This window comes from Nocardioides sp. (assembly GCF_036274455.1).
In the GTDB taxonomy this organism is placed as follows: domain Bacteria; phylum Actinomycetota; class Actinomycetes; order Propionibacteriales; family Nocardioidaceae; genus Nocardioides.
The window spans coordinates 1-56,997 of sequence record NZ_DASUFR010000237.1 but is presented as its reverse complement, the minus strand read 5'-3'; the positions used below and the strand labels follow the sequence as shown (position 1 = coordinate 56,997).

Here is a 56,997-nt window from a genome sequence, read left to right as displayed (position 1 = left end):
CTGCCTCCGGCGTTCTCGATGTCCGGGGCCAGGGAGGGGTAGCTGGTCAGCCGGCGGCCCTCGACCAGCCCCGCCGAGACCAGCAGCCACGGCCCGTGGCAGATCACCGCGAGCGGCTTGCCGGCCCCGGCCACCTGCCGGACCAGGGCCTGGGCGGTGGGGTCGACACGGAGCTTGTCGGCGTTGACGGTGCCGCCGGGCACGACGAGCGCGTCGATCTGGTCCACGTCGACGTCACCGAAGGTGCCGTGGACCTCGATCTTGCGGGTCGGCTCGGTGTCGCCCTCCGCCGCCTGGATCGGACTGCCGTCCGGCGAGAAGACCTGGACAGCGGCGCCCATCTCGCGCAGCGCGTCTCGCGGCGTGGTGAGCTCGGCGTCCTCGACGAAGTCGACCGCGATGATCGCCACGGTCTTGTCGGTCAGGTCGGCAGTCAGGTCAGCCATGGCGATGCGGTACCCGTGACCGGGACGCGCGCACGCTCACCCCGACAGGTGAGCCCCCCGAGTCAGCAGGCCAGGACCGCTTCGGCTCACGCCATCTCCTCCCCCGCCGGCGACGGCGCCTCGACCAGCCCGGCGCGGACGGCCAGGCTGCCGCCCGACACCGCCACGGCCAGTGTGACCAGCGCCCCGAGGACCAGGGCGGACGCCTCACCGGGCCGGAGCAGCCCCAACTGTTCCCCGATGGTTGCGGCCGCCACGGGCACGCCGAGCTGGGCGGTGGCCAGCATGGCCAGCGGGACGGGTTCGCCGAGGAGCCGGGCGACCAGGTGGGCCGCCGTGGCGCCGGCACCGAGGCACAGGCCGAGACCGATCATCCCCGGGTGGCTCGCTAGCTCCCGGACCTGGAGCGACGCGCCGAGCCAGACGAAGAAGAGCGGTCCGAAGAAGCCCTCGGTCACCGCGAAGAGCTGCCGAGCCACCCGCCTGGGCTCGCCCACCGCCGAGACCGCGAGGCCGAGCGCGAATCCGGCCAGCATGATCGAGACGTGCAGCGCCACCGCCAGCGCCGCGAGCGCGAACAGCACGGTGAGGCTCACCCGCAGCTCGACGGCGAACGACCTCTCCTCCGACACGTCGTGCACCCGCTCCCGCCAGCCGGAGCGCTCCACCCAGGCGAACGCGACGTACGCCGCAACGCCGCAGCCGATCACGGCCAGCGCCCCGAGCGCGGCCCGGACGGCATGGCCGGGGTCGATCGCCAGGGGCAGCAGCACGATGCACGCCGCGTCCGCGATCGCCACCTGCGGCAGCAGCCGCAGCACCTCCTCACCGCCCAGTCCGACCGAGTCCTTGACCGGCAGGATCACCGCTGCCGACGACGACGCCATGAGCACGGCGTACAGCGGCGCGTGGGGCGTGCCGACCAGCGCGGCCACGGCGTACCCGAGCGCGACCGCGGCGACGCCGACCGCGACGGCCCGCGTCACCCCGACTCCCAGGGCCGGGTGCAGCCGCCGGTCGCGGACCGGTACGTGGGTCCCGGCCACGAACATCACCAGCGCGAAGCCGACGTCGGCGAGGAAGCCGAACGTCTCGTCGCCGGGGTCGAGGAAGCCGAGGCCGGTCCGGCCCAGCACCACGCCGGCCATGAGCTCACCGAGCACGACCGGCAGGTGCCACTGCCTCGGCAGCGCGAGCAACGGCCCGACCAGCCCGACGAGGCAGATGACGGCGAGGACCGTGAAGCTCACGGCCGAACAGTAGGCCCGGGCGGGGCCCCCTAGGAGCCGATCTGGGCGGCCGCCTTGCGGACCACCTCGAGCATGCTCCGCGCCCACGCGGGGGTCGCCCCGGCCAGCCCGCACGCAGGAGTCAGCACGAGGTGCTCGCCGACCTGCTCGGGGTCGAGCCCGAGCATCTCGAGCCAGCGCAGCACGCCCTCGGTGACCTGGCCGTCGGTGGGACGGTTCTCCCGGTCCGTGGGAGGGACGACGCCGAGCGCCACGGTCTGCCCCGCCTCGAGCGCCGAGGCGGTCTCGTCGAGGTCGTGGGCGGAGAGCTGCGCGTGGTCGACGGACAGGCCGGCGGCACCCGCGCCGCGGAGCACGTCGAGCGGGGTCTCCCGCGCGCACGAGTGCACCCAGGGCTCCGCGCCCGCCTCCGTCACCGCGTCGAGCACCCAGCCCAGCGCCTGCGACGCCTCGGGCAGCTCGACCGAGCGGTGCCGGCTGAAGCCCGACGCGGTCGGCACGCTGCCCGCGAGCACGGCGGGCAGCGCCGGCTCGTCGACCTGGACCACCAGCCGGCCGACGCCCGGCAGCCGGCGGCGTACGTCGGCGACATGCGAGGTCAGCCCCTCGGCGAGCGCCTGGGCCAGCTCCCGGCGGGCGCCGAAGTCGGCCAGCACCTTGTCGCCCCGCGGCCGCTCGACGGTGGCGGCGAGCGTCCACGGGCCGGCGACCTGGACCTTGAACGCCCCGGCGTGGTCCTGTGCCTGCTCCTCCAGCCCGTCGAGGTCCTGGGCGAGGAGGCTGCGGGCCCTGCGCTGGTCGACGCCGGGCGTACCCCCACTGCCGGTGAGCCGCCAGCCGGCCGGCTGCAGGTCGGCGGCGAGCTCGGCCACGACCGCGAGCGCGCGGCCGGTGAGGGTGGCGGTCGCGCCACGGCCCGGGACCTCGGGGAGGTAGGGCAGGTCGGGCAGCTCCCCCAGGACGAGCTTCACGGCCTCGTCGAAGGCCTGCTGGTCCTCCCCTGGGTGCGAGCCGACGCCGGAGGCCAGCGTCATGCCAGCCGTCCCGCACCGAGCAGGGTCGCCCGCCGCTCCTCGGGCATCGGCTGCTCGACCACACCCACTCCCGGTGTCGCGTGCAGCAGGCCGACCTCGGTGACGAACCCGACGTGGCTGACCGGCTCGCCGGGCCGCCCGAAGAACCACAGGTCGCCGGGGCGTGGGTCATCGACCGGCACCGCGGCCGCGGCCTGGTCGGCGGCGTCGCGCGGCACCCGCACGCCGAAGGCGCGGAAGGACACGTGCACCAGCCCGGAGCAGTCGATGCCGTCGCGGCCGAGCCCGCCCCAGACGTACGGCGTCCCGACGAAGCCGCGTGCGACGGCCAGCGGGTCGGCCTCGGCGAGCGCGTCGGTGCGGACCCAGCCCGGGTAGCCCGCCGGGTCGAGGTGGGTCGGCTGGTCCGGTGCCAGGACGAGGGTCCACTCCCCCTGCGTCTCGACGACGAAGACCTCCTCGCCCGCCGCGAGCGAGGTCACCCGCTCGGAGGCGTCGTCGGGCTCGCGGTGGACGGCGACCTCTCGTGCTGCCCTCACTGCGACATCCTGACGAGGTGGCCGTCGGCGTAGGACACCCGGTCGGCGTACGCCGCTCCCTCGGCCAGCCACCAGGCACCGTCGAGGTCCGGGTCCACGTCGCACCCGGCCCGGGCGGCGAGGGTGGCCGCGTGGCTCACGCCCACCGCCGACTCGAGCATGCAGCCCACGGAGACACCGAGGCCGTGGGTCCGGGCCGCCCGGGCCAGCTCGAGCGCGGGCGTGAGGCCGCCGGCCTTGGCGATCTTGATGTTGACCAGGTCCGCCGCATCGTGGCGGACCAGCTCCACGAGGTTGTCGAGGTCGAAGATCGACTCGTCCGCCATGACCGGCGTCTCGACGTGCCGGCGCACGTGGGCCAGGCCGGGCAGGTCGCGTCGGCCCACCGGCTGCTCGACGAGCTCGACGCCGACCCCGGCGTCCTCGAGCGCGCGGATGACCCGCACCGCCTCGAAGCAGTCCCAGCCCGTGTTGGCGTCCACGCGCAGCGCCACGTCCGGGCCGGCTCCGTCGCGCGCGGCCCGCACCCGCGCCACGTCGGTCGCGGCGTCGGTGCCGACCTTGAGCTTGAGCGTCCCGAAGCCCTCCGCCACCCGCGCCCGGGCCGCCTCGGCGATCTCGTCCGGCTCGCCGGCGGAGACCGTGACCAGCGTGGGGACCCGCAGCGGCACCGGGCCGGCCAGGTCGTGCAGGGCGCAGTCGAGGGCGGCCTTGGCGGCGCTGTTGCCGGCCACCGCGCGGTCCACCATCGGCCAGGTCTCGAACGGGTCGGCGGGCCGGCCCAGCACGGCGTCGCGCAGCGGCCCCTCCAGGCAGGCCGCCGAACCGGCCACGGAGGCGCCGAGCACCTGCCAGTTCTGTGGCGCCTCGCCGAGCCCGACGCGCCCGTCGCTGTCGGTCACCCGCACCACGACGCTGTCGGCGCTGGTGGCGCGGCGCAGCGCGGTCGCGAACGGCGAGTGCAGAGGGAGGCTGAGCCGCTCGACCTCGACCCGCTCGATCGTCGGCGACACGCTCACCGGCGCTGCTCCCAGGCCTCGTGCGCGACCTCCGCGATCCGTTGGTATCCCATCTCGGTTGGTATACCGCTGAGCCTGGCCAGCACCACGAGCACGAACGGCATACCGTCCGGCGGCCGCACGATCGCCATGTCGTGGGTGTGGTCGTCGATCCACCCGGTCTTGTTGGCGATCGCGCTGCCCTCGGGCAGCCCGCGCGGGATGCCGTCGCGATAGGTCTGCCCCCGCATCACGTCCTCGACCTCCTGGTGTTCCGACCCCACGCGGCACAGCACCGCGCCCCACCGCCGGGCCGAGGCCGCGTTGACGATCCCCGCGTCGGTGGCGGGCTGGTCGCTGATCATCCGGCGTACCTCCGGCATCACCGCTGTGCACGCGGCCACACCGGTCTGCTCCATGACGAGGTTGGTGGCGAGGTTGCCGGAGAGCACGATCGACCGGCGCCGCAGCTCGCGCAGGGTCTGGCTGTGGCCGAGCTCGGCCCACGTCTCGGGGTCCTGGTCGTAACCCTCGTCGAGCTCGAAGCGCTGCCCGGGCACGACCGAGTCGAAGTCCGCGTGCACCAGGACCTCGGTGTCGAGGTCGAGCGAGGCCGCCGCCATCGCGACCGGCACCTTCATCAGGCTGGCCGCGAGGACGGGCTCGTCGGCGTCCTGCTCCCACCAGGTGGTGCCGTCCAGCCCGCCCAGCCAGACGCCGACGACATCACGCACGGACCGTGCTCGCGATCGTCGCCGAGCCGACCACCCGGCTGCCGTCGTAGACGACCACGGCCTGGCCCGGCGCGATGCCGTACGCCGGGTCGAGCAGCTCGACGTCGACCGCGTCGTCCGCAACGCTGACGACCGCGCGGTGCTCGTCGCCGTGCGCCCGGAGCTGGACCGTGCCCTCGAGCCGGGACGGCGCCTCCCCGCACCACCGGGGCCGGATCCCGCTCAGCCGGTGCACGGCCAGCCGCTCCCGCGGGCCCACGGTGACCGTCCCCGAGGCCGGCTCGATGTCGAGCACGAACCGCGGCTTGCCGTCCGGCGCCGGATGGCCGAGCCGGAGCCCCTTGCGCTGGCCGATCGTGAACCCGTAGGTGCCCGTGTGCGTCCCCACGAGGACGCCGGACTCGTCCACGATCGCGCCGCCGTGGTTGGGCGCCCGGTCGCCGAGCTTCTCGCGCAGCCAGCCGGGGGTGTCGCCGTGCGCGACGAAGCAGATGTCGTGGCTGTCCGGCTTGTCCGCGACCAGCAGACCGCGCCGGGCCGCCTCGGCCCGTACCTCGGTCTTGGTCGAGCCGCCGAGCGGGAACAGCGCGTGCCGGAGCTGCTCCTGGTCGAGCACGCCGAGCACGTAGGACTGGTCCTTGCCGTCGTCGACCGCCCTGTGCATCTCGACGAGCCCGTCGGGTCCCGTGCGCAGCCGCGCGTAGTGACCGGTGGCCACCGCGTCGAAGCCCAGACCCAGGGCGCGGTCGAGGACCGCGGCGAACTTGATCTTCTCGTTGCAGCGCAGGCACGGGTTGGGGGTCCGGCCGGCGGCGTACTCGTCCATGAAGTCCTCGACCACGTCCTCGTGGAAGCGGTCGGAGAGGTCCCAGACGTAGAACGGGATGCCGATGACGTCGGCGGCGCGGCGCGCGTCGTTGGCGTCCTCGATCGTGCAGCAGCCGCGCGCACCCGAGCGGTACGACGCCGGGTTGCGCGAGAGGGCGAGGTGGATCCCGGTGACGTCGTGCCCGGCCTCGGCGGCGCGGGCGGCGGCGACTGCGGAGTCCACGCCGCCGGACATCGCGGCGAGGACCTTCAACCGGGTCACCGAGCCCGGACCGCCCGCGCGCGCTCGACCGCGGGGCCGATCGCCTCGACCACCGCATCCACGTCGGCGGGCGTGCTGGTGTGACCGAGGGAGAACCGCAGCGAGTGGCGCGCCTGCACCTCGTCGCAGCCCATGGCCAGCAGGACGTGGGACGGCTGCGGGACGCCGGCCGAGCAGGCCGAGCCGGTGGAGCACTCGATGCCGCGGGCGTCGAGCAGCATCAGCAGCGAGTCGCCCTCGCAGCCCGGGAACCCGAGGTGCGCGTTGCCGGGCAGCCGGTGGACCCCGAGCGGGTCGAGCGCCCCGCCGTGCAGGTGTGCGTCGGGCACCTCCTCGATGACGCGGCGGACCAGGTCGTCGCGGAGGCCGCCGATCCGCTCGGCTCGCTCGGACCGCAGCTTGACGGCCAGCTCGACCGCGGCGGCGAAGCCGGCGATGGCCGGGGTGTCGATCGTGCCGCTGCGGATGTCGCGCTCCTGACCGCCGCCGTGGATCAGCGGGGTCACACCGACCTCGCGCCGGACCACGAGCGCGCCCACGCCGTAGGGGCCGCCGAGCTTGTGGCCGGTCAGGGTGAGCGCGTCGACCCCGCTCGCCGCGAAGTCGACGTGGACGGTGCCGACCGCCTGCACGGCGTCGGTGTGCACGGGGATCGCGTGCTCGGCGGCGATCGCAACGACCTCGTCGACCGGCTGCACCGTGCCGACCTCGTTGTTGGCCCACATCACCGAGATCAGCGACACCGACGCCGGGTCGCGCTCGACCGACTCGCGCAGCGCGTCCAGCCGCAGCCGGCCCCTGTCGTCGACAGGGAGCAGCTCCACGTCGACGCCCTCCGACCCGCGCAGCCACTCCATCGCGTCCAGCACCGCGTGGTGCTCGATCGCGGTGCACAGCACCCGGGTGCGGCGCGGGTCCTCGGCGAGCCGGGCCCAGTGGATGCCCTTGACCGCGAGGTTGTCGGACTCGGTGCCGCCCGAGGTGAACACCACCTCTCCGGGCCGGCAGCCCATGGCCTGCGCGATCGTCTCCCGGGACTCCTCCACCACCCGGCGCGCGTGCCGGCCCGAGGCGTGCAGCGAGCTGGGGTTGCCGACCTCCAGCAGGTGCGCCGTCATCGCCTCGACCGCCGCGGGAACCATCGGCGTCGTGGCGGCGTGGTCCAGGTAGACCGTGCGCTCAGCGGTGTCCATGTCCTGCCCAGCCTACGGCCCCACCTGCGGGTTCCAGACACCGCGGCGTACCTCAGATCGGCCGGGCGCTACCTCAGATACCCGCGGTCACCTTCCGGCCACCGCCGGGGGACGACGGTCGGTCACCGCTCCAGGCGGGTCAGCCACGCGTGCCCGGGGTGCACCTGCGCCAGGGCGTCCAGCAGCCAGCCGCGGGCGTCGTCGTCGAGCAGCGGCCATGTCACGTCGAGGTCACGCCGGTCCTTCTCACGGTCGGGCAGAGCCTTGTAGAGCAGCGCGATCTCCGGCCGGACGTAGCGGATCCCGTCCGGTGCGACCCACGTGGCGTCCTCGACCGCCACGACGTGCTCGGCCCACCGCTTGTTGGTCCAGAGCCCCGCACGGTCCGGGGTGATCGGCAGGTCCACCACCCACGGCGACCCCGCGTCGCGGCGGATCCAGACCTGGCTCTCCACGTCGAGCGGCTCGGGGAACCGGTCATTGAGCGGGCGCAGCGTGCCTGCGAAGTTGGACCAGGGTGTCCAGTCCGTGCCGAGGTGCTCCCGGAACGCGGGCAGGTCGCACGCCAGGAGCGACAGGTCGACGTCCTCGTGCTCGCGCGGCGCGCCGGTGAACGCCTCGATCGACCAGCCGCCGACGATCCACCAGGGACGCTCGAAGCCACGCATGAGCTCGGCGAGCCCGGCCGGGTCCAGCGGTTCCCAGGGGCCGTACCAGCGGTAGAACTCCGCGTCATCCACGGCGAGCCACGGTAGCGAGGAGCGCGTAGTGGTCGGTGCCGGCGACGTCCACGGTCTGCGTGCCCAGGGCAGCCATCCGGTCGCCGACCAGGACGTGGTCGATCTTCACCAGCGGCGGGAGGAGTGGGAAGACGCCGACGTGGTTGGCCGGCCAGGTCGGCTGCCAGCCCTCGTTCGCCGCCTCGCTCGCGTCGCGGAAGCCCGCGTCGTCGAGCGCGCGCATCGGCACGTGGTCGGCGGTCGCGTTCATGTCGCCCAGGATCAGGTCGGCGTGGTCGGTCTCGGCCTGCTTCAGGATCGCGGCGTGGTCGGCGCGCCAGCCGGCCGGGTCGACCGGCGCCACGGGATGCACGCCGAGGACCGTGAGCCCGGCGTAGGTCGCCTCCCAGCCCTGGAACGTCGTGCGCAGGCGGACGTGGTCGGTGAGCGGCTGGTCGGCCAGGATCATCGTGCCGGCGACCATGTAGTCGGGCTCGCCGACGCGGTCGGGCAGCAGCTGGGCGAGCCCGAGGCGGTCCATCTCCTCGAGCAGCTGGGGCGTGATCTCCTCCAGCACCAGGACGTTGACGTGGTGGTCGCGGACGGCGTTCACGACGTCCCGCGCGCTGGCGCGGCCCTCGTAGAGGTTGGCGTTCATCACCGTGATGCGCTGGGCACCCGCGGCGGGCGCCGGGTTGTCGCCCATGACCTGCGGCGCGAACCACCACACGTGCAGGCAGAGCAGCACCAGCGCCAGCACCGCTCCGACCGCCTGCGGCGACCGGCCCCTCGCCACGATGGCGCCCACCCCGAGCAACACGACCAGGAAGACGTAGAGCGGGATCGCCAGCGGTGTGAACGCCTCGATCCGGATCATCGTGCCGTTGTCGCTGTCGAACGCGCGCGCGATGGTGAGGGTGAGGGCGGGGACGGCCGGGACGGCGACGACGAGCCAGAACAGGACCCGCTTCACAGCAGGACCAGGTCGTCGCGGTGGACCACCTCCCGCTCGTAGGCCGCGCCGAGCTCGCGCTTGAGCTCCTTGGACGACCTGCCGAGCAGGTTCGGGAGCTCCTCGGCGTCGAAGTTCACGAGCCCGCGCGCCACCGGTACGCCGTCCGGCCCGGCGATGTCGACCGGGTCGCCGGCATGGAAGGCACCCACGACTCCCGTGATGCCGGCCGCCAGCAGCGAGGCCCGCCGCTGCGTCACCGCGACGACCGCACCTGCGTCGAGCAGGAGCGTCCCGACCGGCTCGGTCGCGTGGGCCAGCCAGAGCAGCCGGGTGGGGCGGCGGCGCCCGGTCACGTGGAACAGCGTCCCGACCGGCTCGCCGGCCAACGCCTCCGCGGCCCGCCCTGCGGAGGCCAGCACGACGGGGATGCCGGCGCCCGTGGCGATCCGGGCGGCGTCCAGCTTGGTCCGCATCCCTCCGATGCCGACCCCGGCGGCGCCGGCCTTCCCGACCCGCACCGAGGAGAGCTCCGCCCAGTCGCGCACGTCCGGGACCAGCGCCGCGCCCGGCGCCTTCGGTGGGCCGTCGTAGAGCCCGTCGACGTCGGAGAGCAGGACCAGCAGCTCGGCGTGGACCAGGTGCGCCACCAGCGCGGCCAGCCGGTCGTTGTCGCCGAACCGGATCTCGGTGGTGGCCACGGTGTCGTTCTCGTTGACGATCGGCAGCACGCCGAGCTCGAGCAGCCTGGCGAAGGTCTGGTAGGCGTTGCGGTAGTGCGAGCGCCGGGTCACGTCGTCGACGGTGAGCAGCACCTGCCCGGCCACGACGCCGTGGCGCGCCAGCTCCTCGGTGTAGCGGTGCACCAGCAGCCCCTGGCCCACCGACGCCGCGGCCTGCTGGGCCGGCAGCGCCCGGGGCCGCTTGCGCAGCCCGAGGGGCGCCAGGCCGGCCGCGATCGCCCCGGACGACACCAGCACCACCTCTGCGCCGCGAGCGCGCGTGGCGGCCAGCACCTCCACCAGCCGGCGTACCCGGCCCGGGTCGATGCCGCCCTCGGCGGTGGTCAGGCTGGACGACCCGACCTTGACCACGACCCGGCGGGCGTCGGCGACCTCACGTCTCATCATCGGCCCGGTCGGGGTCGTCCTCCGACCCGATCTCGTACGACGTGGGTCCCCGGTCGATCCGCCGGGCGACGTCCGCGCGCTCCTCGCCCTCGGCGCGGTCGGCCATGGCCTCCTGGATGGCCCGGCGCCGGCCCACTGCGGGCCGCTGCTCCTCGAAGCGGGCGTCCTCACCGCGGCGCGCAAGGTTCTCCGCGCCCGCGTCGATGCCCGGCTTGAAGTCGAAGACCACCGCGTTGTCCGGGTCGCCGATGACCACGGTGTCGCCCTCGACGGCCCCGAGCTCGAGCAGCCGGGCCTCGACGCCCAACCGGTTGAGCCGGTCGGCAAGGAACCCGACCGCCTCGTCGTTGCTGAAGTCGGTCTGGCGGACCCACCGCTCCGGCTTGGTGCCGCGCACCTCCCAGCCCAGTTCGGTCGAGGCCACGGTGAAGCCGTCGCCGCCGTCCGCGGACGCGGGCCGCAGCACGATGCGGGTCGCCTCGGCGACCTCCTTCGTGGCCCGGGCGGCGGCGACGATCTCGGCCATGGCGAAGGTGAGCTCACGCAGCCCCTCCCCGGAGGCGGCGCTGACCGGGAAGACCCGCAGCCCGCGCCCGCGCAGGTCGTCGATGACGATGTCGGCCAGGTCGCGGCCGTCGGGGACGTCGACCTTGTTGAGCGCCACCAGCCGGGGCCGGTCCTCGAGGCCGCCGTAGCGGCTCAGCTCGTTCTCGATGACGTCGAGGTCGTCGACCGGGTTGCGGCCGGGCTCGATCGTGGCGGTGTCGATCACGTGGACGAGGGCCGCGCAGCGCTCGACATGCCGCAGGAACTCGTGGCCGAGCCCGCGGCCCTCGCTGGCGCCCTCGATCAGCCCCGGCACGTCGGCGACGGTGAATGTCGTGTCGCCCGCTGTGACCACGCCGAGGTTGGGCACCAGGGTGGTGAACGGGTAGTCGGCGACCTTGGGCCGGGCGCGGGAGATCGCGGCGATCAGGCTGGACTTGCCGGCGCTCGGGAAGCCGACCAGCCCGACGTCGGCGACCACCTTGAGCTCGAGCCGGATCTCCAGCTCGTCGCCGGGCTCGCCGAGCAGGGCGAACCCGGGCGCCTTGCGCTTGGCGCTCGCCAGGGCCGCGTTGCCGAGCCCGCCCCTGCCGCCCTGCGCAACCACCAGCTCGGTGCCCGGGCCGACCAGGTCGGCCAGCACCTCGCCCCGGGCGCCGGTGACCACGGTGCCGTCCGGGACCGGCAGCACCAGGTCGGCCCCGTGGGCGCCGTTGCGGTGGCCACCCGCGCCGTGGCCGCCGTGCCCAGCCCGGCGGCGCGGGCTGTGGTGATAGTCGAGGAGGGTGGTCACGTCGGGGTCGACGCGCAGGATCACCGACCCGCCCGGGCCGCCGTTGCCGCCGTCGGGGCCGCCCAGCGGCTTGAACTTCTCGCGGTGCACCGAGGCCACACCGTTCCCGCCGCGGCCGGCGCTGACGTGCAGCGACACCCGGTCGACGAAGGTCGGGACGGCCATGGCTCGGGTTCTCCTTCGGGCTGGATCCTTGGATTGAGGAGGGCGCTCTACGCCCGTCTCGAAATCACGAAAGGCGCCCGGACAGGGCGCCTCTCGTCATGTCGTGGGGGACCTCAGGCGTCGTCACCCGGGACGATGTTGACGACCCGGCGGCCACGACGGGTGCCGAACTGCACCGCACCGGCCGCGAGCGCGAACAGTGTGTCGTCGCCACCGCGGCCGACGTTGGCGCCGGGGTGGAAGTGGGTGCCGCGCTGGCGGACGATGATCTCGCCCGCGCTGACGACCTGGCCGCCGTACCGCTTCACGCCCAGCCGCTGCGCGTTGGAGTCGCGGCCGTTCTTGGTGGACGCCGCGCCCTTCTTGTGTGCCATCTCTGCTTCTCCCCTGCTGGGCGGCCGTCAGGCCTTGATGTCGGTGATCTTGACCTGGGTGTACTTCTGGCGGTGGCCCTGGCGCTTCTTGTAACCCGTCTTGTTCTTGAACTTCTGGATCACGATCTTGGGGCCCTTGGTGCCGCCGAGCACCTCGGCGGTCACCGACGCCTTGTCGAGCGACTTGTGGTCGGAGGTGACCGCGTCACCGTCGACCACGAGGACCACGGGCAGGGTGACCGTCTCGCCGACGGCGGTCGAGACCTGGTCGATCTCGATGACGTCGCCGACGGCCACCTTCTGCTGCTTCGCGCCAGCGCGCACGATCGCGTACACCGCGGTCTCCTTGGTTGGTCTGTGTGAATGAGGCCCTGGGGCGCCCAGAAGGTGCCGCACAGAGATGGGGCGCGCCTGAGCGCGCACCGACGTTCAATAGTACGGATCGGGCGGGTGGGCCGCAAAACGGCAGCCCACCGGGTGGAGCCACCGGTCAGCGCTTCCGGGAGCCCTTCCGCTTGATCGGGACGTGCTCGACGTGCGCCGGTGCCCCGGGGTCGGCCTCCTCGGCCGTGCCCGGCTCGACGACACCGTCGGCCGCCGGCGCACCCACCGAGCCCTCGCGCTCGGTCCCGATCGACGCCGGGGCGTCGGCCATGGCCGGCACCGCGACGGCGTCGGACCTCGGCGGCCCGGCGGGACGGCTGGCGCTGCGGCGGCGGGTCCGGGTGACCACGGTGGGCTTCTCCGGCACCGCGGCCGGCTCCGGCCCCGGCTCGGGCTCCGGCTCGGGCTCGGGCGCCGCTGCCGGCTCGTCAACCGCTTCGTCCTCGACCTCGTCGCTCACCGACTCGACCACCTCGGAGGTCAGGCTCTCGAGGTCGTCCTCGACCTCGGTGCCAGCGTCCTCGAGACCCTCCACGTCCTCGACAGCGGCGGCCTCCTCGGCCTCCCGCTCGTGCTGCCGCGCCATCGCGGCGACCTCGATCGGCGACGGCGCCTTGGTGCCGTTCCCGTTGCCGTTCCCGTTCCCGTTGCCGCCCGACTCGGCACCCGAGCCGCGGCCGCGGCCACCCCGGCCCCGGCGGCTCCGGCCGCCACGGCCGGCCTCGTCGTCGGAGCGCTTCGGCTCGACCGGGTGCTCGTGGATGACCAGGCCACGGCCCTGGCAGTGCTCGCAGGTCTCGCTGAAGGCCTCCAGCAGACCGGTGCCGATCCGCTTCCGGGTCATCTGCACCAGGCCGAGCGAGGTGACCTCGGCGACCTGATGGCGGGTGCGGTCGCGGCCCAGGCACTCGACGAGGCGGCGGAGCACCAGGTCGCGGTTGGACTCCAGCACCATGTCGATGAAGTCGACGACGATGATGCCGCCGATGTCGCGCAGGCGGAGCTGCCGGACGATCTCCTCGGCCGCCTCGAGGTTGTTCTTGGTGACCGTCTCCTCGAGGTTGCCGCCGGAGCCGGTGAACTTCCCGGTGTTGACGTCGACCACGGTCATCGCCTCGGTGCGGTCGATGATCAGCGAGCCGCCGGAGGGCAGCCACACCTTGCGGTCGAGCCCCTTCGCGATCTGCTCGTCGAGGCGGTACGTCGCGAACAGGTCGGCGCCGCCGTGCTCCTCGGGGTCGTAGCGCTCGAGCCGCTCCTCGAGGTCCGGCGCCACGTGCGCGACGTAGGCCTGGACGGTCTCCCATGCGTCGTCACCCTGGATGACGAGCTTGCTGAAGTCCTCGGTGAACAGGTCCCGGACCACCTTGAGGGTCAGGTCCGGCTCGCCGTAGAGCAGCTGTGGGGCGCTGCCCTTGGCCTTCTTCTCGATGTCCTCCCACCGCGCCTTGAGCCGCTCGACGTCGCTGGTCAGCTCGGCCTCCGAGGCGCCCTCGGCCGCGGTGCGCACGATCACGCCGGCGGTGTCGGGGACGAGCTCCTTGAGCAGCGTCTTGAGCCGGTTGCGCTCGGTGTCGGGCAGCTTGCGGGAGATGCCGGAGGTGGTGCCGTCGGGCACGTAGACGAGGAACCGCCCGGCCAGGCTGACCTGGCTCGTCAGGCGGGCGCCCTTGTGGCCGATCGGGTCCTTCGTCACCTGCACCAGCACCGACTGGCCGGAGGAGAGGACCGACTCGATCTTGCGGGGCTGGCCGTCCTTGTGGCCCAGCGCGGACCAGTTGACCTCACCGGCGTAGAGGACGGCGTTGCGGCCGCGGCCGATGTCGATGAACGCCGCCTCCATCGACGGCAGCACGTTCTGGACCCGGCCGAGGTAGACGTTCCCGATCAGGGAGGTCTGGGACTCGCGGGCGACGTAGTGCTCGACCAGGACCTTGTCCTCGAGGACGCCGATCTGGGTGAGCTCGTCGCGCTGCCTGACCACCATGACCCGCTCGACCGACTCGCGGCGGGCGAGGAACTCGGCCTCGCTCACGATCGGCGCTCGGCGGCGCCCTGCCTCGCGACCCTCGCGGCGGCGCTGCTTCTTGGCCTCGAGCCGGGTCGAGCCCGAGACCGCGGTGATCTGGTCCTCGGCGGTGCGGGCGCGCCGGACCCGGGTGACGGTGTTCTGCGGGTCGTCGGAGCTGCCGCCGCCGTCCTCGCCGGCGCGGCGGCGCCGCCGCCGGCGCCGTGAGGAGCCGTCCCCGGCATCGTCGTCGGCATCGGACGACTCCCCCTCGTCGGTGTCCTCGCCGGCCTCGGAGTCGGCGCCCTCGCCGGAGGACTTGCGGCGGCGGCGGCCACCGCGGCGGCGGCGCCGACGGGCCCCGCCCGTGCCCTCCTCGCCCGACTCGGCGTCAGACCCTGCGTCCGCGGGCTCCTCCGGCTTGGTGGTCGGCTCGGTGGTCGCCTCGGCCGTCGGCTCGTCCTTGTCGCCCGCGTCGCCGGCCTTCTTCGCCGACTTCTTTGCCCCAGCCTTCGTCCCAGCCTTCGTCGCAACCTTCGTCGCAACCTTCGTCGCGGGCTTCTTCGCGGACTTCTTCGCCGCCTTCTTGGCCGGCTGCTCCGCCTCCTCGCCCGCAGGTTGCGGTGCGTCAGCCGCCGCGGCCTTCTTGGAGGTCTTCCTGGCGGCCTTCTTCGCCGGCTTCTCGACGGGGTCGGGGACCTGGAAGAGCACGGCCGGAGCGCCCACCGCGGCGGTCTCCGCTGCCGGTGGCTGCTCGACGACCGTCTCGTCAGCCTTGACGGCGGACTTCTTCGTCGCCGCCTTCTTGGCGGTCGCCTTCTTGGCCGTCGCCTTCTTGGCCGTCGCCTTCTTCGCCGCCGCCTTCTTCGCGGCGGCCTTCTTGGCCGGCGCCTCGACGGTCGACAGGGTCGACTCGGCGGAGGCTTCCGGACCCTGGGTGGTCTCGTCCTCGGGCATGTACTGCTCCTCGACCCGGGTGCGCTGCAGCCGGGTGGTCATCGCCGGCGTCCCGGGTGGCCCCGGGCCGCAGCGTCAAGCCTTCATTCGCGACGACACCCCGTGGTGTCACATCCGAGCCCTGCCCGACCCCTGCCGCGGTCGCCAGCCCGGCTCTGGTCGCTGTCACCGACCGGCCCAGCCGCGTCGCGGTCTGGCGTCGACAAGCCTCGCGCAAGAGGAAGTCGTCAGGTCGACGGTTCGTCGACCTGTGGCGAGTATCGCACAGCGCTCCGAGCGCAACCCATTTATCGGGTCCGCAGCGGGTCGCCGATCTCGCCGGTGACCTCGTCGAGCGGCCCCTGGGCCTCCCGGGTCAGGAGCGGTACGCCGACCAGCTCGAGCCCGCCCACCGAGGCCAGCCCGGTCAGCACGTCGTCCGGCCGGACGGCGGGCTCCTGGTGCCGCAGCACGAGCTCGAGCTCGGATCCCGGCCCGGTGCCGTCCCCGCCCGGCATCACCAAAAGCGACAGCACGGCGGCGCGGGCGTCGAAGTCGCGCAACCCCTTCTTGGTCATCCGCTGCACGGCCACCTCGTCGGCACGGAGGAACGCCCGGACCGCCGGCGTGACCTCCTCCATCGGCGTCGGGAGCGCGATGTTCCACTGGCTGGCCTGCAGCAGGTCGGCCAACGAGCCGCCGGCCGACTCGACGACCTCGACCACGTCCAGGCCGTCCGGCATCGCCTCGTCGAGGGCCGCGAGGGCCGCGGCCGGGTCGACCACCTCGGCCAGGGCCAGCTCGAGGTACTCCGCCTCGCTGGCCGAGCCGGTGGGCGCGGCGCCCGCGTAGGAGATCCGCGGGTGCGGGTTGAACCCGGAGGAGTAGGCCATCGGCAGCCGGGCCCGGAACACCGCCCGCTCGAACGCGCGGCTGAAGTCACGATGGCTGGTGAACCGCAGCCGTCCGCGCTTGGCGTAGCGGACCCGGAGCCGCTGCACCGGCGGCGGCGCCTGCTTGGGCTGCTCTCTTGTCATGGCTCCCTAGATGTGGACCCACTCGACGACCTTCATGGCCGTCGAAGGGTAGACCGTGCCGATCCGAACGCCGTCCAGCCAGCCGGTCAGCCGCTCGGCCTCGACCGCCAGGGCCCTCGTCGCCGCCGCGGGCAGCCTCTCCAGCAGCCGGACCTCGACCACCCCGTGGTCGTCCTGCACCCAGCAGCCGACCACCCGCCCGTCCCACCACGCGGTGGTGCCCGCGTTGCCGTTGCGGTCGAAGAGCTGTGGGCCGTGGCCCCCGAGGTAGAAGCCGCGCTCCTTCCAGCCCATCACCGTCGGGTCGAGGACCGGCAGCAGCGCGGCCGAGGGCCCTTCCGAGGCGACCTCGTCCAGGTCTTCGGGCAGGACCCAGCCGGTACCGCCGCCGTCGAGGCTCACCTCGACCGCCTCGAGCGCGGACAGCGCGGCGCGGACCGCGCCCTTGGTCGCGCCGAGCCACCAGACGAGGTCAGCCTCGGTGCCGGGGCCGAAGGCGCGCAGCCAGCGGCCGACCAGCTCGGCGTACCCCTCGTCGGCCTTGGCCGGCGGCGGCACCTCGCCGAGCCAGTCCGACATCAGCGCCCAGCGCGGCTTGGAGAGCCGCCAGTGCCCGGCGTTCTCGCCGCGGACGACCGTGCCCTCGACCGCGAGCTGGGTGAGGACCCGCGGTCCCATCGAGACGTTGGCGGCGTACTTCTTGCCCGGCGACAGGTCGAGCCGCGCCTCCAGGGCGGGCACCTCCTTGCGGATCTCCTGGGCGGTCAGTGCCCGCCCGCCGCTGAGGACCTCGACCACGCGGGTGCGGGCCTCGTCGAGCCATGCGGCACCGTCCGTCGCGTGGCCGGCCGCCTCGACCTCCTTGACCAGCCGGGCCTCCAGCTGCTCGGCGACCCGGGCCGACGCGCTGCCCCACGCCGCCGGGAGCAGGTCGCGAGGGAACACGAACAGGGTGCGCCGCATCGCGAGCTGCTTGACCAGGCTGCGCTCGACGTACAACGCCCGGTCGACGTCGGCCACTGTCACCGCGTCGACACGGGCCCAGACCGAGAGGTAGACGGTGGCCGGCTCGGTGGAGTGCAGCACGGTCACCGCGCGCGTGGCCGCTTCGGGGTCGGCCGTCCGGTGGCCGGGCGAGAGCGCATGCCGCTGCATGAGCCGGGCCCGTCGCTCCGCATCCGAGATGTGCCGCACCCGAGAAGTGTCCCCCCTCGTAGGGTCGGCAGGGTGACGCGCCGCTCGACTGTCCTGGTCCTGCTGGCGCTCCTGCTCCTCTCGCTCAACCTCCGGCCGGCCGCGGTCAGCGTCGGCCCCGTGCTCGACGAGCTCCGCGACGGCTTGGACATGGGGCCGGCCTCGGCAGGGCTGCTGACGTCGCTGCCGGTGCTGGCCTTCGCGGTCTTCGGGGCGCTGGCACCCGCGGCCGCACATCGGCTCGGCCCGCACCGGGTGACGCTGCTCGCCCTCCTGGGCGTGGTGGTCGGGCTGGCGGCCCGGGCCGTCGTCCACCAGGAGTCGGCGTTCCTGCTCCTGTCCCTGGTCGCCACGGCGGGAATGGCGATGGCCAACGTGCTGATCCCCTCGCTCGTCCGGCTCCACTTCCCGCACCGGATCGGGCTGATGACCGCGCTCTACACGACGATGCTCGCGGTGGGGCTGACCTCGGCGTTCCTGCTCACCGTGCCGGTGGCCGACGCGTTCGGCAGCTGGCGCTACGGCATCGGGGCCTGGGCCGTGCTGGGGGCGGTGGCGGTGGTGCCGTGGTTCGGTCTGGTCCGCCACGACGAGGCGATGGACACGCCGGTGCGCGACGTCGGCTACGGCGACATCGCGCGGACCCGGCTGGGCTGGGCCATGACGCTGTTCTTCGGGCTGCAGTCGCTGATGGCCTACGCCGTCTTCGGCTGGTTCGCCACGCTGTGGCGGGACGCGGACTTCGGGGCCGGGACGGCCAGCGCCCTCGTCGGGATCGTGGCGGCGATGTCGATCCCGCTCTCCTTCGTCCTCCCGCAGGCGGTCGCCCGGCCCGGCGACCAGCGGCTCGTGCTGGTCGTGGTGATGTCCTGCTACCCCGTGGCCTACGTCGGCCTGCTCGTGGCGCCGCACAGCCTGGCCGTGCTGTGGGCCGCGGTCCTGGGCACCGCGCTGACGACGTTCCCGATCGTGCTGACCTACATCGGGCTGCGCACCCGCACTGCGGGCGTCACGGCGGCGCTGTCGGGGTGGACCCAGTCGACCGGCTACCTGCTGGCCGCGGTCGGGCCGTTCGGCATCGGTGTGCTGCACGAGGCGACGGACGGCTGGACCGTGCCGCTGCTGGTGCTGCTCGCGCTGAGCGTTCCGTTGTTCGCGGTCGGGCTCTACGTCGGGCGCCCTGCGCACCTCGAGGACCAGCTGCGCGTCCGTGAGGCCACACCGTCGGCATTCCCGGGGTGATCTGCCCGCGGGTGCCGCGGCAACGGTCCCGATGTGGAACGCTGCACTCGCGCACCAGGACGGCGGCACCCGGAGGGACCCGATGAGCACTCCGTACGACTCTGGTCACGACCCTGGGCACGACCCTGGGCCGGACCCGGACGCCGGCAACACGCCCCAGGACCCGAACGACCCGCAGAACCCCTATGCCCCGCCGCCGGCGGCCACGCCGATCCCCTCACCCCCGTCGCCGTACGGCGACCCGACCGCTCCGCCACCTCCGCCACCACCGCCGTACGGACAGCCGGTCCCCCAGCCGGTCACCCAGCCGGTGCCGGCCCAGCCCTACCTGCCCGGGCCACCCGCTCGGGCCGAGGCCGGCAAGGGCATGGCCATCACCGCGCTGGTCCTGTCGATCCTCGGCTGCAGCTGCATCTCGCTGCTCGCGGCGATCCCGCTCGCCATCACCGTGCTCGTGCGCGGTCGGGACGGCCGCAACCACGGCAAGGGCATGGCGATCGCGGCCCTGGTCATCAGCGTGATCTACATCGTCGGCTGGGCCATCGGCGGCGCGGCCGTCTACTACTTCGCGAAGGACCTCAAGAGCGTCAACGACCTCGAGGTCGGCGACTGCATCAACGCCGACAGCCTCACCGACACCAACGCCGACGAGGTGAGCGCGATCCGCACCGTCGACTGCTCCGACAAGCACGACGGCGAGGTCGCCTCGACCGTCACGCTGACGTCCGAGACGGCCAACGGCGACGCGTCGGCGCTGCAGGCGCTCTGCCTGTCGCAGATCGGTGATGGCTACACGGCCGTCGTCGCCGACACCCAGACCTACACGGTCGTCGCCCTCGCCCCGGTCAACCCCTCGCCCGGCGACACCGACGCGTGCATCGTGTCCCGGGCCGACGGGTCGAAGCTGACCGGCCGGCTCGGGAGCTAGCCCCACGTGCGACGCGGCGTCCTGGTGGCAGTCGCGGTGGCGCTGGCCGCCGTGGCCGTGGCTGTCGTGGTGGTGATACGCCACCACTCCGCCATCTCGAGCGTGGCCGACCTCGAGCGCGGCGACTGCGTTGACGGCGCACCGTTCCTCCAGGGTGAGCAGCCGGCCCTCGACGACCTGAGCCGCGCGGACTGCGACGGCCTGCACGACGCCGAGGTCCTGGCCGTGCTGGACCTGGACACCAGGCAGGCCGCGGCGTACCGCCCGGTGATCCCCGACGAGGTCTGCCTCGACGCCCTGCCCACCCAGGCCGGTGCCGCCGTCTCCGACGACCGGCTGCTCGTCGCCGGCGTCGCCGACACGACCGAGCCCTCCGCCGGCGACCCGCTGGCCTGCTTCGGCTTCGCCGCCGACGGCACCAGGCTCGAGGGCCGGGTCAAGCCTCGCTGACCACCGACAGCGGCAGCAGCTGACGCCCCGTCGGCCCGATCTGGATCTCGGTGTTCATCTCGGGGCAGACGCCGCAGTCGTAGCACGGCGTCCAGCGGCAGTCCTCGACCTCGACGTCCGCCTCGCCCGAGGCGACGGCGAGGGCGTCCTCCCAGTCCGACCAGAGCCAGTCCTTCTCGAGGCCGGAGTCGAGGTGGTCCCACGGGAGGACCTCGTCGTAGTCGCGCTCGCGGGTGGTGTACCAGTCCAGGTCGATGGCGTACGGCGCGAGCGCGGCCTCGCACGCGGCGACCCACCGCTCGTAGGAGAAGTGCTCCGACCACCCGTCGAAGCGGCCGCCGTCGCGCCACACCTTCTCGATGACCGCACCGACGCGGCGGTCGCCGCGGGACAGCAGCCCCTCGATGATGCCCGGTTGGCCGTCGTGGTAGCGGAAGCCGATGGCGCGGCCGAACCGCTTGTCCGCGCGTACCACCTCGCGCAGCTTGCGCAGCCGCTCGTCGGTGGTCTCGTGGTCGAGCTGGGCGGCCCACTGGAACGGCGTGTGCGGCTTGGGCACGAAGCCGCCGATCGAGACCGTGCAGCGGATGTCGTTGCGGCCGCTGACCTCGCGGCCCTTGCGGATCACCTCGCGCGCGAGGTCGGCGATCGCCAGGACGTCGTCGTCGGTCTCGGTGGGGAGGCCGCACATGAAGTAGAGCTTCACCTGCCGCCAGCCGTTGCCGTAGGCCGTCGCGACGGTCCGGATCAGGTCCTCCTCGGTGACCATCTTGTTGATCACCTTGCGCATCCGCTCCGAGCCGCCCTCGGGCGCGAAGGTCAGCCCCGACCGCCGGCCGTTGCGGGAGAACTCGTTGGCCAGCGTGATGTTGAAGGCGTCGACCCGGGTCGACGGGAGCGAGAGCGAGACGTTCGAGCCCTCGTAGCGGTCGGCCAGCCCCTTGGCCACCTCGGCGATCTCGGTGTGGTCGGCGCTCGACAGCGAGAGCAGGCCGACCTCCTCGAAGCCGGACTTCCGAATGCCGTTCTCGACCATCTCGCCGATGGTCTGGATCGACCGCTCGCGCACCGGCCGGGTGATCATCCCGGCCTGGCAGAACCGGCAGCCGCGGGTGCAGCCGCGGAAGATCTCGACCGAGTAGCGCTCGTGCACGGTCTCGGCCAGCGGGACCAGCGGCTTGGCGGGGTAGGGCCAGGCGTCGAGGTCCATCAGCGTGTGCTTGCGGACCCGGAACGGGATGCCGGGGCGGTTGGGTACGACGGCCTCGATCGTCGCGTCCACGGCGTACGCCACGTCGTAGAAGCGCGGCACGTAGACACCGCCGCTGACGGCCAGCCGGCGCAGGACCTCGTCGCGGCCGCCCGGGCGGCCCTCGCCCTTCCACTCGCGCACCACCTCGGAGATCGCGAGCACGACCTCCTCGCCGTCACCGAGCACCGCGGCGTCGAGGAAGTCCGCGATCGGCTCGGGGTTGAACGCCGCGTGGCCGCCGGCGAGCACGATCGGGTCGTGATCGCCGCGGTCGGCCGCGTGCAGCGGGATGCCGGCGAGGTCGAGCGCGGTGAGCAGGTTGGTGTAGCCGAGCTCGGTGGAGAAGCTGATCCCGAAGAGGTCGAACTCCCCCACCGGCCGGTGCCCGTCGACGGTGAACTGCGGGATGCCGTGCTCGCGCAGCACCCGCTCCATGTCCGGCCACACCGAGTAGGTGCGCTCAGCCACGATCCAGTCCCGCTCGTTGAGCACCTCGTAGAGGATCTGGACGCCCTGGTTGGGCAGCCCGACCTCGTAGGCGTCCGGGTACATCAGCGCCCACCGGACCGTCTCGCCGCTCCCATCGACGCCGGCGCCGGCGTCCCACTCCTTGACCGTGGAGTTGAGCTCGCCGCCGACGTACTGGATCGGCTTCGACACCGTCGGGAGCAGCGGCTCGAGACGGGGGAAGAGCGACTCGGGGGCGCTGGCAGGGGCGGACATGCAGGGGCTCCGGGATCGGGGGCGGGTCGACCCTCAAGGGTACGGCGAGTGCGCCCTTGGCGCCGAATGGCGACAGCGCTGCGGCTTCGGAGGATGCTGCCACCATGCGGGGACTCCGAGCGGCTCAGGTGTTCGACGGCACGGCCTTCACCGGACCGGGGACCGTCATGGTGGACGGCGACAGGATCACGGGCGTGGAGCGCGGTCACCCCGACCTCCCGGACGGGACCGAGGTCACGTCGTACGACGGCACGCTGCTGCCCGGGCTCATCGACTGCCACGTGCACCTCGTGGCGAGCTCGGCCGTCGGGAGCCTCGAGCTGGCGGGAGGGATGACCGACGAGGAGCTCGACACCGTGATCCGGGCCGGTCTCGCCGCCGAGCTGTCCGGCGGGGTGACCACGGTCCGCGACCTCGGCGACCGGCGCTACCGGACCCTGCCCGCCCGTGAGCTGCCGGGACTCCCCCGGGTCGTCGCGGCCGGCCCGCCGATCACCGAGCCGGGCGGCCACTGCCACTACCTCGGCGGCACCGCGTCCGGCGTCGACGGCGTGCGCCGCGCGGTCGCCGAGCACGTCGAGCGCGGCGTCGACGTCATCAAGGTGATGGCCAGCGGCGGGCTGCTGACACCGGGGACCGACGCGTTCGGTGTGCAGTTCAGCCTCGAGGAGCTGGGCGCCGCGGTCGAGGCTGCGCACACCGCCGGCCTGGAGGTCCTGGCGCACGCACACTCGCTGGCCGGCGTCCGCCATGCACTGGCCGCCGGGGTCGACGGCATCGAGCACGCGACCGGCCTCACCGAGCAGGGCTTGTCCTTCCCCGACGAGGTCCTCGCCGAGCTGGCCGAGAACGGCGTCCAGGTCTGTCCGACCGTGGGCGCCGACGAAGGCAAGTACCCACCGGTCGAGCTGATGCCGCCAGGTCTTCGGGCGGCGTTCGAGCGGATCGAGCTGGACTTCCCGACCCTGACGGCCGCACGGATCGAACAGCTGTCGCGGGCCCGGGCGCAGGGCGTCCGGGTGGTCAGCGGCACCGACGCCGGGATCAGCCCGGCCAAGGCGCACGGCGGCCTGGCCTTCGCGGTCCTCGACCTGGTGGCCGCCGGCTACCCGGTCGCCGAGGCGCTGGCCACCGCCACGTCGGGTGCCGCCACGTCGTGCGGCCTCGGCTCGGTGACCGGTGCGCTGCGGCCCGGGCTGGCCGCCGACCTGCTGGTCGTCGACGGCGACGTCGCGACCGACCCCGGGGCGCTGCGGCGACCGGTCGCGGTGCTGGTGAGGGGCGCTCAGGGCTCCTGAGCGGCCGGTGCGGTGGTCGCCGCACCGCCCGCCGCCGTCCGCGCCGCGACCGCTGCCGAGGTCGCGCGCAGCTCCACCTTCGGCATGAAGAGGAGCAGGACGAAGGCGACGAGTCCGACGGCCGCCCCCATCAGGAAGACGAGGTCCATCGACTCGGCGAACCCGGCCTTGAACGGGTGGGCCAGCGCGGGCGACAGCGTGTCGATGAAGGAGGAGTCACCCTGCACCAGGTCGGCCGCGCCGCTGTTACCGAGAATCGCGGCGTCGGCCGGGGTGGGGTTGGCCAGGACCTGCTGGAACGCCTCGGTCCCTGCCGCCTTCTCGAGCTCGCGGGCGATGTTGGCGCCGACCGTGCTGAACAGCACCGAGAGGAAGACCGCCACCCCCACCGTGCCGCCGATCTGGCGGAAGAACGTCGCGGAGCTGGTGGCCACGCCGATCTCGGCCGGTGGCACGGCGCTCTGCATGATCAGCAGCAGCGGCTGCATGCAGTTACCGAGCCCCACGCCGAGCACGAGCATGTAGAGGTCGATGACCACCAGCGGTGAGTCGGCCGAGGTGGTCGAGAGCAGCAGCAGCCCGACCACGAGGAGCGCCGACCCGATCCTCGGGAAGACGCGGGTCTTCCCCGTCCTCGAGATCAGCTGGCCGGAGACCATCGCGCCGGACATCATCCCGACCACCATCGGGAGCATCAGCAGGCCGGCCTCGGTCGGTGTCGCGCCGTGCACGATCTGCATGTAGAGCGGCAGGATCAGGATCCCGCCGAACATCGCGATGCCGATCGCGATGCTGGCCAGGATGGTGATCGAGGCGGCGCGGATCCGGAACAGCCGCAGCGGGATGAGGGCGTCGTCGCCCATGGCGCGCTCGGCGAGATAGAACGCGACCAGGCCGAGCCCACCCACGACGTACGCCGTCACCGAGCGGGCCGAGCCCCAGCCCCAGTAGCGGCCCTGCTCGGCCACGGTGAGCAGCGGCACCAGGGCGACCACCAGGGAGCCGGCGCCCCACCAGTCGATGCGGGCCGCGCGCCGGTGGTGGCTCAGGTGCAGGGTCCGGTAGACGACGACGAGGGCCAGCAGGCCGACCGGGACGTTGACCAGGAAGACCCAGCGCCAGCCGGTGACGCCGAGGATCTCGTCCTGGCCCGCGAAGAAGCCGCCGATGACCGGCCCCAGCACGCTCGAGGTGGCGAAGGTGGCCATGAAGTAGCCGGTGTACTTGGCACGGTCCCGCGGCGACACGATGTCACCGATGATCGCCAGCACCAGCGTGAACAGGCCGCCCGCCCCGATCCCCTGGAAGGCCCGGAACGCGGCGAGCTCGTACATCGTCGAGGCGAAGGCGCACAGCACCGAGCCGACGATGAAGACCGAGATGGCGAACATGAACAGCTTCTTGCGGCCGTAGAGGTCGCCGAGCTTGCCGTAGATCGGCGTCGCGATCGTCGAGGTGATCAGGTAGGCCGTGGTGACCCAGGCCTGGACCGCGAGCCCGTCGAGGTCGTCGGCGATGGTGCGGATCGACGTGCTGACGATGGTCTGGTCGAGCGCACCCAGGAACATCCCGAGCAGCAGCCCGGTGAGGATGGTGAGGACCTGCCGGTGGGTGTACTCGCCGGTCTCTGCCAGCGACGGCGCTGGCGACGCCGCCTCGTTGGTTGCCATCGGCAACGAGTCTAGTTCCCCCGCCCGCTTCCGTAGATTCAGGTCCGTGAGCGCTGCCACCCGCGGACGGTTCTCGTGGACCGTGGCCGCTCCGCTGGCCGGTCTCGTCGTCCTGGCCGCGTCGTGGGGCAGGCATCCGGGGGATGCCGTCGCCGCCGTGCTCGCGGTGTTCCTCGTCGCCGCGATCCTGGCCGCCGTGCACCATGCCGAGGTGGTCGCACACCGCGTCGGGGAACCGCTTGGCTCGCTGGTGCTGGCCGTCGCCGTGACCGTCATCGAGGTCGGCCTAATCCTCACCCTGATGCTCTCGGGCTCGGGGAAGGACACCTCCACACTGGCCCGCGACACGGTCTTCTCGGCGGTGATGATCACCACGGCCGGGATCGTGGGGCTCTCGCTGCTGGTCGCGGCGTGGCGGCACGGGCTCGCACGCTTCAACCCGGAGGGCTCCGGCTCCTCGCTCGCGACCGTGATCGCCCTCGCGTCGGTCACCCTGGTGCTGCCGCGGTTCACCACCTCGGCGCCGGGGCCGGAGTTCTCGCCGTCACAGCTGGCGTTCGCCGCGGTGGCCTCGGTGGCCCTGTACGCACTCTTCGTCTTCACCCAGACGGTCAAGCACCGCGACTTCTTCCTGCCGGTCGGGCCGGAGACCGACCTGGACGCGGACGACCACGCGGACCCGCCGACGACGCGGGACGCCCTGGTCTCGCTGGGACTGCTGGTCACCTCGCTCGTGGTCGTCGTCGGCCTGTCCAAGGTCGAGTCCCCGCCCATCGAACGCGGGGTCTCGGCGCTCGGGTTCCCACCGTCCTCGGTCGGCGTGGCCATCGCGCTGATCGTCCTGCTCCCGGAGTCGATCGCGGCCGTGCGCGCGGCCGCGAGCGGTCGCACCCAGATCTCCCTGAACCTGGCCTACGGCTCCGCCATGGCCTCCATCGGCCTCACCATCCCGACCCTGGCCCTCGTCAAGATCTGGATCTCCGACCCGCTGGTCCTGGGGCTGGAGCCGATGCAGATCGTCATGCTGGCCGTGGTGTCGATCGTCTCGGTGCTCACCGTCGTACCCGGGCGGGCCAAGACGCTGAACGGCGGCGTCCACCTGGTGCTGATGGCGGCTTTCCTGTTCTTGTCCGTCAAGCCTTAGTCGACCACCCCGGGTCGCGACCGGTTGCGACGATCAGGCGGGACTGGGCATCGTCGCCCGGGTCGGCGACCCGTGCCCCGATGACGCCCGCGGACCGGTACAGGTCCTCCCGGTCGGCGAACCAACCGGACAGCGCGTCGACCAGCTCGGGGTCGAGGGCCGCGTCCTGGCCGCTGGCCATGGCCAGGTCCCACGCGTGGACCAGGTGGTCGGCGGCGAGCTGGTGCACGTACTCGCCCAGCTGCTCCTCGCCGTACGACAGGTGGACGGTCCCACCCGAAGGCATCCGTTCGTGCACCGCTGCCGCGGCCTCCTGCGCGGCGGCCCGCGCCCGGGCCACCGGGTCGTCGCCGAGGAGGTCACCGTCGAACCGGTCGCCGACCTCCTCGATGGTCGCGCCGTGCACGAGGGGGACGGTCCACAGCTCCTCCCCCACGACGTGGTTGACCAGGTCGCGGACGGTCCAGTCCGTGCACGGGGTCGGCCGTCCCCAGTGGGAGGCGTCGAGCCCCTCCACCATCCGGGTCCATTCGCCGACGGTGCGCTCGTGCAGTGCGCCTAGCTCCATGTCACCACTCCTTGTTCGAGGGCGGTCCGGGCCCGCCCCACCCACCAGTCGAGATCGGCCGCCTCGCGCTCGCGCGTGGCCGGGTCCGGGTGCTCGGCGGCGTCGAGCGCCTTGTTCCAGCCGAGCCAGAGGAGGCCGGCCAGCAGGGCCGCGTGCATCGACGCCGCGTCGTACGCCGGTCCGGCGGCCCGCTCGTAGGCCGCCAGCATCTCCTCACGGGACAGCCCGACCACCGAGGAGCAGCCCGCGATGAAGCGCGTGACGTCGAGGACGCCGGGACCGTTGACGGCCAGGGCCCAGTCCAGGAGCACCAGGTCGTCGCCCTCGAAGGCCATGTTGACGGTGGCGCAGTCGGCGTGGAGCAGCGTCACCGGACCGCGCAGCAGGGTCTCGGCGAGCGGGCGGACGTCGGCGAGCAGTGTGAACGCCGGCCGTACCACGTCGGGATCGACCAGCTCCTCGAACCGCTCCCACCCGCGCAGAACCAGCGTGGCCAGCTCGTTGCCCTCGTCGGCGAGCGGTTGGACGTGTCGTGGCGCGAACAGGTCGAGGTTGCGGTCGAGCGATCCGAGGCCGGGCTGCGGCTCGCCCAGGAAGGCACGGTGAAGGCGGGCCAGCCGGTCGATGACCAGCTCGGTCCGGTCCGCCGACAGGTGGTCGTCCCAGCTCAGCACCGCGTCCCCGAGGTCGCGCATGGCGAGCACCGTGACGTCGTGGCCCTCGAGCCAGCCGTCGACGAGCGCGTGCCCGACCCCGTCGGGCAGCCGGTCGAGGGCGCCGCTCTGCCAGAGGACGTACTCACCGCTCACCGACCTGCCCAACAGGCGCAGGGTGATGTCCGTCCTCGCCGACGCCCGCTTGACGACCAGCCGCCGTCCGTCGGCCAGCCGGACCCGCTCCAACCCAGCACCGGACAGGCCGGCGTGCTCGACGAGCACCTCACGCTCGACGACGTCGCGGAGCAGCCCTGCGCCCCCCACGCCGCCCAGCGTGGCACTGCTCGAGCCGATCGGCCGGATGGTCTGGACCGCCCGACGCTGACGGCGGGAGACTGACGCATGGCAGAGGTGAACCAGGGCCGCCGCGGAGCGAGGATCGAGGGCGACTTCGTCGTCTTCCTGATCGGCGCGCGGCTGGACAAGCTGCATCCGATCCGCTCGCTGCGCGACCTCGGCGGGATGCGCAGCATGCCGTACATGCTCAAGTACCTCACGCAGCACCCCGAGAAGGGGCTGCTGGGGTATGAGACCCACGGCCTCATGAACGTGCAGTACTGGCGCTCGTTCGAGCACCTCGAGCGGTTCGCCCGCGACGAGTCGGACCCGCATCTGGAGGTCTGGCGTCGCTACTGGAAGCGGGTGGGCCGGGACCCGCGTTCCGGGATCTGGCACGAGACCTTCCTGGTCCGCGACGGTGAGTACGAGGCGATCTACGGCAACATGCCGGCGCACGGCCTCGCCAAGGCGACCGAGGTGGTGCCGCTCGGCGCGGACTCCTCCGCGCGACGCCGGCTCCGGCGGGTCACCAGCTGACCCGCAGGACGGCACCCGGCCACCCACCGCCGGTCGAGCCCGTCGAGACCTCCGCCGCCCGCGCACCCCCCGAACCACCGCTGGTCGAGCCTGTCGAGACCTCCGCCGCCCGGGCGCCTGCTGGCCGACCGCCGGTCGAGCCTGTCGAGACCTCCGCAGGGGAGGCACCCGGGCGGGTCCCAGCACCGGCTGCGGGCATCTCGACAGGCTCGATGAGCGGCGCGCAAGTCGAGTGGCGCGAGCTCTACCGCCGCCCATGGTCATCGAGATCTACCGTCAGGCGCCACGCATCGAGCTTGCTGCGACCCTGAGCACGCAGGGGCTCTAGCCTTGCGGCGTGCCTCGTCTGGTGTTGATCAACGGAGCACCTGGGTCTGGAAAGTCGACGATCGCCGAGGCGCTGGGCCGGCTCCTGCCGAACACCCGCACCATCGACATCGACCTGATCAAGCACGCACTGCCCAGCTGGGACTCCGACCCCAACGAGGCGGGTCTGGAGGCGAGACGCCTCGCGGCCGCCGAGGCCCGCGCGCACCTGACTGCTGCCAGTGACGTGGTGATCGGCCAGTACCTCGCCCGAAGCGACTTCATCAACGAGCTCCAGCACGTCGCCGAGGGCACTGGCGCCAAGTTCACGGAAGTGATCCTCGACGTGGATGCCGGAACCCTCCGGTCTCGCTTGACCTACCGCTCGAGCTCTCCGGGCCGGACCGAGCATGCGATCAACAACCGACTTGTCGATCCAACCGACGCCCCGCAGCTTGTCTCGTCGATGCGGACCATCGAGAAAGCTCGGCCGGGCGCGCTTCGGGTGGACGCGAGCGGCACCATCGAGTCAACGCTGGCCGAGGTCGTCGCCGCCCTGGGCTCGCCGGGCGATCACTAGGGTCACCTCATGACCCGCCCGTGCAAGATCGGCGTCCAGCTGCCCGAGGTCGAGCGGTTCGTCGCGATGCCGGACTACCTCGACCTCGCCCGCCGTGCCGAGGCGGTCGGCTTCGACTCGATCTGGGTCGGCGACCACCTGCTCTACGACCTGCCGGGCGGCACCACCAGGGGTCCACACGAGGCGTGGACGACGCTCGCCGCGATCGCCGCGGTCACCGAACGGGTCGAGATCGGTCCGCTCGTGGCCAGCACCGCCTTCCACGCACCCGCGATGCTGGCCAAGCTGGCCTCCACGGTCGACGCGGTCAGCCAAGGGAGGCTGATCCTCGGCATCGGCGCGGGCTGGAACCGCAGGGAGTTCGACGCCTACGGCTTCCCCTACGACAAGCGGGTCTCCCGGTTCGAGGAGGCCCTCACGATCGTCAGCAAGCTGCTCCGGGAAGGACGCGCCGCGTTCCACGGCGAGTTCTACGACGTCGACGACTGCGTGCTCGACCCACCTCCGGTGCGAGAGGGCGGGCCGCCGATCATGCTCGGCTCCAACAGCCCACGCATGCTGCGCATCGGGCTGCCGGTCGTGGACGCGTGGAACGTCTGGTGGAGCATCTACGGCAACTCCGTCGAGGGGTACGCCGCGATCAAGCGCGAGGTCGACGCCGCGATGCCGGAGGGGAAGACCGTCGAGGCCACCGCGTGCGTGCTCGTCACGCTGCCCGCGGGCGGGGGCCGGACCATGGGCGAGGACTACGACGCCGAGACCGCACCGGTGACGCTGGCCGCCCTCGCCGACCACGTCCGCGGGATGGCCGAGCTCGGCGCCACCCATCTCCAGCTCGTGCTGGACCCGATCACGGCCGAGTCGATCGAGGCCGTCGGCGGGGTGCTGGCCGACCTCGACGGCTGAGGTTCCGGTTCGGGGCCGCGGCAGGTGCCCTGCGAGAGGCAGGGTCGCTGCCGCGGTCCCCCGGAAAGCTCACGATCCCCCGATGTGAACCCCCGGCCCACCCCGCCGACAGCGGAGTGGACACAAGAGAAGTTACCCCACGCAAGCACACGCAAACGAGGCGGTCAGCGTCCGACCAGGACCCGGCGCTCCGCCAGGGGCGCCACGTAGGACCGCGCCTGCGAGCGGACGTGGATGTTCTGGAGCAGTCCGACCGCGAGCATGCCGGCGAACAGCGAAGAGCCGCCGTAGGACACGAACGGCAGCGGTACGCCGGTCACCGGCATGATCCCGAGGCACATGCCGATGTTCTGGAAGGCCTGGAAGCCGAACCAGCACGCGATGCCCGCGGCGGCCACCCGGCCGAAGACGTCCTCGGCCCGGCGGGCGATCACCAGCGCCCGCCAGATCACCACCGACAGCAGCAGGATGAGCAGGCCGGCGCCCACCAGCCCGAGCTCCTCCCCCGCCACGGTGAAGACGAAGTCGGTCTGCTGCTCCGGCACGAAGCCGGCCCGGGTCTGGGAGCCGTGGAAGAGCCCCTGCCCCAGCAGGCCGCCGTTGCCGATGGCGATCCGCGCCTGCTCGACGTTGTAGCCCGCGCCGCGCGGGTCGAGGTCCGGGTTGACGAAGGCGAGGAACCGGTCGACCTGGTAGGCCTTCAGCACGCCGCCCGCCAGGCCGGCCACCGCGAGCGCCGTGGCCGAGGCGAGCACCAGGACCAGCCACCGGCGCCGGGCCCCCGAGACCGCGAGCACGCCGAACACGGTGGCCGAGAGCACCAGCATGGTGCCCAGGTCGGGCTGGAGCAGGATGAGGACGGCAGGCACCCCGGCGACCAGCAGCATCAGCAGGACGTCGACCGAGCCGACCCGCCGCCGCCAGCGCCCCTCGGAGCGCTCGGCCAGGACCAGCGCCATGCCGACCACCACCGCGAGCTTGGCGAGCTCCGAGGGCTGGACCGACATCCCGGCGAGCCGAAGCCACGACCGGGAGCCGTTGATGGTCGACCCCATGGTCAGCACCAGCACCAGCCCGGCCAGCGACGTCAGGTAGACGAACGGCGCCACGATCCGCACCCACCGGTGGTCGCAGACGGTGACCGCCGCGAGGAGCACCAGGCCGATCCCGATGTTGACCAGCTGCTTGCGCAGGTAGGCCGTGGAGTCGCCGCCGGTCAGGTCAACCCGGTGGGCGGTGGCCGACCACACCAGCAGCGCGGACAGGGCGACGAGCGCCAAGACCGAGAGGAGCAGCACCCAGTCGAGGCGACGCACGGAGACCACGTCACTCCCCCTTCGATCGAGCATCGTGGCCCGGCGGCAGGATCGCGCCGTCGTCCATGAACGTCGGCAGCCCGTCGGGCGGGGTCACCCCGGCGATGTCGGAGTCGCCGGGCGAGACGGACTCGCCGTGGACGCCGTACAGCGACTCCCAGATCGCCCGCACCGCGGGCCCGGAGGTGCCCGAGCCGGTCCCGCCCTGGCTGATCATCATGACCACGACGTAGTTGTCGTCGTAGGTCGCGACCCACGACGTCGACTGCTTGCCCAGCACCTCCGCCGACCCGGTCTTGCCGCGGACGTGCACCCGATCGAGGGGGAAGCCGGTGAACTTCCAGGCGAGGGTGCCGACCTTCGGCGTGCCGAGCAGCGCCTGGTCGACGTAGTCCATGCTCTGCTTCGACGCCGGCACGTGACCGGCCACCTTGGGCGCGATCCGGCGCAGCACGGTGCCGTCCGGCGAGACGATCGCCTTGGCCACCCGCGGCTCGTAGAGCGTGCCGCCGTTGGAGAGCGCCGCGTAGGCGCGCGCCAGCTGCAGCGGCGTGACCAGGGTGTCGCCCTGGCCGATGGCGAAGTTCACCGCGTCGCCGGCGCGGTAGTGGTTGCCCTCCAGGCAGAACTCGTGGGCGAAGAGCCGCATGTACGCCGTCTTCGCCGTCCCGGTGCGGTCGAGCTTGCAGTAGTAGCCCTTCATCTCGCGCCAGTAGGCGAGCTTCCACGCCCGGTCCGCGATCCGGCCGCTCGCCTCGCCGGGCAGGTCGACACCGGTCGGCGAGCCGAAGCCGAAGGCCTTGGCCTCCGAGACCAGCGGGTCCTTGGCGTGCACGTCGGTCTCGTCGCTGCCGTACTCCTGCCAGAACTTGTAGCCGACCCGGTAGAAGAAGGTGTCGCAGGAGAGCTGCAGCGCCTGGTCGAAGTGGATGAAGCCGTAGGACGCGGACTCGTAGTTGTGGAACAGCCGGCTGCCGACCTGGAACCCCGAGGAGCAGTCGAGCTCGTCGGTGGTCTTGAAGCCGTTGTTGAGCGCGCCGACCGACATCACCGGCTTCCACGTCGAGCCGGGCGCGAACTGGCCCTGGAAGGCGCGGCTCAGCAACGGGGTCCCCGCCGCGGCCGAGTAGAGCCGCGAGAGCTCCTTCTTGGAGATCCCGCCCACCCAGACCGACGGGTCGTACGTCGGCTCGCTGGCCATCGCGACCACCCGGCCGGTGTGGGCGTCGAGCACCACCGCGGCGCCCTGGTCGGCGACGTAGTTCTTGTGGGTGACCGGGTCGAAGGTCTTGCGCGCGGTCCGGATCGCGTCGGCCAGCTGCTGCTCGACCACCGACTGCACCTTCGCGTCGATCGAGGTCACCAGCGTGTCGCCCGGCTGCGCGGACACCGTCGCCTCGTCGCCGATCACCCGGCCCATCGAGTCGACCGCGACCTGCTGGTAGCCCGGCATCCCGCGCAGCCAGGCGTCGTACTCCTTCTCGACGCCGGCCCGCCCGACCACCGACGCGCCGTTGACCGAGCGGTCGCCGTCCTTCTGGGCCCGCTCGTACTCCGCGCCGGTGATCGGGCTGAGGTAGCCGAGCAGGTGCGCGGCGTTGATGCCGAACGGTCGGGGGTAGTCGCGCAGGCTCTGCTGCTCGGCGGTCACGCCGGGGAAGTCCTCGGGCTGCTCCAGCACCCGGAGCGCCATCGGCTGGGGCACGTCGACCGCGACCGGCACGGGCTGGTAGGGCGAGCCGTTCCAGCAGTCCCCCTGCACCGCCTTGTCGTCGCCGCAGTCGGTGAGCAGCCGGTGGATGCGTGGCACCGCGACGTCGGTCACCCGCGAGACCCGGTGCAGCAGCGCCCGCTGCTCGTCGTCGGAGAGCTTGGCCACCGTGCCGCGGTCGATCGAGACCACCCATGAGGTGCGGTTGGTGACCAGCGGCCGGCCCATGTCGTCGACGATGAGCCCGCGCTGCGGCTGCACGACGACCTCGCGGACCGACTGCGAGGCCGCCTGCTCGGCGTAGTGGTCGCCGCTGACCACCTGGAGGTAGTAGAGCCGGACCATCAGGGTCGCGAACAGCGAGAACACCAGCGCCTGGATGACCACGAGCCGCAGCCGGCTCCGGCGCTCGCCGGCCTGGGAGGTCACGCGAGGACCCGGTCGGGCTCGACCTTCGCGAACAGCCCCAGGGCGAGGGGTACGACGACCAGGGCGAGCGCGACGTCCCAGGCGACCGCCACGACCTCGACCCGGAGCAGCTCACCGACGCCCACGGCGGGGTCGCGCAGCGCCAGCCCGGTGAGCGCGAACACCGAGGTGCCGACGAACGACGCGGCCGCGGCCACCGGCAGCCACTGGCCGACCCGCGGGCGGGCGGCCGAGGCGAGCCGCCCGGCGACGTAGCCCACCACCATCAGCGCGAGCGCCCACCGGCCCGCGTAGTGGTCGGCCGGCGGCGCCAGGTCCAGCAGCAGTCCGGCCCCGAACCCCAGCACCAGCCCGGTCTCCGCGCCGTGCGCCAGTCCCACGGCCACCACGACCAGCAGGACGAGGTCGGGCACGACACCGTTGATCGCGAGGTGTGGGAACAGCGAGGTCTGGAGCACCAGTGCCACCGAGACCGCGATCAGCGTGGCGAGCACCCGCGGCAACGGGACGGAGGAGAACCTCGGGCCCGGGCTCATCGCAGGCTCCCGTCCAACTCGATGACGCTGCGGTCGCTGGTGGTCCCGGACGGCACCACCACGCCGACCAGGTCGAGGGCGGAGAAGTCCACGAACGGCTCGATCACCGCACGCTGGGTCGTCTCCCGCAGGCTGGAGTAGACCGACTCGACCCGGCCGACCGGGACGCCGGAGACGTACGGCGCGCCGTCCTGGCTGCCCCAGGTCACCACGGTCTCGCCCGCGGAGGGCACGTAGGTCTGGTCGACGAGCTCGAGGTCGAGCCGGGCCTGCTGGCCGAGGTCTCCGCGGCCGTGCAGGAAGCCCACCTTCATGCTCCGGCCGACCCGGGCGCCCACTGTCGAGTCGGCGTCGACGACCAGCAGCACGGTGGCCGTGGTCGAGGTGACCCGCAGGATGCGGCCGACCAGCCCGGAGCCGTTGACCACGGTCATGTCCGGCTTCAGCCCCGCGCGCGACCCGGCATCGATGGTGACCGTGCGCGAGAACGACTGGGCGGGGCCGATCCCGACCACCCGGGCCGGCACCAGCGCGTAGCCGATCGACTCGGCGGTCGCCGTGAGGGCGTCGTACTCCTGCAGCCGGTTGCGGTCGTAGTCATTGCTGGCCAGCTGCGAGCGGAGCTGGTCGTTCTCGCTCTCCAGGTCGTCGATCCGGTCGGCCAGGTCGTGGTGGCTGCGCAGCCAGTGCGGTACGGCGACCACGGGGCGCACCACGGCCTCGACACCGGACTCGGCTGGGCCGTAGACCTCGCCCACCACCCGGCGCAGCGGGTCGATCGCGGCGCCGTCGTCGACGTGGTCGAGGGTCATCAGCGTCACGCAGGCGAGCACCAGCGCGACCACGAGCGACCGGCGGGGCCGGCCGGGCTCGCGGGGCTCGAGGCTCCCCCGGCGGTTGAGCCGGTCCTCGACCGCCGGCCGCCGGGCGCCCGGTCGCGTGAGCAGGTCGGTCATGACCGCTAGGCCGTCCTGGCCAGACGGCGCCGCTCGGTGACGAGCACCTGGTGGAGGGCCTCGAACTCCTCGACGCAGCGTCCCGCGCCGTGCGCGACGGACCGGAGCGGGTCCTCCGCGACGTGCACCGGCATCCCGGTCTCGTGACCGAGCCGCTCGTCGAGCCCGTGCAGCAGCGCTCCCCCGCCGGTGAGCACGATGCCCCGGTCCATGATGTCGCCGGCCAGCTCCGGGGGTGTCTGGTCGAGCGTCACCCGGACGGCGTCGACGATCGCGTGGAGCGGCTCCTCGAGCGCGACCCGCAGGTCGGCACTGGTCAGCGTCACGGTGCGAGGCAGCCCCGACACCAGGTCGCGGCCGCGGATGTCGGCCTCGCGGAGCTTGCCGGAGGCGAACGCCGAGCCGAGCGTCGTCTTGACCAGCTCGGCGGTGGACTCGCCGACGAGGAGCGCGTACTCCTTCTTCAGCCAGCTCCCCACTGCCCGGTCGAGCTCGTCGCCGGCCGTCCGGATGCTGAGGCTCGTCACGATGCCGCCGAGGCTGATCACCGCGACCTCGGTGGTGCCGCCTCCGATGTCGACGACCATGTTGCCGGTGGCCTGGTGGACCGGGAGCCCGGCGCCGATCGCGGCGGCCATGGGCTCCTCGATGATGTAGACCCGCCGGGCGCCGGCCTGGTAGGCGGCCTCCTTGACCGCGCGCTGCTCGACTGTGGTGATCCCGCTCGGGACGCACACGACGATCCGCGGCTTGGCCAGGTAGCGGCGGCGGTGCACGAGCGCGATGAAGTGGCGCAGCATCTGCTCGGTCGCCTCGAAGTCGGCGATCACGCCGTCCTGGAGCGGCCGGATCGCGGTGATGTCCTCGGGCGTCCGCCCGACCATGCTCTTGGCGTCGTGCCCGACGGCGACCAGCTCGCCGGTCTTCTCGTTGACCGCGACCACGCTCGGCTCGTCGACCAGGACGCCCTTGCCGCGCACGTAGACGAGCGTGTTGGCGGTGCCCAGGTCCACGGCCATGTCCCGGCCGACGAGGTTGTTCGCCATCGGTTGTGTCCTTGCGCGCGGGGAAGAGAGACCGGCAGGACGGCCGGCCTCGGCGCTTCGAGGCTAAGCAAGAACGGCGTCAGGGCCCGGCAGGCACGCCGGGGCTGGTGTGACTGATGTGACGGATGGGTGTGTCGGCCGCCTCGGGCCGAAGCCCACGAGTGTCAGATCAGGGCGTCAGATCAGGGTGTCAGATCAGGGAACCAGATCGCGATCTCCCGGTGGGCGGACTCGGGGGAGTCCGAGCCGTGCACGAGGTTCTCGCGGTTGGACAGCGACAGGTCTCCCCGGATGGTCCCCGGGGCCGCCTTGCGGCCGTCGGTCGCGCCGTTGAGCGCCCGCACCACCTCGACCGCCTCGTCGCCATCGAGGACGAGCGAGACCAGTGGCCCGCTGGTCACGAACTCACGCAGCGGCGGGTAGAAGTCCTTCTCCACGTGCTCGGCGTAGTGCTGGTCGGCCAGGGCGGCGTCGATGGTCCGCTGCTCCATCGCGACGATGGAGAGCCCCTTGGCCTCGAAGCGCGACAGGATCTCGCCCACCAGCCTGCGGCGGACGGCGTCGGGCTTGATCAGGACCAGCGTGCGTGACATGGCCCCAGACCCTACTGACCGCTGGATCCGCCCAACGCCGCGGCCCGGCGGCGTACGCCGTCGGGCACCGGCTCGCTGGTCTCGGCGTCCGTCTCCACCGCTCCCGCGACCAGCCGCAGCGGCAGCACGCCGGCCCAGGTGCCGGCGGCGACGTCCTCGGGCTCGTCGTTGACCCCGCCGGTGCGCATCTTCAGCGACGCCTCGTGGAGCGGCACCGCCAGCATCTGGGTCGCCGCGAGCTCCTTGGGCGTGTTGGGCCGCAGCGTGGCGGCCCGGCCGGGCACCACGTGGTCGACGGTGAGGCTCATGGCCCGGGCCCGTTCCTCGGCGTCCTCCACCCTGCGCGCCCGGCCGATCACCACCGCGCAGCGGTAGTTCATCGAGTGGTTGAAGGCCGAGCGGGCCAGCACGAGCCCGTCGAGGGCGGTGACCGTGATGCAGACGTCGGTGCCCGGGGCGCGCCGCATCCAGCCGGCGCCGACCGACCCGTGCACGTAGATGGTCCCGCCCTCGTCCGGACCGTCGGGGTCGACGGCGAACGCGACGGGCACCACGACCGGGTGCTGGTCCGCGATCACGCCGATGTGGGCGATGATCGCCTCGTCGAGCAGGGCCATCAGCTCGGACCGATCGCGCCGGCCACGCTCCTTCTCCCGGGTCAAGCGGGTGCGGTCGGTCGGCGAGAGGTCAGCCATCGGTCTCCCTGTGTGCGTCGAACTCGGCGTACGCCGCCGCGCGCTCACGCTCGATCCTGCGACCGAGCAGGTAGGCGGTGGCCCACAGCGCGGCGAAGACGGCGCCGAGGAAGAACATGATGCCGACGACGAACCCGAGGGCCACTGCCGCCACCTGGATCGCCCAACCGAGCACGTAGGCCCACTCCCGGCGCAGCAGCCCGGCGGTGAGCAGGCACAGCACGGCCAGCCCGAGCCCGACGGCGAGCGCGACCGGGGGGTCGACGTCGGCGATCGTGATCAGGACCGGCGTGGTGAGCCCGAGGGTGACCGCCTCCAGCGAGAGCACGCCGGCGCACATGCCGCGCCTCGGGGAGCGCTCGCGCTCGCTGCGGGGCTCGCTGCGGGGCTCGTTCACGAGTGCCGCCTCAGCATGGTCCGCGCCTCGCCGACGGTGACCACCGATCCCGTGACCAGGACGCCACCGGTGCTGATCGAGGCACCCGAGCCGGTCTCGGCCAGGCCGACCGCGACGTCGATCGCGTCCGCGAGCCGGCGCTCGACGCTCACCCGGTCCTCGCCGAAGACCTCGACCGCGACGGCGGCCAGCTGGTCGGCGGGCAGCGCCCGCTCGGTGGAGTTCTGGGTGCACACGACGTGGGCCAGGTGCGGCTCGAACGCGGCCAGCAGCCCTTCGGCGTCCTTGTCGGCCATCACGCCGAACACCCCGATCAGCGGGTCGAGGCTGAAGGAGTCGTCGAGTGCCGCCGCGGCCGCCTCCGCCCCGTGCGGGTTGTGCGCGGCGTCGAGCAGGATCGTCGGCCCGGTGCGCACGATCTCGAGCCGGCCCGGTGAGCTCACCCTCGCGAACGCCTCGCGCACCACCTCGTCGTCGAGAGGCTCCTTGCCCGCGAGGAAGGCCTCGACCGCGGCCAGGGCGATGGCGGCGTTCTCGGCCTGGTGCGCTCCGTAGAGCGGCAGGAACAGGTCGTCGTAGCGCGCCCGCAGCCCCTGCAACGAGACCACCTGGCCGCCCACCGCCGCCACGCGCGAGACGACCCCGAAGTCCAGCCCCTCGCGGACCACCGTGGCGCCGACCTCGGAGCTGCGGGCCAGCAGCACCTCGGCGACGTCGGGCTGCTGCTGGGCCAGCACCGCGGTCGAGCCGGGCTTGATGATCCCCGCCTTCTCGACCGCGATCTCCGCAGGCGCGCTGCCGAGGTAGCGGGTGTGGTCGACCGCCACGGGCAGGACCACCGCGACCACGCCGTCGGCGACGTTGGTGGCGTCCCACGCGCCGCCCATCCCCACCTCGACCACGGCCACGTCCACCGGCGCCTCGGCGAACTTGGCGTAGGCCATCGCGACGATGGTCTCGAAGAACGACAGGGGGTGGTCGGACTGGGCGTCGACGAGGTGGGTGTAGGGCGCCACGTCGTTGAACGCCGCCACGAACTCCTCGTCGGTGAGCGGCTCCCCGTCGACCGAGATCCGCTCGCTCATCCGCTCGACGTGCGGGCTGGTGAACCGTCCGGTCCGCAGCTCGTGCGCGCGGAGCAGGGTGTCGATCATCCGCGAGGTCGACGTCTTACCGTTGGTGCCGGTCAAATGGATCACGGGGTAGGACCGCTGCGGGTCGCCGAGCAGGTCGAGGAAGGCGGTGATCCGCTCCAGCGACGGCTCCAGCCGGGTCTCCGGCCACCGCGACAGCAGCGCGTCCTCGGCCTCCGCGAAGGTCTCGGCCGGGCGCGCGGGTGGGTCGGTCTCCGTGGGGTCGGTCATGAGGTGGCCAGCCTATTCGTGACAAGCACTAGAACACGTTCTAGGTTGGCGGCCATGCAGACCAGAGCCGCCGTCGTCGAGGCCAAGGGGCAGCCGTTCACCATCGCGGAGGTGGAGCTCGACGAGCCGCGCGAGGACGAGGTGCTGGTGCGGGTCGTGGCCACCGGGCTGTGCCACACCGACCTCACGATGGGCAGCTTCCTGCCCGAGGAGATGTTCCCCCACGTCTTCGGCCACGAAGGCGCCGGCGTCGTGGAGCGGGTCGGCGCCGCGGTCCGCGGGCTGGCGGAGGGCGACCACGTCGTCATGAGCTTCCGCTCCTGCCGGGAGTGCGCGAGGTGCCGGGCCGGGATGGTCGGCTACTGCGACCAGAGCCTGCTGCTCAACTACATGGGCATGCGGATGGACGGGAGCACGTCGCTGAACCGTGGCGGGAGCCCGGTGTTCGGCAGCTTCTTCGGGCAGTCCAGCCTCGCCGAGCATGCGCTGGCCTACGCCGACAACTGTGTGAAGGTCGATCCCGCCCTCGACCTGGAGCTGGTGGCGCCCTACGGCTGCGGCTTCCAGACCGGCGCCGGGACGGTGCTCAACGTCCTGCGACCCGGTCCCGAGGACAGCCTGGTCGTCCACGGCGTCGGCGCGGTCGGGCTGGCCGCCGTCGCCGCGGCCGCCGCGGAACGGGTCGGGTCGATCATCGCCGTCGACCCGCTCGAGAGTCGCCGCGCGGTCGCCGAGAAGCTCGGCGCCACCACCACCCTCGACCCGGTGACGACCGACGACGTCGTGGACCGGCTCAAGGAGCTCACCGGCGGCGGTGCGACGTACGCCGTCGACACCACCGCCATCCCTGCCGTGGTCAAGCAGGCCCAGCAGGCGCTGGCCGCCCGCGGCACGCTGGTGGCGCTGGGTCTGGGCGCGGAGGAGTACGCCGTCGACGCCATCGACCTGCTGCAGGGAGGCAAGACCGTGCGGTCCTCGATCGAGGGCGACTCGGATCCGCAGGAGATGGTGCCGCGGCTGCTCGCGATGCGCTCCGCGGGCACCTTCCCGATGGACGACCTGGTCACGACCTACCCGGCCGCGGAGATCGACCGGGCGGTCGCCGACGTGACCGGCGGGAGCGTGGTCAAGCCCGTGCTCGTGTGGTGATCACGAGGTTCGCCATGTCGACGACCGGCTCGTAGCCGATCGCGGCATAGATCTTGTTCGAGGTCGGGTTGGCCTGGTCGGTGAACAGGCAGACCCGCAGCCCCGAGTCGCGGAGCACCCGCGAGACGTGCGCGGTGAGCATGCTGGCGTACCCGTGCCCACGGTGGGCGCCCGGCGTGTAGACCGGGCCGACCCGGGTCACCCCGAAGCTCGGCGCGTTGAAGCCGACCAGGCTGACCGGCGTGCTGAGGCCGTCCTCCCAGAGCCAGATCCGGCCCTGGGCGATCCGGCCCGCGACGTCGTCCTCGTCGAACTGCTCGCTGCTCCCCTCGGGCTCCAGCCGGCCGGCCTGCCGGGCCGCGTCCGCGTGGAAGGCGCGGAACCACGACAGCGCCAGGGGCGTGTCGGCGGGCACGGCGACCCGCGCGAGGCCGTCGGGTGCGACCCTCGGCTCGACGAGCTTGTTCAGCACGTGCAGCCGGGTGTGCTCGTGCACGTGGACCCGGCGCCCGGTCCGCCGCGCCAGCTCGGCGGCGAGCGTGCGGGCCGCGGGCAGGGCACCGTTGACGGCGCTGACGTCCTCGCCGCGGTCCACCAGGGCGGCCGCCACCTGGCTGGCCGCGGCGTCCGGGATCGGCAGCACGTAGAGCGGGTAGGGCTTGAACGGCGCGGTCCGCATCACCACGCCCACCGGCTCACCGGAGCCCTCGTCGACGACGGTGAGCCACCACTGCGGGTGGTCGGGCGCCGGTTCGCCCCGCTCGAGCGCGTCGACCGCACTGGAGGTCACCGTGGCCACCACCGTGCCAAGGACCGGATCGGCCTCGAGCAGGCCGCCGGCCCGGCGCATGAGCTCGCGCGGGTCCTCGGTGAACTCCAGCGCCCAACTCACCCGAGGGACGTTAGTGGCACCCGCCAGACCGTCTCGTGCGTGGTCCCGCCGGCCGTGAGGACGGCCCGCACCCCGGCGTGCGGCGGCGGCCCGAACCGGTAGGCGTACGACGCGTCGGCGAAGCGGCCCAGCAGCGCCTCGACGCCGGCCGTGTGGTGGCCGTGGGCGGGCACCGACAGCTCCGCGGAGGCGGACTCCCCCGGCGCGCCGTCCTCCCGCAGCAGGGCCACCTCCAGGGTCGCCTCGACCGGCTCCGGGCCGTCGTTGGCCACGTGCACGTCGAGTCCGTTGAGCCCCTCGTCCACGATCCACACCGCGACCGGCTGGAGCGTGGGCGCCAGCGCCCGCGCGGCCGGCTTCGGCCTGCCCCGGTGGTCGAGGAGCCCCCATCCGGCGCCCGGGACGACGTCGCGCAGCCACAGGACGATGCCGCCGCCGCAGCCCGAGCCGGGCCGCCGCCACTCCCCGAACACCTCGGCCATCACCTCGCCGGTCACCCGCTGGGCGTCGGCCTGGGTCGCGTCCGGACCGTAGCGCTGCCAGAGGTAGTGCGCGCGCACGTCGGCGAAGTCCCAGTCGGCGCCGCTGTCCTTCGGAACGCCGCCACCGACCACCGGGTCGGTCAGGTTGCTGAACGCCAGGCACTCCGAGGCGAAGCCCACCCGGCTGTGCCGCACGTCCTGGAGGTCTCGCAGGTAGGCACCGACCCCGAAGTACTGCCCGACCCCCCGGTCGACCCGGGTGACCGGGTCCCCGCCGGACGGGGAGGAGTCGACCCAGACCGCGTCCAGCCCGGACTGCTCGACCAGCGGTCTCAGGAAGCCCGCCAGCTCACCGGCGTACCCGGTCGCGGGGCTGACGCCGAACATCGCCGCCTGCTGCTCGTGCTCGGCCGAGCCGCACACGACGACCGTCGACGGGTGGCCGAGCAGCCGGCGGCTCTGGTCGCGCACCTCGTCGGCCGCCGTGGCCGCGAACGCCTCGTCGGCCAGGGGGTAGTCGAGGGTCGCGAACATCAGGTCCTGCCAGACCAGCAGCCCGAGCGCGTCACAGCGGGAGTGGAACTCCTCCGACTCGTACGCCGCGATCCCGGGCACCCGGACCAGGTTCAGGCCCAGCGCGACGGCCTCGTCGAGCGCGGCCAGGTCCCCGGGGGTCCAGACCGCGCCCCGGCAGAAGACCCGCACTCCGTTGACCCACAGGTCGAGCGAGTCCTCCGACCGGTTCTCGATGGTGCGGAAGCCGACCCTGCCGACGGTCTCACCGTCGACGACCACGTCGTGCAGGCGCGGGGTGCCGTGCGTGTGCGGCCACCAGAGCTCCACGTCGGGGAGCTCCACGCGCTCGCGACCGTCGACCTCGACGACACCGGTCGTGCCGTCGAGCCACGCGCGCAGCACCGGGCGCGGCCGCTCCCCGGTCACGAGCACCACCGGACGGTAGGGCCCGACCACCGGCGGCCCGGGCGAGAAACCCGGCGCCCGGCCGAGCAGCTGGGTGCGCACCCAGCGCAGCCGGGCGTCCTCGACCAGCCTGGTCCGCCAGCGCTGCCGCGGCTTCGACGGCACCGCGTCGAGCAGCTCGGTGAGGGGGTGCACGACGATGCGCACCTCGTGCTCGCCGGCGCCGAGCCCGCTGAGGGCCACCACCTGCCGCTCGAACATCGACCGGCCCGACGCCACGGACATCCCGTCGACCAGGAGCTCCCAGACCGTGGCGATCCCGTCGACCTCGAGCGCGGCCGGTGCGTCGTCGTGGAGGACGATCCGGGCGACGTACTCGTGGCGGACCTCGTCGGCGTCTTCCCCCGGCTCGGGCGTGAGCCTCTCGAACTCGAGGACCGTGCGCACCGCCCTAGGAAACCAGAGCCCCGCCCCGTCCTCGGTTTGCACCGCCTTCAGCAACCTGGCTGACGAATTGCCGTGCAGTCGTGGCGCCTCAGCCGACCAGGGAGTCGAGCTCCGCGACCGCGGCGTCGTAGGCCTCGGCCATCGGCTGGACCACGCCGGCGACGTCGAAGGCACGCTGCCGGGCCAGCCGGAAGAGCAGCATCTTCGAGCCGCCGACCACGTCGTCGAGCCGGGCCGCCGCCTTCTCGCCCTCGGGGCCGAACAGCCAGCGCACGTGGCCGGCCAGCAGCTCCATGGACGCACCGACCATTCGGGGGTTGTGGAAGGCGTAGGCGTTGTAGTCGGCGCTCGACCCCTCGATCAGCGCCGGGAGGTCGGTCGCGAGCTGGGCGCAGAAGCGGGCGAACGGGTTGTCCGCCGGGCGCCGGGCCAGGTGTCCGGCCAGCAGCTCCCGCGCCACCGCGCTGAGCGAGTCACCCGTCGGGACCGGGCCCGCGTCGAGCCGGAGCAGCTCGACGTAGGTCGGCAGGTGCCCGTCACCGGAGTAGGTCGCGAACAGCTTCTCGTAGTCCTCGCCGGACAGCTCGTGGTAGCCGGCGTTGTGGAAGTACCGCAGCACCCTGGCGTCCTCGTCGATCGACTCGGCGATGATCGTCGACTTCACGTGCTCGCTGCGGTACGCCGTGGCGGCCACGTCGGGCAGGTAGAACGAGTCCACCTCGGGCATCACGGTCTGGCCGGCCGCCAGCCGGGTCGCGACCAGGGTCGGGAACCCGCGGTAGGGCTGCACCTCGTGCACGTCGATGCCGTAGAGCCGGAACAGGTCGTCGGGGGTCGGCTTGAAGAACGTCCACTGGTCGAGCTCGAAGTCGACGGCCACCGTGCCGCCCATCATCGCCTCCGCCTCGAGTCCCGCGGCGTGCACCAGCTCGACCAGGCAGTCGACGTAGCAGTTGGTCTCGGAGTAGGTGCGGTCCTCGCCGTGGATCGGGTGCGCGGAGTACGTCGCGGGGTCGAGCCCGAACAGCGAGACGAGGCTCACGGCGTGGTCTCCTGGCCGGACGGCTGACTGGACGACAGGGGCAGGTGGCGACCGAGGAACGCGCTGGCCCGGTCGTGGCACACCAGCTGGGCACCCCGGGTGAGCAGCGAGTGGTCGACGGTCGCGTCGGAGGAGAAGCGGAACCGCGGGCTGCGCCGCATCCGCCACAGCAGCGGGCGCAGCGCGTAGACCTCGGTGAAGTGCTGGGCGTCGTCGGGACAGGCGACCACCTCGACCGCCGTACCCCGGCGCAGGACCCGCCACAGCACGAGCAGCGGGGCGTGCCAGACCGCGGCCTCGCGGTAGATCCGCCAGAGGCCTCCGGCCAGGATCCGGTGCCGTCGCGCGAGCCGGGCGAACGGCTTGTTCGGCACGATGGCGGCGCGGCGGCGGTCGGTGTGGATGGCGGTGCCCTTGGCGGCGGGGTAGAGCGTGACCCGGGGGTTGATGGCGAACACCGCGTCCACGTGCTCCCACATCGCGGCCTCGAACGCCGAGTAGGCGCCCGAGCAGAGCCCGACGATGCCCACCCGGGAGCCGTCGGCGGCCAGCTCGGTGACCACGTGGCGCATGTCGTCGATCCACTCCGGCGCGAAGGCGCGGTCGTCCTCGCGGCCCGCGGGCGTCGGGCTGTCCCCGACCCCGCTCTGGTCGATGCGCACCACCCGGTAGCCCGCCGCAGCCCACCCGCGCGCCCACTCGACCCAGCGCCGGCCGGGCCCGATGCGGTGCTCGGCGGCCACGTTGACCAGGACCACCCACGGCACCGGGGCGAGAAGGCTGCGGTCGGCGAGGTCGGTCGGCTCGTCGACCAGCCCGACGATGCCGTCCGGGCCGAACCGGGTGAGCCGCTCGCGCACCGGGTCCGACCCGCGGGGGCCGGCGCCCACCAGCACCGCGTGCTCGGCGTCGGGCGCCTTGACCGGCACCGCGGGCTGGTCGCCGAGGCCGGCTCCGAGCCAGGTCACCACCTGCCGCAGGCTCTCGGCCGGCACCACGCTCAGCTCGGGGGGTACGTCGAGCAGCTGGCCCTGGCCGGCCGCCGGGCCGGTCTCGAGCCGGGGTCCCTCCTGCTCGAGCCTGTCGACGATGCCCGGCGGCACCGGACGGTCGACGCGGGTGAGGAGGAGCACCCGGTCGGCCAGGGGCCGGCCCGCCGGAAGCTTCGCGATGTCGAGGGTGCGCATCGCCCGAGCGGTGTCGGCGTCGTACTGGAAGCCCGGCGTGTGCCGCCACTGGTCGTCGGGCCGCTCCCGGCCGGTCTCACCGAAGCCGTAGAGCGCCTCGCCCTCGCGGAGGAACGTGCGGCCGGAGAGGCACGGGTCCCACAGCACCAGCGACGAGAACGGCTGGTCGGCCGAGCGTACGGCGGCGAGCGTCGCGCCCAGCCGCATCCCCACCGCGGCCACGCTCGGAGCACCGAGGTCGAGGAGGTGTTGCCGGGCCGCCTCGATGCTGGCCAGCCAGGCCGACACCCGGTCGGGGTCGTCCTGGAGCCCGGCGGAGTCACCGGTGCCGTCGTAGTCGAACCGCAGCGCGACGATGCCGGCCTCCGCGAGCTCCTCGGCCAGCCGCCGGAACGTCCGGTGCGCCGCGCGGCCCTCCTCCCCCATCGGTGGGCAGAGCAACACCCCGCCCCGCGCCAGCCCCCCGGCGGGACGGGAGACCCACCCGAACAGCGGGCGCGACTCGGGCCCGAACCACACCTGGGTGTGCTCCGGTGCCTCGTGCATCGTGGAGTGCTGGCCCATCGGTCTCGATCGCGCTAGAGCGACAGCGCCGACCGCACCTCCCCGGGCCAGTCGTCCGGCTGCATCCCGTGGACCGCGAACAGCGCGAGGGTCACCCGGTCGAGGCCGAAGCCGACGCACGCGCTGTGCGCCGGCGCCCCGTCGGCGAGGTGCAGGCCGAAGGTCTGGCCGAAGTGGTCCTCGTGGTAGTTGGAGGAGGCGATCGCGGTGGGCCTGACCTCGGTGAGGTCGACGCACATCTCGTACTTCAGCTGGGCGTCGAGCTGGTTGACGGCGAGCATCGTGCCGACCCGTCCGAAGAACGGGTCGTTGGCCGCCTCGGCCCGGACCGGGAGCCCCAGCTCGGCGAGCGCGGACAGGCCCCGCTCCAGCCACTCGTCGCGGTGGGCGAGTGCCTGCTCCGGGGTGCCGATCCGCACGAACTCGTACATGCGGAACACCTGCATCCGGGCCGGGTCCAGGCTCGGCTCGTGCCGGAAGGACCAACCGCTGCACTCCTCGTCCAGCCCCTCGGCCGGGACGTCGTGCGGCAGCGTGCCGTAGAGCGGGTGGCAGACCGACGACGGCAGCATGACCTCCGCCGGCGTGAGATGCGCGGTCCAGTCGCCGCCCTCGTCGAGGACCTCCAGCAGCGCCCGGTGCTCCCGGTCGCCGCCGGTGAAGACGTCGATCGAGCCCACGAGGTCGGGGAAGGACCGGACGTAGTCGGTGCGCAGGAACTCCTCGCGCGGCATCACGGGCGGGAACCAGCGCCGCGGCGCGTTGGTCGCGACCCGCTTGGCCATCACGTGCGCCTCGACGCCGCGCAGCACCCGCTCCCAGTCCCACGACCGGTGGTGGACGCCGTCGACCGCGGTCAGGTGCAGCACGCCCGCGTCGACCAGCGCCTGCCGCAGGTCGTCTGGGGTGGCGTACGGCGCCCGGGCGCCGGCCTCCGTCTGGTCCGGCCGGGCGGTCATGACTCGCGCTGCACCAGCGCGAGCTGGGCGGTGTTTGCGGCGATCCGGTCGTTGTTGACCATGACGGCCGCTCCGTGGGCGTCGCGCAGGATGCGGCCCAGGGAGTACTCGGTGTCCTCGCGGTAGCCCTGGATGCCGCAGATCAGCAGCGCCTGGTTGACCACGTCGACGACCTCGGTCGACGCGGAGATCTTGAGCGTGTTGATGGCGACCATGAAGTCGACGGCGCTGGTCGCCTCGGCATCGTCAATGATCGACAGGTAACGGGTCATCAGGGAGTCGACGGTGGCCGCGAACTCCTGGCGGGTCACCATCAGCGCGGCCAGCCGGGCCGCACCGGGCGGGACGGTGCCGGGGTCCTTGCGGGCGGCGTTCTGGACGAAGCGCTGAGCCCGCCACGAGGCCTCCTCGGCGAGGCCGAGCCAGAGCGAGGACCACAGCAGGTGCGCGGTCGGCAGCATGGTCTGGGCCGAGATGTCGCCGAACGGGTCGTCGAGGATCAGCGCGGCGTCGCCGGTGGCCCGCATCGTGAAGCCGAGCGAGCACGTGCCGCGGAAGCCCATCGTGTCCCAGCCGCTGAGCGGCTCGAGCGTCACCGCGCCGGCCTCGCAGACCACGAGGACCTGGTCGCCGGCCGGGCTGGCGGCGTTGCGGCGAGCCGTGGTGAAGATGGAGTCGGCGTACTGGCCGTAGGAGATGACCGGCGCCTGCTTGGTCAGGGTGAAGCCGCCGGTTGGGTCGTCGGGGTCGCGCTCGACGAAGCAGGAGGAGCTGCGGGTGTTGCCGCCGATCCCGATCTCGGTGGTGGCCGAGGCGAGCAGCAGCTGCTCCGCGGCGACCCGCCGGGCGTAGTCGCGCAGCGCCTCCGAGCGGCCGTGCCGGACCAGGCAGGCCACCTGGATGTGGTGCATCGCCAGGATCATCGCCGAGGAGGCGCAGTAGCGGGCGACCGTGCGGACCACCTCCGCGGCGGTCCGCAGGTCGTGGCCGAGGCCACCGAGCTCGGTCGGCACCAGGGCGCCGAGCAGCCCCTCGGCGCGGAACGCGTCGATCGTCTCCTTCGGGAACCGGGCCTGCACGTCCACGTCCGCGGCGTGGACCGCCGCGGTCTCGCGCCCGATGCGATGGCCGAGGGCGGCCGCCTCGGCCGGCGTCATCGAGCCGGCCATCAGGCGCTCGCCACCGAGGCGTCGTCGATCCCGAGCTCCGCGAGCGCGTCCCGGATGCTGGCCACGGATGCGAAGGTGCTCTTCTTGAGCATCTGCTGCGGGAACTCGAGGTCCCACTCGTCCTCGCAGGCCAGCATCACGGTGACGGACGCGTGCGAGGTCATCCCGGCGGCGTAGAGGTCGTCGGTGTCGGACAGGGACGCGACGTCGACCCCGAGGCGTGCGTGCTCCCCGAGGAGCACGCGGATGGTGTCGGCGACTGACTGGCTCATGCGTCTTCTCTCGTATCGGTGAGTGCGACGGCGACCGCGAGCGCGTGGTCGCCGGAGTGGCTCAGGCTGACGTCGATCGGTCCGAGGCCCGCCTGCTCGGCCAGTGTGGCCGCCAGCCCCGACAGTCTCACGACCGGCCGGCCGTCCTGCTGGGTGATCTCGACGCTGCGGGGGTCGACGCCGTCGGCGGAGCCGATCACCTTGAGCACGGCCTCCTTGGCCGCGAACCGGGCGGCCAGCGAGGCGGCGCCACCGGTGCGGTACGTCGCCTGCTCGGCGGCGGTGTAGACGCGGTCGAGGTAGCGGTCGCCGAAGTCGCGGATCGCGTCGCTGACGTCGTCGATCCGCTGCAGGTCGCACCCCGTCCGAGCCCGGGGCGCCGTTGCCGGTGCCCGCATGGGTGTTCCAACCCCCGATCTGGCGCAGCCCCATGATGCGCTCGGGAAATGCTAACCGTGCAGGTCACTGCCGTATCCGGTTTTCCCGCTAGCCGCACCGACTCCTAGGCTTTGCCCATGACCGAGACCCACCAGCAGGCACCGGAGACGTCGACGGCCCCGCACGCCGTCGTCGTACCCGACAAGCCTGCCCTGGAGGGTCTCGAGGACAAGTGGGTCGCCCAGTGGGACGCGGACCAGACCTACGCCTTCGACCGGTCCCGGCCGCGCGAGGAGGTCTACTCGATCGACACGCCGCCGCCCACGGTGAGCGGGTCGCTGCACGTCGGCCACGTCTTCTCCTACACCCACACCGACCTGATCGCGCGCTTCCAGCGGATGCGGGGCAAGGCCGTCTTCTACCCGATGGGGTGGGACGACAACGGCCTGCCGACCGAGCGCCGGGTCCAGAACTACTACGGCGTCCGCTGCGACCCGTCGCTGCCCTACGAGCCGGACCTCACCCCGCCGGAGAACCCCGACCCGAGGCGGCAGGTCCCGGTCAGCCGGCCCAACTTCATCGAGCTCTGCGAGGAGCTCGTCGTGGAGGACGAGAAGGTCTTCGAGCAGGTCTGGCGCAAGCTCGGACTCTCGGTGGACTGGAAGCAGACCTACACCACCGCCGGCAGCCACGCCCGCGAGATCAGCCAGCGCGCGTTCCTGCGCAACCTCGCCCGGGGCGAGGCCTACCTCGCCGAGGCACCGACGGTCTGGGACGTCACCGACCGCACCGCGGTCGCGCAGGCCGAGATCGAGGCCCGCGAATACCCGGGCGCCTACCACCGGGTCGCCTACCACCGCCCGGACGGCACGCCGGTCCACGTCGAGACCACCCGTCCCGAGCTGATCGTCTCGGCGGTCGCGCTGATCGCCCACCCCGACGACGAGCGCTACCAGCCGCTGTTCGGCACCACCGTCACGAGCCCGGTGTTCGGGGTCGAGATCCCCGTCGTCGCCCACCACCTGGCCGAGATGGACAAAGGTGCGGGCATCGCCATGTGCTGCACGTTCGGCGACCTCACCGACGTCCAGTGGTGGCGCGAGCTCGACCTCCCGATCCGCACCGTCATCGGCCGCGACGGCCGGCTCCAGCGCGAGACACCGGCCTGGCTGTCCGGGCAGGCGGCCACGGCGGCCTACGAGCGGCTGGCCGGCAAGACCGTCTTCTCGGCCCGCGAGGAGATGGTCACCTTGCTCCGCGAGGCCGGTGACCTCGACGGCGAGCCCAAGCCGACCACCCGCATGGCCAACTTCTACGAGCGGGGCGACAAGCCGCTCGAGATCGTCGCCACCCGGCAGTGGTACATCCGCAACGGAGGCCGCGACGAGGACGTGCGCGCCCAGATGCTCGCGCACGGCAACGAGATCACCTGGCTGCCGGCGCACATGAAGGTGCGCTTCGACAACTGGGTCTCCGGCCTCACCGGCGACTGGCTGATCTCGCGGCAGCGGTTCTTCGGCATCCCGTTCCCGGTCTGGTACCCCCTCGACGCCGACGGCGAGCCCGACCACGCCCACCCGCTGCTGGCCGGCGAGGCCGAGCTGCCCGTCGACCCGTCGACCGACACTCCTCGCGGCTACACCGAGGACCAGCGTGGCAAGCCGAACGGCTTCATCGGCGACCCCGACGTCATGGACACCTGGGCGACGTCCTCGCTGACCCCCCAGATCGCCGGGGGCTGGAGCGTCGACGACGACCTGTTCGGGCGGGTCTTCCCGATGGACCTGTGCACCCAGGCCCACGAGATCATCCGGACCTGGCTGTTCTCGCGCGTGGTGCGCGCCCACTACGAGAACCACGCCACCCCGTGGACCCACGCGATGCTGTCGGGCTGGATCCTCGACCCCGACCGCAAGAAGATGTCGAAGTCCAAGGGCAACGTCGTGGTCCCGACCGAGATCCTCGACAAGTACGGCTCCGACGCCGTCCGCTGGCGTGCCGCGACGGTGCGGCCCGGCATGGACTCGCCGTTCGACGAGACCCAGATGAAGGTCGGCCGCCGGCTGGCGATGAAGGTGCTCAACGCCTCCAAGTTCGTCCTCGGCGGGGTGGGCGCGACCGCGCTCAACGCCTTCGAGGTCTCCGAGCCCGTCGACTGCGCCCTGCTGGGCAGGCTGGCCACGGTCATCACCGAGGCGACCGACGCGTTCGAGGCCTACGACTACACCGCCGCGCTCGAGGTCACCGAGCGGTTCTTCTGGGAGTTCTGCGACGACTACCTCGAGCTGGTCAAGGAGCGCGCCTACGACCCGGACGGCGGCCAGGGCACCGTGTCCGCGCGCGCGACGCTCGCGCTCGCGCTCCAGGTCCAGCTCCGGCTGCTGGCGCCGTTCCTGCCCTATGTGACCGAGGAGGTCTGGTCGTGGTGGCAGGAGGGCTCGATCCACCGGGCCGCCTGGCCGACCGGGACCGACCTCGGCGCCGCGGCCGCGGCCGACGCATCCACGCTGGAGGCGGTCTCGGCCGCCCTGATCGGCATCCGCGGCGCCAAGTCACAGGCCAAGGTCTCCATGCGCCACGAGCTGACCAAGGTCACGATCAGCGGCCCCGAGGCGACGGTCCGAGCCGCCGAGCTGGCCGCCGACGACCTGCGCAAGACCGGGCGGATCACCGGCGAGCTCACCTTCGGCGTCGACGAGTCGGCCACCGAGCTCAGCGTCGAGGCCGAGCTGGCGCCGGTCGCCGAGGGCTGAGCCCGGGTCAGGACGAGCCTTGCGGGGGTCCCCCGCAAGATCTACGTAGAAGCCCCTACCTGCCCGGGACGCGGCCGGGCGAGCCTCGTGGTGGACGAGATCCACACCACCACCACAAGGAGAAGCAATGCCGCTGTTCATGGACGTGCACGAGAAGGTCGAGGGGCTCACCGCCGAGGCCGTCGGCAACGCGCACAAGGCGGACCTCGCGGTCCAGGGCGCCTACGGCGTCGACTACAAGCAGTACTGGTTCGACGAGGGCACCGGCAAGGTGTTCTGCCTGGTCGACGCACCCGACGCCGAGACCGCGAGCCGGGTGCACCGGGAGGCCCACGGGCTCGTCGCCGACGAGCTCGTACAGGTCGAGGAAGGCCACTGATCGCCCCCATGGGGATCGTGGACGCTGCCGCCGGCCCGGACCGCGGACCATACTGCTCTGCCATGAGCACCGCGGCCGGGGCCGGCGGCAGCCGTTCCGCCAGCCGGCACCTCGTCGGACGCGACGAGGTGCTCGCCCGCCTCGAGGCGCTCGTCGAGCAGACCGTGGCCGGCCACCGGCTCGGGACCGTGCTCGTCGAAGGCCCGGCCGGCATCGGGAAGACGCGGGTCGTCACCGAGCTCGCGAGCCGGCTCGAGGCCCGTGGCGTCGCGGTCGTCGTCGGCCACTGCGTCGCCGAGGGCGAGCTGCTGCCCTACGCACCGGTCGCGGAGCTGCTCGCCGGGCTCGTCCGCCGTGAGGGCGCCGCGGCGGTCCAGCGGGCCGCCGGTCCCGCCGCTGCGGAGCTCGGCAGGCTGCTGCCCGCCCTCGGCGACCCGGGACCGGTCGAGCTCGACACCATGCGCTCGCCGCGACTGTTCCAGGCCCTCTCCTCCCTGCTCCAGAACCTCAGCTTCGAGCAGCCCCTGGTGGTCGTGGTCGAGGACGTGCACTGGGCGGACACCTCGACCCGCGAGCTCCTGGCGCTCCTGGCGCGGCAGCAGCAGGGCGACCTCGTGCTGCTGCTCACGCTGCGCACCGACGAGTCCCCCGCTCGGGCGGGACTGTCGCGCTACCTCGCCGAGCTGGTGCGCCGCGGCGACCACCGGGTCGTGCTCCAGCCACTGAGCCGGGAGCAGCAGGCGCACCAGATCAGCGACATCCTCGGCGTACCCCCGCACCGGCAGCTCCTCGACGACGTCTTCACGCGTGCGGAGGGCAACCCGTTCTTCGCCGAGGAGGTGCTGGCCCTGAGCCAGCAGGGAGACGAAGGGTTGCCGGCGACGGTGCGTGACCTGCTCGTGGCCCGGCTCGAGGCGCTCTCGCCGGCGACCCAGCAGGTCGTGCGCACCGCCAGCGTGGTCGGCCGGACCTCTCCGCACCGCCTGCTCGCCGCCGCCGTGGACCTGTCCGGCGAACGGCTCGACGACGCGCTACGCTCCGCCGTCGACGCGCACGTCCTGGAGGTCGAGGGCGACGCGCTGGCGTTCCGGCACGCGCTGCTGCAGGAGGCCGTGGCCGCGACGCTGCTGCCCGGTGAGGAGGCACGGACCCACCGGCGGATCGCCGAGGCGCTCGCCGCCGACCCCGCGCTGGCCGGCCCGGGCGCGCGGGTGGCGGGCCGGCTGGCCCGGCACTGGTCCGAGGCCGGGGACGCGAGTCGTGCGCTCTCCGCGTCCCTGGCCGCCGCCCAGGAGGCCGCCGAGGCGCTGGCCTTCGCGGAGTCGCTGGCCCACCACGAGCAGGCGCTCCGCCTCTTCGACGTGGTCCCGGATGCCGAGGAGCTCCTGGGCATGCCCCGGGTCGCGCTGCTCTCCTCGGCGGCCGGGGTGGCCCAGCTGGCCGGCCACCCCGAACGCGCCGTCGAGCTGGTCCGCGACGCGATCGCCCTCGTCGGTCCCGACGACGTCGAGCAGCTCGGCTGGCTGCACGAGCGGCTGGGCCGCTACCTCTGGCTCTCGGCCGACACCGGGCGGGCGCTCGAGGCCTACCGGCGCGGCGTCGAGCTGGTGCCCGAGGAGCCTGCGTCGCGGCGGCGGGCCGCCGTGCTCAGCGGGCTCTCCCAGATGCTGATGCTGTCCGGACGCTACGGGGAGTCCGAGCAGCTGGCCCGCGAGGCCATCACGGTGGCCGCGCAGATCCCCGACGGACGCACGGTCGAGGGACACGCGCGCAACAACCTGGGCGTGGACCTGGCCTCGACCGGCCGGCTCGAGGAGGGGGTCGCCGAGCTGCAGGCGGCACGCCGGATCGCGGAGGAGCAGTTCGACGACATCGACGACATCTCCCGCGCTCTCGTGAACCTCTACTCGGTCCTCTACTTCCACGGCCGGCTGGACGAGGCTGCCGACGTGGCGTTGGAGAACGTCCGCGTCACCGAGTCGTTGGGGCTGCAGCGTGGTCGGGGGGTGTGGGGCCGCTGCGACGCCGCGCAGGTGCTGCTCCTCCTGGCCCGGTGGGACGAGGCAGGCCAGCTCCTCGAGGACGCCCGGGAGCTGGGCCGCCAGGGGATCGACCTGTACCGGACCGACCTCGTCGAGGGCCAGCTGTGGCTTCGCCGCGGCGACGTCGCACGGGCGCAGGCCCTGCTGGAGAGCGCCGAGACCGCCGCTGGGCGGCTCATCGACCCCCACCTGCTCTCCCCTCTCTACGTCGGCCTCGTGCAGTCGGCCGTCGCCCGGGGGGACGACGAGTCGGCGAGCCGCTGGTCGGAGGAGGGGCTGCGCCGGCTCCAGCAGGTGCCGCACCCGGCGCACCTCGCGCCGCTGCTCGCGGCGGTCGCGACCGCGCACGTGCGCGCGGCACCGCCGCGACCCGACGCCGCCCGGGAGCTGCTGTCGACGGCGCGGGCCATGGTCGAGGAGTTCGCGGTGCGCGGCATCCTGGCCGAGGCCGAGGTCGTCACCGCGACCGCGGAGCTGTCCGGCGGTGTCGGACCCTGGCGCGCCGCGGCCGAGACGTGGGAACACGTGGGCGACCCGTTCCGCGCGGCGTACGCGCACCTGCGGCTCGCGGAAGAGCTGCTCGCCTCGACCGAGGGCCGGCCGGAGGCCGCCGAGCACCTGCGCACCGCGCTCACGACGGCTCGCCAGGTCGGGGCCCAGGGCCTGCTGCGGCAGGCCGAGGACCTCGGACGGCGCAGCCGGCTGCGGGTCGAGGCGGCGCCGGACAACCCCTACCGGCTCACCAGCCGGGAGGCCGAGGTGCTGCGGCTCGTCGCCGACGGGCTGACCGACCGGGCGATCGGGGGCCGGCTGTTCATCAGCCATCGCACCGTCGAGCGGCACGTGTCCAACCTGCTGTCCAAGCTGGACGTCGACCGGCGCTCGGAGCTCGTCGCCACCGCGCACCGCGAGGGGCTGCTGGACCCGGTGATGGGGTCACCGGATATCCGGTGACCGCTGAGCTTCTGTGCCGAGATCTCGGCACAGAAGCGGATGACTCGGCACAGAACCCTTGCGCTTGGCGGCCTGTGGATGACGGCCGCACGGACCCGGCTACCTGTCGCATCCTGAGTCCCGTGATGGTGACGCGGCCCCCCGGTGACCCGCGCCTGGCGCCGATAGTGCTCAGGCGGGAGCTGCTCGCCCAAGGCATGAACGACCGCGCCATCGCGCAGCTGGTGAGGGACGGCACCTTGCACCGGCTCCGGTACGGGTCGTACGTCGAGGCCGCTTCGTGGAAGGCCTGTGACCGTGTCGGACAGCACGGGCTGGTCGCACGGGCGGTCGTGAAGCGCGCCGGCTCCGACGTCGCCCTCTCGCACATCACCGCGCTCGGCGAGTGGGACGTACCCCTCTGGGACCTGCCCCTCGACATCGTTCACCTGACCCGGCTCGACCGGCGCGCCGGTCGGCGCGAGGCCGGAGTCATCCAGCACCTGGGTCACCTTCGAAGGGAGGACGTCGTCGTGCTCAACGGCGTCTCGTTGACCAGCCCCACCCGCACCGCCCTCGACTGCACGACCGTCATGGATGTGGAGCACGGCCTGGTCGTGGTCAACGACCTGCTGCATCGCAGGCTCACGACGATGGACGACCTGACCAAGGGCATGAGGTACATGACCTACTGGCCGGGGTCGCTTCCGCAGGCGCTCGTCCTGCAGCTCGCCGACAGTCGTTGTGGTGGCTCGGTGGGCGAGGGCCGCACGCTCAACCTCATCTTCAGGCAGGGGCTCCCCAGGCCGGTGCCGCAGTACCCGATCGAGGACGAGACGGGACGCATCGTGGCCTACGTCGACTTCGCCTGGCCGGAGCTGGGGGTCTTCCTCGAGTTCGACGGCCGGATCAAGTACCAGAAGCTGCTGAAGCCTGGCGAGTCGGTGACCGACGTCGTCCTCCGCGAACGCGACCGCGAGCGGCTGATCTGCACGCTCACCGGCTGGAGGTGCATCCGCATCGCCTGGTCCGACCTCGAGCGTCCGGAGACCACGGCCGCGCTGATCCGCGCCGAGCTCTTTCCCGACGGCATCGCCGGGTGAGCGGCGTGGGTTCTGTGCCGACCCATCCGGTTCTGTGCCGAGATCTCGCTACAGAAGCTCAGGGGTCACCGGATATCCGGGGACCCATCCAGAGGAAATCGGCCGCCGCCGCCAACCCGCGGCAGCGGCACCACGGAGCTAGGCGGACTTCTTCTTCTTGGCCTCGGACTCGCGCGGGACCAGGGTGGGGGCGATGTCGTCGACGACGACCTCGCGGGTGACGACGACCTTGGCGACGTCGCCGCGGGAGGGTACGTCGTACATCACGTGGAGGAGAACCTCCTCGATGATCGCGCGCAGGCCGCGGGCACCGGTGCCGCGCTCCATCGCCTTGTCGGCGATCGCCTTGACAGCGTCGTCGGTGAACTCCAGCTCGACACCGTCGAGCTCGAAGAGCTTCTGGTACTGCTTGACCAGCGCGTTGCGAGGCACGGTGAGGATCTGGACCAGCGCCTCCTGGTCGAGCTTGGTGACGCTCGCGATCAGCGGGAGGCGGCCGATGAACTCGGGGATGAGGCCGAACTTGGTGAGGTCCTCGGGACGCACCTGGGCGAGCAGGTCGTCGGCCTCGCGCTCCTCCTTGCCGCGGACCTCCGCGGTGAAGCCGAGCGTCTTCTTGCCGACCCGCTGCTCGATGATGTGCTCGAGGCCGGAGAAGGCACCACCCACGACGAAGAGGATGTTGGTGGTGTCGATCTGGATGAACTCCTGGTGGGGGTGCTTGCGGCCCCCCTGCGGCGGCACCGAGGCGGTGGTGCCCTCCAGGATCTTCAGCAGCGCCTGCTGCACGCCCTCGCCGGAGACGTCCCGGGTGATCGACGGGTTCTCGCTCTTGCGGGCGATCTTGTCGATCTCGTCGATGTAGATGATCCCGGTCTCGGCCCGCTTGACGTCGAAGTCGGCCGCCTGGATCAGCTTGAGCAGGATGTTCTCGACGTCCTCGCCGACGTACCCGGCCTCCGTCAACGCGGTGGCGTCGGCGACGGCGAACGGCACGTTGAGCAGCCGGGCCAGCGTCTGGGCGAGGTGCGTCTTGCCGCACCCGGTGGGACCGAGCAGCAGGATGTTCGACTTCTGCAGCTCGAGGTCGTTTTCGCCCTCGGACTGCATCATCTGCACGCGCTTGTAGTGGTTGTAGACCGCGACCGACAGCGTGCGCTT

Annotated in this window: 52 protein-coding genes (1 of these 52 only partly in view); 13 read left to right on the top strand and 39 right to left on the bottom strand. The window is 72.8% G+C overall.

Going from position 1 to position 56,997, the window contains the following annotated elements; all coding sequences use genetic code 11:
• From VFV89_RS22640 to VFV89_RS22560, 17 genes are all read right to left on the bottom strand, one after another.
• Positions 1–446, bottom strand: partial view of a type 1 glutamine amidotransferase domain-containing protein gene (locus VFV89_RS22640; protein ID WP_329708249.1) — the 5' portion only. The gene continues 106 nt to the left of window position 1, outside the view; the window shows 446 of its 552 coding nt (coding positions 1–446); it begins with the start codon at positions 444–446; the stop codon falls past the left edge of the window.
• 86 nt (positions 447–532) lie between these two features.
• Positions 533–1,696, bottom strand: a complete 1,164-nt coding sequence (locus VFV89_RS22635) for a cation:proton antiporter (RefSeq protein WP_329708248.1) — start codon at positions 1,694–1,696, stop codon at positions 533–535.
• Between the two features lie 29 nt (positions 1,697–1,725).
• Positions 1,726–2,730: a methionine synthase gene (locus VFV89_RS22630; RefSeq protein ID WP_329708247.1), complete on the bottom strand. Its 1,005-nt coding sequence runs from the start codon at positions 2,728–2,730 to the stop codon at positions 1,726–1,728.
• Entirely contained in the window at positions 2,727–3,269 is a 543-nt protein-coding gene (locus tag VFV89_RS22625) for a C40 family peptidase (RefSeq protein WP_329708246.1), read from the bottom strand. Before VFV89_RS22625 ends, VFV89_RS22630 begins: the two co-directional genes overlap by 4 nt.
• The gene (locus VFV89_RS22620) at positions 3,266–4,288 is read right to left on the bottom strand and encodes a dipeptide epimerase (RefSeq protein ID WP_329708245.1); all 1,023 of its coding nucleotides are present in this window, start codon (positions 4,286–4,288) and stop codon (positions 3,266–3,268) included. The genes VFV89_RS22625 and VFV89_RS22620 overlap by 4 nt, the downstream gene beginning before the upstream one ends.
• Entirely contained in the window at positions 4,285–5,001 is a 717-nt protein-coding gene (locus tag VFV89_RS22615; protein ID WP_329708244.1) for a serine hydrolase, read from the bottom strand. Before VFV89_RS22615 ends, VFV89_RS22620 begins: the two co-directional genes overlap by 4 nt.
• Positions 4,994–6,082, bottom strand: a complete 1,089-nt coding sequence (gene mnmA / locus VFV89_RS22610; RefSeq protein WP_329708271.1) for a tRNA 2-thiouridine(34) synthase MnmA — start codon at positions 6,080–6,082, stop codon at positions 4,994–4,996. Before mnmA ends, VFV89_RS22615 begins: the two co-directional genes overlap by 8 nt.
• Before the next feature lie 5 nt (positions 6,083–6,087).
• Positions 6,088–7,284, bottom strand: a complete 1,197-nt coding sequence (locus tag VFV89_RS22605; RefSeq protein WP_329708243.1) for a cysteine desulfurase family protein — start codon at positions 7,282–7,284, stop codon at positions 6,088–6,090.
• A 122-nt stretch (positions 7,285–7,406) separates the two neighbouring features.
• A complete protein-coding gene (locus VFV89_RS22600) occupies positions 7,407–8,024 on the bottom strand; it encodes a nucleotidyltransferase domain-containing protein (RefSeq protein WP_329708242.1) in 618 nt (205 codons plus the stop codon).
• Positions 8,017–8,976 (bottom strand): endonuclease/exonuclease/phosphatase family protein, encoded by a 960-nt coding sequence (locus VFV89_RS22595; protein ID WP_329708241.1) that lies wholly within the window; start codon positions 8,974–8,976, stop codon positions 8,017–8,019. The genes VFV89_RS22600 and VFV89_RS22595 overlap by 8 nt, the downstream gene beginning before the upstream one ends.
• Complete coding sequence (gene proB, locus VFV89_RS22590) at positions 8,973–10,085, bottom strand: glutamate 5-kinase (protein WP_329708240.1); 1,113 nt, start codon at positions 10,083–10,085, stop codon at positions 8,973–8,975. The genes VFV89_RS22595 and proB overlap by 4 nt, the downstream gene beginning before the upstream one ends.
• A complete protein-coding gene (gene obgE / locus VFV89_RS22585) occupies positions 10,072–11,589 on the bottom strand; it encodes a GTPase ObgE (protein WP_329708239.1) in 1,518 nt (505 codons plus the stop codon). Before obgE ends, proB begins: the two co-directional genes overlap by 14 nt.
• A gap of 113 nt (positions 11,590–11,702) precedes the next feature.
• A complete protein-coding gene (gene rpmA / locus VFV89_RS22580; protein WP_329708238.1) occupies positions 11,703–11,963 on the bottom strand; it encodes a 50S ribosomal protein L27 in 261 nt (86 codons plus the stop codon).
• Between the two features lie 27 nt (positions 11,964–11,990).
• Positions 11,991–12,299, bottom strand: a complete 309-nt coding sequence (gene rplU, locus VFV89_RS22575) for a 50S ribosomal protein L21 (RefSeq protein WP_329708237.1) — start codon at positions 12,297–12,299, stop codon at positions 11,991–11,993.
• Between the two features lie 154 nt (positions 12,300–12,453).
• Positions 12,454–15,354 (bottom strand): Rne/Rng family ribonuclease, encoded by a 2,901-nt coding sequence (locus VFV89_RS22570; RefSeq protein WP_329708236.1) that lies wholly within the window; start codon positions 15,352–15,354, stop codon positions 12,454–12,456.
• Positions 15,355–15,599: 245 nt separating this feature from the next.
• A complete protein-coding gene (locus VFV89_RS22565) occupies positions 15,600–16,328 on the bottom strand; it encodes a TIGR03936 family radical SAM-associated protein (protein WP_329708235.1) in 729 nt (242 codons plus the stop codon).
• Positions 16,329–16,334: 6 nt separating this feature from the next.
• Positions 16,335–17,522: a winged helix DNA-binding domain-containing protein gene (locus tag VFV89_RS22560; protein WP_329708234.1), complete on the bottom strand. Its 1,188-nt coding sequence runs from the start codon at positions 17,520–17,522 to the stop codon at positions 16,335–16,337.
• Positions 17,523–17,555: 33 nt separating this feature from the next.
• Between VFV89_RS22560 and VFV89_RS22555 the strand changes: the two genes are divergently transcribed.
• From VFV89_RS22555 to VFV89_RS22545, 3 genes are all read left to right on the top strand, one after another.
• Positions 17,556–18,764, top strand: coding sequence for an MFS transporter (locus tag VFV89_RS22555; RefSeq protein WP_329708233.1), 1,209 nt, complete (start codon positions 17,556–17,558; stop codon positions 18,762–18,764).
• A gap of 82 nt (positions 18,765–18,846) precedes the next feature.
• Entirely contained in the window at positions 18,847–19,692 is an 846-nt protein-coding gene (locus tag VFV89_RS22550) for a DUF4190 domain-containing protein (RefSeq protein WP_329708232.1), read from the top strand.
• 6 nt (positions 19,693–19,698) lie between these two features.
• Complete coding sequence (locus VFV89_RS22545; protein ID WP_329708231.1) at positions 19,699–20,142, top strand: hypothetical protein; 444 nt, start codon at positions 19,699–19,701, stop codon at positions 20,140–20,142.
• Here VFV89_RS22545 and VFV89_RS22540 read toward each other — a convergent pair.
• Positions 20,129–22,117: a TIGR03960 family B12-binding radical SAM protein gene (locus VFV89_RS22540; RefSeq protein ID WP_329708230.1), complete on the bottom strand. Its 1,989-nt coding sequence runs from the start codon at positions 22,115–22,117 to the stop codon at positions 20,129–20,131. The two genes, VFV89_RS22545 and VFV89_RS22540, sit on opposite strands and share 14 nt — an antisense overlap.
• Before the next feature lie 104 nt (positions 22,118–22,221).
• Here VFV89_RS22540 and VFV89_RS22535 point away from each other — a divergent pair, with 104 nt between their 5' ends.
• Positions 22,222–23,415: an amidohydrolase family protein gene (locus VFV89_RS22535; RefSeq protein ID WP_329708229.1), complete on the top strand. Its 1,194-nt coding sequence runs from the start codon at positions 22,222–22,224 to the stop codon at positions 23,413–23,415.
• Here the strand turns inward: VFV89_RS22535 and VFV89_RS22530 are convergent.
• Positions 23,403–25,085: an MDR family MFS transporter gene (locus VFV89_RS22530; protein ID WP_329708228.1), complete on the bottom strand. Its 1,683-nt coding sequence runs from the start codon at positions 25,083–25,085 to the stop codon at positions 23,403–23,405. The genes VFV89_RS22535 and VFV89_RS22530 overlap by 13 nt on opposite strands.
• 46 nt (positions 25,086–25,131) lie before the next feature.
• Here VFV89_RS22530 and VFV89_RS22525 point away from each other — a divergent pair, with 46 nt between their 5' ends.
• Positions 25,132–26,229 carry an ionic transporter y4hA gene (locus tag VFV89_RS22525; protein ID WP_329708227.1) on the top strand — a complete coding sequence of 366 codons (1,098 nt, stop codon included), beginning with the start codon at positions 25,132–25,134 and terminating at the stop codon, positions 26,227–26,229.
• On the opposite strand, the gene VFV89_RS22520 is transcribed toward VFV89_RS22525, so the two are convergent.
• Together VFV89_RS22520 and VFV89_RS22515 are read right to left on the bottom strand one after the other, a co-directional pair.
• Positions 26,219–26,797 (bottom strand): TIGR03086 family metal-binding protein, encoded by a 579-nt coding sequence (locus tag VFV89_RS22520; protein ID WP_329708226.1) that lies wholly within the window; start codon positions 26,795–26,797, stop codon positions 26,219–26,221. The two genes, VFV89_RS22525 and VFV89_RS22520, sit on opposite strands and share 11 nt — an antisense overlap.
• A complete protein-coding gene (locus VFV89_RS22515; protein WP_329708225.1) occupies positions 26,788–27,777 on the bottom strand; it encodes a hypothetical protein in 990 nt (329 codons plus the stop codon). The genes VFV89_RS22520 and VFV89_RS22515 overlap by 10 nt, the downstream gene beginning before the upstream one ends.
• Before the next feature lie 78 nt (positions 27,778–27,855).
• On the opposite strand from VFV89_RS22515, the gene VFV89_RS22510 reads away from it, so the two are divergent.
• From VFV89_RS22510 to VFV89_RS22500, 3 genes are all read left to right on the top strand, one after another.
• Positions 27,856–28,329, top strand: a complete 474-nt coding sequence (locus VFV89_RS22510) for a DUF4188 domain-containing protein (protein ID WP_329708224.1) — start codon at positions 27,856–27,858, stop codon at positions 28,327–28,329.
• Between the two features lie 337 nt (positions 28,330–28,666).
• Positions 28,667–29,215 carry an AAA family ATPase gene (locus VFV89_RS22505; protein WP_329708223.1) on the top strand — a complete coding sequence of 183 codons (549 nt, stop codon included), beginning with the start codon at positions 28,667–28,669 and terminating at the stop codon, positions 29,213–29,215.
• Positions 29,216–29,224: 9 nt separating this feature from the next.
• Positions 29,225–30,121, top strand: coding sequence for an LLM class flavin-dependent oxidoreductase (locus VFV89_RS22500; RefSeq protein ID WP_329708222.1), 897 nt, complete (start codon positions 29,225–29,227; stop codon positions 30,119–30,121).
• A gap of 164 nt (positions 30,122–30,285) precedes the next feature.
• Here VFV89_RS22500 and rodA read toward each other — a convergent pair whose 3' ends face one another.
• The 9 genes from rodA to folC form a co-directional block, all read right to left on the bottom strand.
• Positions 30,286–31,446 carry a rod shape-determining protein RodA gene (rodA, locus tag VFV89_RS22495; RefSeq protein ID WP_329708221.1) on the bottom strand — a complete coding sequence of 387 codons (1,161 nt, stop codon included), beginning with the start codon at positions 31,444–31,446 and terminating at the stop codon, positions 30,286–30,288.
• A 1-nt stretch (position 31,447) separates the two neighbouring features.
• Positions 31,448–33,577 (bottom strand): penicillin-binding protein 2, encoded by a 2,130-nt coding sequence (gene mrdA, locus VFV89_RS22490; protein WP_329708220.1) that lies wholly within the window; start codon positions 33,575–33,577, stop codon positions 31,448–31,450.
• A complete protein-coding gene (gene mreD, locus VFV89_RS22485; RefSeq protein WP_329708219.1) occupies positions 33,574–34,113 on the bottom strand; it encodes a rod shape-determining protein MreD in 540 nt (179 codons plus the stop codon). The genes mrdA and mreD overlap by 4 nt, the downstream gene beginning before the upstream one ends.
• A complete protein-coding gene (mreC, locus tag VFV89_RS22480; RefSeq protein ID WP_329708218.1) occupies positions 34,110–35,069 on the bottom strand; it encodes a rod shape-determining protein MreC in 960 nt (319 codons plus the stop codon). The genes mreD and mreC overlap by 4 nt, the downstream gene beginning before the upstream one ends.
• Before the next feature lie 5 nt (positions 35,070–35,074).
• Positions 35,075–36,115: a rod shape-determining protein gene (locus tag VFV89_RS22475; protein ID WP_329708217.1), complete on the bottom strand. Its 1,041-nt coding sequence runs from the start codon at positions 36,113–36,115 to the stop codon at positions 35,075–35,077.
• 182 nt (positions 36,116–36,297) lie between these two features.
• Positions 36,298–36,708, bottom strand: coding sequence for a nucleoside-diphosphate kinase (gene ndk, locus VFV89_RS22470; RefSeq protein ID WP_329708216.1), 411 nt, complete (start codon positions 36,706–36,708; stop codon positions 36,298–36,300).
• Between the two features lie 11 nt (positions 36,709–36,719).
• Entirely contained in the window at positions 36,720–37,403 is a 684-nt protein-coding gene (locus tag VFV89_RS22465; protein WP_329708215.1) for a pyridoxamine 5'-phosphate oxidase family protein, read from the bottom strand.
• Complete coding sequence (locus tag VFV89_RS22460; protein WP_329708214.1) at positions 37,396–37,800, bottom strand: DUF4233 domain-containing protein; 405 nt, start codon at positions 37,798–37,800, stop codon at positions 37,396–37,398. Before VFV89_RS22460 ends, VFV89_RS22465 begins: the two co-directional genes overlap by 8 nt.
• Positions 37,797–39,164, bottom strand: a complete 1,368-nt coding sequence (gene folC, locus VFV89_RS22455) for a bifunctional tetrahydrofolate synthase/dihydrofolate synthase (RefSeq protein WP_329708213.1) — start codon at positions 39,162–39,164, stop codon at positions 37,797–37,799. Before folC ends, VFV89_RS22460 begins: the two co-directional genes overlap by 4 nt.
• Before the next feature lie 54 nt (positions 39,165–39,218).
• Between folC and VFV89_RS22450 the strand changes: the two genes are divergently transcribed.
• On the top strand, positions 39,219–40,313 hold the full coding sequence (locus VFV89_RS22450) for an NAD(P)-dependent alcohol dehydrogenase (protein WP_329708212.1): 1,095 nt from the start codon (positions 39,219–39,221) through the stop codon (positions 40,311–40,313).
• On the opposite strand, the gene VFV89_RS22445 is transcribed toward VFV89_RS22450, so the two are convergent.
• The 8 genes from VFV89_RS22445 to VFV89_RS22410 form a co-directional block, all read right to left on the bottom strand.
• Positions 40,291–41,205 carry a GNAT family N-acetyltransferase gene (locus VFV89_RS22445; protein WP_329708211.1) on the bottom strand — a complete coding sequence of 305 codons (915 nt, stop codon included), beginning with the start codon at positions 41,203–41,205 and terminating at the stop codon, positions 40,291–40,293. The genes VFV89_RS22450 and VFV89_RS22445 overlap by 23 nt on opposite strands.
• Positions 41,202–43,055, bottom strand: coding sequence for a hypothetical protein (locus VFV89_RS22440; RefSeq protein ID WP_329708210.1), 1,854 nt, complete (start codon positions 43,053–43,055; stop codon positions 41,202–41,204). The genes VFV89_RS22445 and VFV89_RS22440 overlap by 4 nt, the downstream gene beginning before the upstream one ends.
• Before the next feature lie 88 nt (positions 43,056–43,143).
• A complete protein-coding gene (locus tag VFV89_RS22435) occupies positions 43,144–44,097 on the bottom strand; it encodes a DUF1839 family protein (RefSeq protein WP_329708209.1) in 954 nt (317 codons plus the stop codon).
• Positions 44,094–45,830, bottom strand: a complete 1,737-nt coding sequence (locus VFV89_RS22430; RefSeq protein WP_329708208.1) for a hypothetical protein — start codon at positions 45,828–45,830, stop codon at positions 44,094–44,096. Before VFV89_RS22430 ends, VFV89_RS22435 begins: the two co-directional genes overlap by 4 nt.
• A gap of 32 nt (positions 45,831–45,862) precedes the next feature.
• Positions 45,863–46,807 carry an amino acid--[acyl-carrier-protein] ligase gene (locus tag VFV89_RS22425; protein WP_329708207.1) on the bottom strand — a complete coding sequence of 315 codons (945 nt, stop codon included), beginning with the start codon at positions 46,805–46,807 and terminating at the stop codon, positions 45,863–45,865.
• A complete protein-coding gene (locus VFV89_RS22420; RefSeq protein WP_329708206.1) occupies positions 46,804–47,976 on the bottom strand; it encodes an acyl-CoA dehydrogenase family protein in 1,173 nt (390 codons plus the stop codon). Before VFV89_RS22420 ends, VFV89_RS22425 begins: the two co-directional genes overlap by 4 nt.
• Entirely contained in the window at positions 47,976–48,248 is a 273-nt protein-coding gene (locus VFV89_RS22415; protein WP_329708205.1) for an acyl carrier protein, read from the bottom strand. The genes VFV89_RS22420 and VFV89_RS22415 overlap by 1 nt, the downstream gene beginning before the upstream one ends.
• The gene (locus VFV89_RS22410) at positions 48,245–48,646 is read right to left on the bottom strand and encodes a holo-ACP synthase (RefSeq protein ID WP_329708204.1); all 402 of its coding nucleotides are present in this window, start codon (positions 48,644–48,646) and stop codon (positions 48,245–48,247) included. The genes VFV89_RS22415 and VFV89_RS22410 overlap by 4 nt, the downstream gene beginning before the upstream one ends.
• A gap of 117 nt (positions 48,647–48,763) precedes the next feature.
• Here VFV89_RS22410 and valS point away from each other — a divergent pair, with 117 nt between their 5' ends.
• The 4 genes from valS (at position 48,764) to VFV89_RS22390 (ending at position 55,836) form a co-directional block, all read left to right on the top strand.
• Positions 48,764–51,379, top strand: a complete 2,616-nt coding sequence (valS, locus tag VFV89_RS22405) for a valine--tRNA ligase (RefSeq protein ID WP_329708203.1) — start codon at positions 48,764–48,766, stop codon at positions 51,377–51,379.
• A gap of 127 nt (positions 51,380–51,506) precedes the next feature.
• Entirely contained in the window at positions 51,507–51,758 is a 252-nt protein-coding gene (locus tag VFV89_RS22400; protein WP_329708202.1) for a DUF4242 domain-containing protein, read from the top strand.
• Positions 51,759–51,820: 62 nt separating this feature from the next.
• Positions 51,821–54,754 (top strand): ATP-binding protein, encoded by a 2,934-nt coding sequence (locus VFV89_RS22395; protein WP_329708201.1) that lies wholly within the window; start codon positions 51,821–51,823, stop codon positions 54,752–54,754.
• A gap of 125 nt (positions 54,755–54,879) precedes the next feature.
• Entirely contained in the window at positions 54,880–55,836 is a 957-nt protein-coding gene (locus tag VFV89_RS22390) for a hypothetical protein (RefSeq protein ID WP_329708200.1), read from the top strand.
• Positions 55,837–55,974: 138 nt separating this feature from the next.
• Here the strand turns inward: VFV89_RS22390 and clpX are convergent.
• Positions 55,975–56,997 (bottom strand): ATP-dependent Clp protease ATP-binding subunit ClpX (gene clpX, locus VFV89_RS22385; RefSeq protein WP_329708199.1); only part of this gene is annotated, 1,023 nt, incomplete at its 5' end.

Excerpts from the sequence above, each read along its gene's own strand:
- VFV89_RS22630 (WP_329708247.1), bottom strand. The coding sequence starts at position 2,730 with ATGACGCTGGCCTCCGGCGTCGGCTCGCACCCAGGGGAGGACCAGCAG.
- VFV89_RS22605 (WP_329708243.1), bottom strand. The coding sequence starts at position 7,284 with ATGGACACCGCTGAGCGCACGGTCTACCTGGACCACGCCGCCACGACG.
- proB (WP_329708240.1), bottom strand. The coding sequence starts at position 10,085 with ATGATGAGACGTGAGGTCGCCGACGCCCGCCGGGTCGTGGTCAAGGTC.
- obgE (WP_329708239.1), bottom strand. The coding sequence starts at position 11,589 with ATGGCCGTCCCGACCTTCGTCGACCGGGTGTCGCTGCACGTCAGCGCC.
- rpmA (WP_329708238.1), bottom strand. The coding sequence starts at position 11,963 with ATGGCACACAAGAAGGGCGCGGCGTCCACCAAGAACGGCCGCGACTCC.
- VFV89_RS22570 (WP_329708236.1), bottom strand. The coding sequence starts at position 15,354 with ATGACCACCCGGCTGCAGCGCACCCGGGTCGAGGAGCAGTACATGCCC.
- VFV89_RS22565 (WP_329708235.1), bottom strand. The coding sequence starts at position 16,328 with ATGACAAGAGAGCAGCCCAAGCAGGCGCCGCCGCCGGTGCAGCGGCTC.
- VFV89_RS22550 (WP_329708232.1), top strand. The coding sequence starts at position 18,847 with ATGAGCACTCCGTACGACTCTGGTCACGACCCTGGGCACGACCCTGGG.
- VFV89_RS22540 (WP_329708230.1), bottom strand. The coding sequence starts at position 22,117 with ATGTCCGCCCCTGCCAGCGCCCCCGAGTCGCTCTTCCCCCGTCTCGAG.
- VFV89_RS22535 (WP_329708229.1), top strand. The coding sequence starts at position 22,222 with ATGCGGGGACTCCGAGCGGCTCAGGTGTTCGACGGCACGGCCTTCACC.
- VFV89_RS22530 (WP_329708228.1), bottom strand. The coding sequence starts at position 25,085 with ATGGCAACCAACGAGGCGGCGTCGCCAGCGCCGTCGCTGGCAGAGACC.
- VFV89_RS22520 (WP_329708226.1), bottom strand. The coding sequence starts at position 26,797 with ATGGAGCTAGGCGCACTGCACGAGCGCACCGTCGGCGAATGGACCCGG.
- VFV89_RS22510 (WP_329708224.1), top strand. The coding sequence starts at position 27,856 with ATGGCAGAGGTGAACCAGGGCCGCCGCGGAGCGAGGATCGAGGGCGAC.
- VFV89_RS22500 (WP_329708222.1), top strand. The coding sequence starts at position 29,225 with ATGACCCGCCCGTGCAAGATCGGCGTCCAGCTGCCCGAGGTCGAGCGG.
- mreD (WP_329708219.1), bottom strand. The coding sequence starts at position 34,113 with ATGAGCCCGGGCCCGAGGTTCTCCTCCGTCCCGTTGCCGCGGGTGCTC.
- mreC (WP_329708218.1), bottom strand. The coding sequence starts at position 35,069 with ATGACCGACCTGCTCACGCGACCGGGCGCCCGGCGGCCGGCGGTCGAG.
- VFV89_RS22475 (WP_329708217.1), bottom strand. The coding sequence starts at position 36,115 with ATGGCGAACAACCTCGTCGGCCGGGACATGGCCGTGGACCTGGGCACC.
- ndk (WP_329708216.1), bottom strand. The coding sequence starts at position 36,708 with ATGTCACGCACGCTGGTCCTGATCAAGCCCGACGCCGTCCGCCGCAGG.
- VFV89_RS22465 (WP_329708215.1), bottom strand. The coding sequence starts at position 37,403 with ATGGCTGACCTCTCGCCGACCGACCGCACCCGCTTGACCCGGGAGAAG.
- folC (WP_329708213.1), bottom strand. The coding sequence starts at position 39,164 with ATGACCGACCCCACGGAGACCGACCCACCCGCGCGCCCGGCCGAGACC.
- VFV89_RS22450 (WP_329708212.1), top strand. The coding sequence starts at position 39,219 with ATGCAGACCAGAGCCGCCGTCGTCGAGGCCAAGGGGCAGCCGTTCACC.
- VFV89_RS22430 (WP_329708208.1), bottom strand. The coding sequence starts at position 45,830 with ATGCACGAGGCACCGGAGCACACCCAGGTGTGGTTCGGGCCCGAGTCG.
- VFV89_RS22425 (WP_329708207.1), bottom strand. The coding sequence starts at position 46,807 with ATGACCGCCCGGCCGGACCAGACGGAGGCCGGCGCCCGGGCGCCGTAC.
- VFV89_RS22420 (WP_329708206.1), bottom strand. The coding sequence starts at position 47,976 with ATGGCCGGCTCGATGACGCCGGCCGAGGCGGCCGCCCTCGGCCATCGC.
- VFV89_RS22415 (WP_329708205.1), bottom strand. The coding sequence starts at position 48,248 with ATGAGCCAGTCAGTCGCCGACACCATCCGCGTGCTCCTCGGGGAGCAC.
- VFV89_RS22410 (WP_329708204.1), bottom strand. The coding sequence starts at position 48,646 with ATGCGGGCACCGGCAACGGCGCCCCGGGCTCGGACGGGGTGCGACCTG.
- valS (WP_329708203.1), top strand. The coding sequence starts at position 48,764 with ATGACCGAGACCCACCAGCAGGCACCGGAGACGTCGACGGCCCCGCAC.
- VFV89_RS22400 (WP_329708202.1), top strand. The coding sequence starts at position 51,507 with ATGCCGCTGTTCATGGACGTGCACGAGAAGGTCGAGGGGCTCACCGCC.
- VFV89_RS22395 (WP_329708201.1), top strand. The coding sequence starts at position 51,821 with ATGAGCACCGCGGCCGGGGCCGGCGGCAGCCGTTCCGCCAGCCGGCAC.
- VFV89_RS22390 (WP_329708200.1), top strand. The coding sequence starts at position 54,880 with ATGGTGACGCGGCCCCCCGGTGACCCGCGCCTGGCGCCGATAGTGCTC.